Source organism: Shewanella sp. WE21, assembly GCF_002966515.1.
GTDB classification, from domain to species: Bacteria; Pseudomonadota; Gammaproteobacteria; order Enterobacterales; family Shewanellaceae; genus Shewanella; species Shewanella oncorhynchi.
In genome coordinates this window covers 749,728-807,398 of record NZ_CP023019.1, presented here as the reverse complement: position 1 = coordinate 807,398, position 57,671 = coordinate 749,728, and the positions used below count along the sequence as shown (strand labels likewise).

Below are 57,671 nucleotides of genomic sequence, written 5' to 3'. Positions count from 1 at the left end.
TCAGCAAGACCTGCTGCAACTATGTTTTTTGCCACATAACGGGCAGCATATGCCGCGCTACGATCCACTTTTGATGGATCTTTACCAGAGAATGCGCCACCACCATGACGGGCCATGCCGCCGTAGGTGTCAACGATGATCTTACGACCCGTTAAGCCGCAATCGCCTACTGGACCACCGATAACAAAACGGCCAGTTGGGTTGATAAAGAACTTAGTATCTTTGTTTAACCATTGAGCCGGTAATACTGGCTTAATGATGGTTTCCATCACGCCTTCAATTAAGTCGGCTTGTGAAACGTCATCTCTGTGTTGAGTCGATAACACAACTGCATCGATACCGACAATTTTGCCATCATCATAGGCAAAAGTGACTTGGCTTTTCGCATCTGGGCGTAACCAAGGTAGCGTGCCATTTTTACGGACTTCAGACTGACGTTTCACTAATGCGTGGGCATAGGTGATAGGTGCAGGCATCAGAATGTCGGTTTCGTTGTTGGCATAGCCAAACATTAACCCTTGATCGCCAGCACCTTGCTCTGCAGGGTCTGCGCGGTCTACACCTTGATTAATGTCGGGTGATTGCTTACCAATGGCGTTTAATACTGCGCACGAGTCTGCATCAAACCCCATATCTGAATGGGTATAACCAATTTCACGCACCGTTTTACGGGTGATTTCTTCAATATCAACCCAAGCAGAGGTAGTGACTTCACCACCCACCAATACCATGCCGGTTTTGACATAAGTTTCACACGCTACGCGTGCTTTTGGATCTTGAGCCAGAATTGCATCTAGCACAGCATCAGAAATCTGATCTGCAATCTTATCGGGATGACCTTCTGAGACCGACTCAGAAGTAAACAAGTGCTTTGCCATAGTAGGAAAATCTCGTCGTTAGCATTCAAACGTGTAGAAGCATCTACATCTAGACGGCTATTTTAGTTTAAATCCGATTGCCGATCACCCCCGATAATAAAAAATCCTCTCAGATTGTGACCTGAAAACGACTACGCTCAGTCATAAATAGGTTATTTTTCTTATATTTCATAGTATTAAGTTTGCTATGTTTTTGAGAAATTTATTTCTCCATTACAAGTGATCCTTGCTATGTCCTCTCAAGTAAACGCCAGCAAAGTGACAGGGTTGTTTCTGCGACTTATATACTCAAGCTACCTGAATCCTGCATCTTCAGGTTGTTTGGGTACATATTCGGCCATCTTTTGCTGAGTGAATGGCAATTTTAGTTTGCGTCACACTGGCATGTAGGGGAAAATATGCATCCAAATTGCCCGCTAGACCCCACAAACAAGCAGGAGAGAGCATGTCTTCCCGTAAAGTACTCGCAAACGCAATCCGTGCGTTAAGTATGGATGCAGTTCAAAAAGCAAATTCAGGCCATCCCGGCGCCCCAATGGGTATGGCAGATATTGCTGAAGTGCTGTGGAATGATTTCCTTAAGCACAACCCGAACAATCCGAAATGGGTAGATAGAGATCGTTTTATCCTCTCTAACGGTCACGGTTCAATGCTGATCTACTCTTTACTTCACCTGACTGGTTATGAATTACCAATTGAAGAGCTAAAACAGTTCCGTCAATTGCATTCTAAAACACCGGGTCACCCAGAATACGGTTACACCCCAGGTGTTGAAACCACAACGGGTCCACTCGGTGCGGGCATCAGCAACGCTGTCGGTATGGCGATTGCTGAGAAAACCTTAGCGGCACAGTTTAACCGTGATGGTCACGATATCGTTGATCACTATACTTACTGCTTCCTCGGCGATGGCTGTTTGATGGAAGGTATCTCCCACGAAGCCTGTTCATTAGCCGGTACTTTAGGTTTAGGTAAACTGGTCGCATTTTGGGATGACAACGGTATTTCTATCGATGGCCATGTTGAAGGCTGGTTTACCGATGATACACCAAAACGTTTTGAAGCTTACGGCTGGCATGTGATTGCCGGTGTTGACGGTCACGATAGCGCGGCAATCCGTGCTGCTATCGAAGCGGCTAAAGCCGTTACCGATAAACCAACAATGATTTGCTGCAAAACCATTATCGGTTTTGGTTCACCCAACAAATCTGGCAGCCACGATTGTCACGGCGCGCCACTAGGCGATGCAGAAATCGCAGCCGCCCGTGAATTCCTTGGCTGGCCACATGCACCATTTGAAATCCCTGCTGACGTTTATGCCGGTTGGGATGCCAAAGAAGCCGGTGCTGCCCGTGAAGCAGCGTGGAACGAGAAGTTTGCAGCATATCGCGCTGCTCACCCAGAACTGGCTGCTGAATATGAGCGTCGCGTTCTGAAAGGTGAATTACCGGCCGATTTCGAAGAAAAAGCGCAGGCATTCGTGCAAGCATCACAGGACAAAGCCGAAGGCATTGCGAGCCGTAAAGCCTCACAAAATGCTATCGGTGCATTTGGCGCTATGTTACCTGAACTGTTAGGCGGCTCTGCTGACTTAGCGGGTTCTAACTTGACACTGTGGTCAGGTTCTAAAGGTATTCAAGACGATCCAGCTGGTAACTACATTTACTACGGCGTGCGTGAATTCGGCATGAGCGGCATTATGAACGGTGCTTCGCTGCATGGTGGTTTCATCAACTACGGCGCAACGTTCATGATGTTCATGGAATATGCTCGTAACGCAGTCCGTATGTCGGCGCTGATGGGTATTCAAAACATCTTCGTTTATACCCATGACTCTATCGGTCAAGGTGAAGATGGCCCAACGCATCAACCAGTTGAGCAATTAGCTAACCTGCGTATGACGCCAAATATGGCCGTATGGCGTCCATGTGATGCGGCAGAAACGGCAGTTTCTTGGAAAGCTGCGATTGAGCGCCGTAATGCACCTACGTCACTGATCTTCAGCCGTCAAAACCTGAAAGCTCAAGCGCGTACCGCTGAGCAATTAGCCAACGTGGCTAAAGGTGCTTATGTACTGCAAGACTGTGCGGGTACACCAGAACTGATCCTGATCGCAACTGGTAGCGAAGTACAATTGGCAATGGATGCAGCCGCTGCACTGACTGAGCAAGGTAAACACGTTCGCGTCGTCTCTATGCCATCGACAACTGAGTTCGATAAGCAAGATGCCGCGTATAAAGAATCTGTATTACCACGTGCAGTGACTAAACGTGTGGCTATTGAAGCGGCGCATACCGATTTCTGGTACAAGTACGTCGGGTTTGAAGGCACAGTTGTGGGCATGACCACATTTGGTGAGTCTGCGCCGGGTAACGTGCTATTGAATCACTTCGGTTTCACCGTTGAAAATGTGCTGAATGCTGCAAAATCATTGGGCTAATCGCTCAAGGGATTAGATTCAATACAAAAGGTTAAACTTTTTAAGTGTTAATCTGTATAATGCGGCCTGCAATCGTTTGCAGGCCGTTTTTGTATTAAGAGGAAATTGAGACCTCAATGATCCGAGTCGCTATCAATGGTTATGGCCGTATCGGCCGCTCTATTCTCCGAGCTTTATATGAGTCTGGAAAACGGCAGCAAATGCAGATTGTCGCGATTAATGAATTAGCTAAACCTGAAGCCATTATTCATCTGACCCAGTACGACACCACCCACGGTCGGTTTGCGCATAAAGTGAAGCTTGTTGATGATCATATGCTGATTGGCGACGATGCGATAAAAATCCTCCACGAGCCCGATCCGGCAAAACTCCCTTGGCACGAGATGGACATCGACATTGTCTATGAAGCCACAGGCGTATTAGTCGATCGTCAAAGCTGCGAAGCCCATATTCACGCCGGCGCTAAACAAGTGCTGATAAGTCATCCATCCTCAGCTGATGTCGATGGCACGATTGTCTATGGTGTAAACCACGATTTACTCCGCGCCGAACACACTGTGGTGTCCAACGCTTCTTGCACCACAAACTGTATCGTGCCAGTGATCGATGTGCTCGATCGCCACTTTGGCGTTAAAAGCGGTGCCATTACCACTATCCATTCGGCGATGAACGATCAGCAAGTGATTGATGCTTACCATGATGATTTGCGTCGAACCCGCGCTGCTGGTCAATCGATTATCCCTGTCGACACTAAGCTTGCCCGCGGTATTGAGCGGATCTTGCCGCACATGAAAAATAAGTTTGAGGCGATTTCGGTGCGCGTGCCCACCATCAACGTGACCGCCATCGATTTGTCCGTGACCTTAGAGAAAACCGTCGATATTGCTACAGTCAATCAGGTGCTGGAATCAGCCGCCAATGGGCGATTTAACGGCATCTTAGGCTATACTGATGAGCCCTTAGTCTCATGTGATTTCAACCATGATCCGCGCTCCAGTATTGTCGATGGTACCCAGACCCGCGTGAGCGCCGGTCAGTTGGTGAAGTTACTCCTGTGGTGCGATAACGAGTGGGGTTTTGCCAATCGTATGTTAGATACGAGTTTGGCGATGATTGCGGCCAAGCGAGGCTGATAAAAGTAGATTATTCACTTGTGGGTCACTGAATTTATGCCAATTCGACGGGATGTCGAGCGCCGAGCGGCAGTCAATTCATACCGGCTATGTGTGAAAAAGTTTGTTTTTTGATTATAAAAGGAAGCGTTACCATGGCAATTATCAATATGTCAGATCTGGATCTACAAGGTAAGCGCGTGCTTATCCGCGAAGATCTCAATGTCCCTGTCAGCAATGGCGTCGTCACCAGTGACGCACGTCTACGCGCCTCTCTACCGACTATCGAGTTGGCCCTTGAAAAAGGTGCGGCTGTGATGGTGATGTCGCATTTAGGTCGTCCGACCGAAGGCGAATACAATGCTGAATATTCTATGCAACCTGTGGTCGATTATTTGGCAAAAGCCCTGTCTTGTCCTGTGCGTTTAGCGACCGACTATTTAGATGGCGTTGACGTTGCCGTGGGTGAAGTGGTTGTGTTCGAAAACGTGCGTTTCAACGTGGGTGAAGGTAAGAACAACGAAGCCTTATCGAAAAAAATGGCTGCGCTGTGTGATGTCTATGTGATGGACGCCTTCGGTACAGCACATCGTGCCCAAGCATCGACCCATGGCGTGGGCATGTTTGCCCCAATCGCCTGTGCCGGTCCATTACTGGCACAAGAATTAGATGCCTTAGGCAAGGCATTAGATAACCCTGCGCGTCCAATGGTGGCGATTGTCGGTGGCTCTAAAGTGTCGACTAAGCTGACCGTGCTAGAAAGTCTTTCAGGCATAGTCGATCAGTTAGTGGTTGGCGGCGGTATTGCCAATACTTTCATCGCTGCGGCGGGCTACAATGTTGGTAAATCACTGTATGAAGCGGATTTGATCGACGAAGCTAAACGTTTAGTGGCCAATGCTAAGACCCGTGGCGCCGATATTCCTGTGCCGACTGATGTGGTCGTTGCGGGCGAGTTTAGCCCAACTGCGACAGCGACGTTAAAATCGGTTAGCGAAGTCGCTGATGGCGAAATGATTTTCGATATTGGTCCAGATAGCGCTGAAGCACTGGCTAAAATCATCGAATCTGCAGGCACTATCGTATGGAACGGCCCTGTGGGCGTGTTCGAATTCGACCAATTCGGTGAAGGTACTAAGCGTATCGCCCAAGCGATTGCTGATTCAAAAGCGTTCTCTATCGCAGGCGGTGGTGACACTTTGGCTGCGGTTGATAAGTACGGTATTGCCGATAAAGTGTCTTACATTTCGACTGGCGGCGGTGCTTTCCTCGAGTTCCTCGAAGGTAAAGAATTACCAGCTGTTGCTATGTTAGAAAAACGCGGCGCTTAATCATTAAGTTTTAAAAAACGCGGCGCATAAGACGCCGCGATAAGCTCTGATAACATCAAAGCTTTGATAAAAGTAAAAAATTATAAAAAACCGCCCGTATTCATCTAAGGTACTTAATTTAAGTTGTTTATTTAAGGTACAGAGTTGAATGCGGGTATAAAAATCCATCCAAACGATAGCGACCTCGGTGATAGATATCACCCTATTATTGGAGTTAAAAAATGGCGTTAATTTCCCTACGACAACTACTTGATCACGCAGCAGAACATGGATACGGTGTGCCTGCGTTTAACGTTAACAACTTAGAGCAGATGCGTGCCATCATGCAGGCCGCTGAAGCAACAGACAGCCCAGTGATAGTGCAAGCTTCTGCTGGCGCGCGTAAATACGCTCGCCCACAGTTCTTAAAATATTTGATGGCAGCGGCTCTTGAGCAGTACCCAGATATTCCAGTGTGTATTCACCAAGACCACGGTACCGATCCTGATATTTGTCAGCGTTCTATCCAATTAGGCATGTCATCCGTCATGATGGACGGCTCTTTGATGGCTGACGGCAAAACGCCTGCATCGTACGAGTACAACGTTGATGTTACCCGTCGTACAGTGGCATTTGCCCATGCGTGTGGTGTGTCAGTTGAAGGTGAAATCGGCTGTTTAGGCAGCTTAGAAACTGGCCAAGCTGGCGAAGAAGATGGTGTTGGTGCATCAGGTATTTTAAGTCACGATCAAATGTTGACTAGCCCTGAAGAAGCGGCGCGTTTCGTTGCCGATACCCATGTTGATGCACTCGCGATTGCTATCGGTACTAGCCATGGTGCATATAAGTTCAGTCGTAAACCGACAGGCGATGTACTGCGTATCGACCGCATCAAAGAAATTCATGCGCGTATTCCTAACACTCACTTAGTGATGCACGGTTCATCTTCTGTGCCACAAGAGTGGCTAAAGATCATCAACCAATATGGTGGTCAGATCCCAGAAACCTACGGTGTACCATTAGAAGAAATCGTAGAAGGTATCAAACACGGTGTACGTAAAGTCAACATTGATACCGACTTACGTTTAGCATCAACGGGTGCCGTTCGTAAATTCTTAGCTGAACACCCAAGTGAATTTGATCCACGTAAATTCCTGAAAGCATCAATGGAAGCCATGGCCGATATCTGTACGGTTCGCTATGAAGCTTTCGGCTGTGCAGGTCAAGCATCAAAGATTAAGCCATTGTCTTTACAAGCAATGTATAAAGCGTATCAGTCTGGCGCGTTAGATCCTAAGATCAATATGTAAGCGTTATCGCTGAGATAAAAACCCGCTAAAGCGGGTTTTTTTATACTTAAAATAGCTGCAATTTTCATTTTTTAATCGTAAATGTTAATATCGCGCAGATTTTCAGGGGAAAATACTAACCCTTATTAATATGTGCTTATTCAGCATCGCTGGGACGAACAGATATTTATAGGGATTGGATTTAACGGAACAGGAACGGATAAACATGAAGAAAGTACTGACCGCAGCACTATTAATGACTGCACCTTTTATGGCGACAGCTGGGGCCGATTTTGTAAAAGGCGATGAGACATTCGCAGGTGAAGCTGAGCTTGGTGCAACCTTAACCACAGGTAACACTGAAACCTCATCATTCAAAGGGCGTTTAAATCTTAAGCATGAGCTTGGCGATTGGGAGAATCAGTACTTACTCGAAGGTTTATATAAAGAGGATACAGGTTCTGTTACCGCGAAACGCTATTTAGCGGGCGCACAAGGTAACTACAAGATGACAGATCGTAGCTACTTGTTTGCTAACGGTAATTATGAAGTTGATCCGTTCACAGGTTATGATTACACGCTATCTGGCGCAGCGGGTTATGGTTATAGATTCTATGATACTAGTAAGACCTTTTTAGATGTTGAAGTCGGTCCAGGTTATATCTATCAGCGTCTTGATACAGAGCAAGCACTTATCGAAGGCCATGACACCAATGACAGCGTCGTCGCTCACGGCGTGATCAACTTTGAAAGCGAAATCACTGACACCTCTAAATTCCAACAACGTTTCGTTGCAGATTACGGTGATAAGCTCGATGCCCGCTCTGAAACTTCGTTAACGGCGAATATTATCGGTGCATTAGCAATGAAGTTTGCCATTATTGTGCGCTATAACAGCGAGCCGTTGGATAATAAGAAAAGTACAGATACAGAAACCAATATGACCTTGTTATATTCCTTCTAATGCTGTGACACTGATTTAGAAACTAAAAAGCACCTTTGAGGTGCTTTTTTATTGGCTCTTTTTAGACTAAGTTAAATGTTTCTTTATTAGTTATCGCTGTAGTTATACAAAAATTAATGTTTTAAATGCCTTTGGTTATAGGGTAATGCATAGAAAGTTGCGTTTTATCAACATTTACTATGCCGAAGCTATGGTAATTTTCGACTAATTTCCTACGTAGAGATGAACTTTAATGAAATTACAGCGGTTGTTTAAAGGCAGTGGAATGGCGTTCTGGAGTCTATTCTGCGTTGCAATATTGAGCGGATTCTCACCTGCAGCATGGGCTATGACAGAAGGGATAGAACGGCTTAATTTAACCGCCTCGAGTGTGGGTTATGTTGCCGTCTTTGTGTTTGTACTTGCATACATAATGGTGATGGCTGAGGAGTCGTTACATTTACGCAAGTCGAAACCTGTGCTGGTCGCGGCAGGGATTATCTGGGGCATGATAGGTTTTGTGTATGTACAAAATGGTATGTCTGAAGTGTCGGAAGCGGCATTCAAACATAACTTGCTTGAATATGCTGAGCTTCTACTCTTCTTACTCGTGGCGATGACTTATATCAATGCTATGGAAGAGCGAAATTTGTTTGATGCCATTCGTGGTTGGCTTGTCGGCCGTGGTTTTAGTCTAAGAACCGTATTTTGGTTGACAGGGTTTATGGCGTTCTTTATCTCACCCGTGGCAGATAATTTAACGACTGCGCTATTGATGTGTGCCGTGGTGATGAAGGTGGGGGCAGGGCAACGCAAGTTTATCACCCTAGCCTGTATCAACATTGTTGTTGCGGCTAATGCGGGTGGTGCGTTTAGTCCGTTTGGTGATATCACGACCTTAATGGTGTGGCAAAAAGGATTAGTGCACTTTAGCGATTTCTTCCATCTGTTTATTCCTGCTTTAGTGAACTTTGCATTACCCGCTGCCATTATGAGTGTGTTTATTCCACATTTTGTGCCAGAGCCAGAAAAAGAGCATGTTTATACTAAGCCGGGTGCTAAGCGAATTGTTGCGTTGTTTTTACTCACAATCGCTACGGCAGTGTGTGCTCATTCCTTCTTAGGTATGCCGCCTGTATTGGGTATGATGACGGGATTAGGTTTCTTACAATTCTTTGGTTTTTATCTGCGTAAAACCTTCAATCGTTCCGTTGCCCGCGAACGTGCAAAGGCTGAATTGCGTCAGGACGAGCAGCGTCTTCAGCAGCTTGGTAGTGTGGTGCCCTTCGATGTGTTTAGCAGGATCTCCCGCGCTGAATGGGATACCCTGTTGTTCTTTTATGGTGTAGTGCTATGTGTGGGTGGCCTTGGCTTTATGGGGTACTTGAGCTTAGTATCTGAGGCTTTGTATTCCAATTGGGATACGACCTATGCCAACGTGGCTATCGGTCTGTTGTCTTCGGTTGTTGATAATATTCCGGTGATGTTTGCTGTGTTGACGATGAACCCTGAGATGGCCTTAGGCCAATGGTTACTGGTAACGTTAACCGCAGGAGTTGGGGGCAGTTTATTGTCAATTGGCAGTGCTGCAGGGGTCGCGTTAATGGGACAAGCTAGGGGGATTTACACCTTTGGTGCCCATTTGCGTTGGACACCTGTCATTGCGCTGGGTTATATCGCGAGCATTTTAGTACATATGTGGCTCAATGCCGCGATGTTCTAAATAAAAGTACTGAGCATTCATCATTTGGGCTGTATTGACGTTTGCGAGTCGTTTTGTAGCGGATAATATCGCGAATTATTTAGCGAACAACATCGAGCTAACAAAATTCAATCGCATAACGTCTAGATATCAATGAATAAAATAGAGGCATCCGATGGATGCCTCTATTTGTTTGGATATGTCATTGGAAGGATTATTGCGGTAGCACTTGGATTAAATCCAGCTCGTTATTGGCTTTTGCACCGTAGATCTGAATCGCGACTTTAATTTGTGCCACTGAACCACTTGGATCCTGCTGAGCCCAATCTAAGCCAGCTATCTCAAATTGATATTGACCGCTTGTGACTTCGGTTAATTTACCGCTGCATTCTCCAAGACTTTGGCAACGATAATTTTGGGTAACATGCCAGTGTTTCCATGCCTTCGGATTCGAGGATTCCTTGGCTTTGTCGGGGAACCCAAAATAGTAAATATCATAGGTTTTCGCCGCAGTGATCGCTTCTTGTTGCGCATCCGTCAGTGAAAATTGAATTGTCCCTGTACTCGAGTCAAATTGCTCAAGCTTGAGATTTATTTGCGTTGCTTCATCAATGTTTACTGCATTTTCGACGGGAGGTGGCTGCGGCGTTTCAGGCTCAGTGTTATTGCTGTCACTGCCACATCCTACGAGCATTAATGTCGCGAGGGTCAATGTGAGTAATGGGTATTTCATCACAGTCTCCTTAATTGAAATGCCCTGTATGGCAAGTGGTGCATTCCATGTCTGTTTTTACACTTGCCGCTGAGCCTAGTGTGCTAGTGCTACCGTGACAAGTTTGGCAATCTTGCGCATCTGGTGTTGGCTTACTACCAACAAGGGCGCCGATATTCTCCCCTTGATAGGCACGATTCAATACATCTACTAGGTAATAAGCCATAGACGCGGATAAGCGGTAGCAGCGTTCACCTTTTTTCGCGAATGGTAAGCCAGAAGCCTTTGACCAGTTACTGATAGATGAGTGACATAACACGCTCTTGGCTTTTGATGAACTGCCCACAAGAGCCGTTTTTTCTGCTGTCGAGCCAATACCAGTAACAAATTCAGGTGAAGATAAAGGGAGCGTTGTATTTTCGTAGTAGCGGAAGGTATTAGCTATCACGGCGTTATTGTGACCATTAATGTCATCTAAAATATTCACTAACATGCCTATCGCATTAAGATTACCGCAGAGCGTGCCTTGACCCGTTACCCCTGCAAAACCATAGGCGGCTAATGCCGTTGGAATTGTTTTGAACTTGTCTGCATCGGCACTATTAGATTGGGCTAGCATAGTCACAACGGCATGAAAAACTTGGTGCATACAACCACCACCCGTTTCATAGGCCAGTTTTGCTGTTGCCATTGCATCAAGTGGAACGTATTTAAGTTTCTCTCCTATCGCTAATTGATATTGACCATCGGCATTCGTTGCCGCGAGAACCGATGTTCCCATGAGTGTTGCACCTGCCGCAGCGGTGCTAATACCAATAATACGAGTTAATGCTTGACGTCTATTTATGCTCATTATGTATTTCCTCTATGTAGGATTACTTCTATTTATCAAATGCTAAAGATAAATTGATGGCGTAAATTCTAAGCATGCTTGAGATAAATATTGTGATTTACGCCGGAGGATATTTGCCTTTTACATGAGCGGTAAATAGCGTCACCACAATAGAATTAACCGACTTAAATTCTGCATTTTAATTAGCTAAATAGATTGCAAGGTGCTCATTGTCCCGACATTTGTTGTATTTATGTAAATTTATGCCGAATTTCCCATGTGCTAAATGGCATTTATTCCTGTGAGTTAACGCATGTTTTTGCCTAATAGCGCTGAACTTGGGGTTAATTTCACGAAAATTAACTATTTGCTGACTTGGGTTAGCAAGATCACATTAATCATTAGTTAGTTTGCATAGACTTAACTTTATGTTTTTATGGAGTTGAGTGGATGTTGATGCAATTGGGAGACTGCAGGTTTGATCGGGAACGAGGCATACTGATTGAGTTGTCTCGCGATGAATCTTGGCATCTTCCTCGAGCCGAGTTACAAGTACTTAATTTGCTTGTTGAGCATCAAGGTAAGTTGGTTTCTAAGCACATGCTGAAGACGGGGGATGGAAAACATCCGCCGCTAACTGATACCTCTGTGGCCCGTGCTGTCTTTATGCTTCGCAGCTTTCTTGGACCTCAATATGAGGGCTTGATTGAAACCGTGAAAGGCCAAGGTTATTTACTACAGCCATCTAATGGGACTGAGTTTAGAGGTGTTAATTACCTCAGATTGCACACAGTGCCTTTGTGGAGTGCCTTAGTGTTATTTGGGTTTATGTTAGCGTTTTCGGTGTTTTATTTGAATCATACGGATCACAGTAAGCCAACCCAAGCACTTATGACCTCAATATTACCTTTGGCTTCTGGCCAGCAAGTACGATTACACTTATTTGCTGATTCCAATACTAATAACACTTTACTCTTCGAATTAGGTGAGCGCTTAAGTGCAGGATTAATCGCCTGCGGTCAAAGTGATTGGGCTGATGTCTATGCTTCTTTGTCCCATGATAAACAAGTGCTTAATATTACTTTTCGAGGCGAAAAACTCGGTCAGTCAGTGATCCGTAATATTAAAATCAGTGATTTCACTCGACCGAAAACCTTCATCGATGCTGCTTGGCTGCAGGAGGTTAACATCTGTGGCTAAATGGCTAAAGTGGACGATTAATATTGTTATCTTGTCGGCATTGATTATGGCCTGCGGTGTGATATACAAACAGTCGGCTACCAATCAGACGATGATTTTAAATTGCAGCTCTGAATTATTCGACCGCCATTCTAGTGCCAATCCTAGCGGCAGCGCGAGTGTTAGCAGTGACGGTAAATTTTACCTACTCGTGGATGTTTTGATTGCCGCTGACAATACGCAGATCAATTATCGTTACTTTAATATTGACGGTACGAGTGCGGGCAATATTTTAATGCAAGGCAAAGTCGACAGTATTGAGGCCAATAGCATGACCTATAAAGTTACCGTTAAAACGAAAACGGAATCTGAAATTGAAAAGCAAAAAAATTGGCCAGAACATATGAAATATCTATCCTATATCAGCAGCTTACATTTTAATGACTCAGAAATGCACAATCTCAGTATCGAGGTGTTAGATATGGATGACACCAAAGATTATGCCGTGGTCCTTTTTCAGCCTAGCAATACCATTTGTGGATGCAGAATCGTAAATAGTCGAATTTAATCAGTGAATTTGAGTTTATTTCAGTTAAGATTAGTGCTCATTGATTTGTGATTACTGTGGTGAGTCTCCAGTGAGGGATTCATGAAAAGGGTGTTGTGTCTAAGATACGTGTAAAGCAAGAAGAATCCCTGTCGATTAAGTTCAGCCATCAGATGGAAAAGGGCGATAATCGTCAGCTTGATCTCTATTTCTTTTTACCTAAGGAAATGGGCATAGGCTCGCGCACGCTCAATGAAGAAGAGTACTACTACAGCTCAATAGTTGGACGTCGCTCATACTATTCAGAAGGCTTGCACTTACCTCTGGTGCAGGGGCGTTTTGCCAGTTTAAATCGCCGTACTGTTGAAGAATTCAGGTTGTACCTAAATCTCTTCGCCTATCAGTTTGCGGTTGCGGTTGAAAACGATGTTAAAGAACTCAATCAAATCACAGATGTAACCCATTTTTATTTTGCCCTCGACGAATTACGCGAACAAATTGCCCAGTTGCTGAAAAAGTTTCGTCGTAACGAACCAGGTGATCCCAAATGGAAATCTTACTTTGAAAATGCTGATAACTACTTGTCTTGGTTTTGTGAGCAGCAGTTACTCAAAGTGCTCGCTTATGCAACTCGTACCAGTGATTTCAACGATATTTTAGAGCGGGTACTCACGCTCTGCCGTAATGAATGTGCCTATCGTGATGAGCATAAGTACAACTCAGCGCAAACTAAGCAAGATCCTAACCGTATCTCTAATAAGATGTTGTTATTGCGCCGTTTAATTCAACAAGGGGTGGTACTCAAAGAAGAGTTAAAGCCTTTAGGGATTGGCCTTAAAAAGTTTACGACAGGACTGGCGACCGCGTTAGTGATGTTGGTGGTGTCTGCGTTGATAATTCAAGCGCAGGGCGCCTTTAGTGGTTTTACTATTGCACTAGTGCTGACTTTGGCTGTGATCTATGGTTTCAGGGAAATCTTTAAGGACGATGTGCGCAATGCCATGTGGCGATTTATTCAGCGGGGTCGACCACGTTGGAGCCGCATTTTACGGGATACTACGAGTCAGGCGGTTATCGCTAAGCAGTTGGTATGGCTTGAGTTTATGCGTCAGCAAGATCTACCCGAAAAAGTCAGTGACATTCTAAAGCACAGACATAGCCAAAATAAGGTCGATGCGGAAATTCTGCACTATAAAATCGCTACTAAGGTGAATCAGAGTGAATTCCAAGCGGGATATTCGACTATTCAAGAGCAAGTGAGCTTTAGCTTAGTGCCTTTTGCCCGTTATTTAGAACGGGGTAAAGCGAAGATTTATAAGGAAGTTGAAGGCAAAATTAGTTATGAATCGGTTGAGCGGCGCTATCAAGTCAACCTGATTTTAGTGTTGCGAGATGGGCGCGAAGCCCCGCAGTATATTCGCTATAAAATCACCATGAACCGCTCGGCAATCATAGAAATTACCCAGAGTCAGTTGCCTGACTCCGTTAATGCACCCGAATCTACGATTGATGACGAGTAAAGGCCTGACCGATATTCTGATCGTTATTTTGCTTCGCCCGTTTTAGGGCGATTTCGGCATTATTCAAATATTGCTCTAATGTCTGGCCTTCTTGATAACCCGCAATACCAATACTAATACCTTCCCCTAAGCCATTACCATTGAGTTTTTCCATCATATTGAGGGCAAAGTTGTGCGCATGGGTGGCGTCTGTGTCAGGTAACATCACAATGAGCTTCCCTAGCTGCCAATGCAGAATTTGATAATTAGCTGGAATTTCAAGCAATAATTGCACTTCTATTTCTTGCTGACGATTTGCCAGTTGGTCGATATCACTCATGTGGCTTAGCATGCCCTCTGGATTGATATCCATTAACAGTAAGCTTGAGCTGAGACGGCTTGGTGGCGGCAGAGAGTTAAAGTAACGTTCTAAATCTGCCAAATTCAGCAGAATAGTACTGCGATGGGGCACAAGGTTACGCTTCTCTGTGCCTCGACCACGCTCGGCGGCTTGCTCTAAAGTGCAGACGATATAATCAATCTCACCATCGGCGGCCACATGACCCTTCAAGGTGGCTTGCAAACAATTGGAATGCGCTTGCTTAGGTGAGCATAGAATTTGCCCTTGCCACTGACCTTGCATGGCTATCTGAGCACTGATCCTCTGCCATTGATTGCCTAAATCATTCGCGAGTAATGACGCTAAATCTTGATTTAAATCGCCATTGAGTTGCATTAGCGCATCGAATACAGGATTGATTTTAATCAGTTTACCGTTAGCATCAGTGAGGGCTGTCGCGACTGTGTTATCGCATAAAAGCTCACTGAGAAAAGCATTTTGTTTGCTGCTGATTAACTCACTGATGTCCTCAAGGGTGATTAATAGATGTGGTGAGCCTCGGCTCGCCCTTGGTGCTTGGCGGATATGAACGCGTAACGTAGGGCCATCAATACTGTCTAAACTGATTTCACCAGACCATTGACCTGTTTTATGTACCTGCTCCATTAACTCCGTGTAGGTTTTATCATCGAGGCATAAGGTACGCTGTAGGCTTCGGTCTGTCAGCTCATCTAATGGTACTAAGGTCGCTTGTGCCGCTTTAGTATTGGCGCTGATGACTCTGGCATTTTCGTTGACCATCATAAAGCCGATGTCACTATTAAATAAGCCATTAGCAACATCAATACTGTATTGGCGTGAACGCTGTTGTAAGCGATACATGTGGCTGAGTAGTACAACCCAAGCGGCTAAAACCGTTAATATTAACGATGCCACAATGACAATGTTTTGCCATTGTGAGAAACGAGCAGCTATGTCTGAGTTGCGCACATAGGAGAGTAAAAAATATTCTCTGTGAGTCTCAGGTTGGGCTGTAAGTTCGATTTTAAGGTAAACAAAAGTGGCTTCTTCACCGTGGAATTGTCCAAAGTTGCTCATGGACATATCGCGCCACAGGGCCGGATAGCTCTGTCTTAAACTTGCTCCTAAGGTCTCTGGCATATTGCTTAGAGGGCGAGATCGCTAGCGCCAGCATAGAGTAATCCCTGAGTATCCAGCACTAACATAGGGGATTTATTGCTCGAAAAGGCTGGTTTTATGGCCTCCAGCATTTTTACCATAGAGTTGTATGTCACCAGATAACCGATAGAACTCTGATCGGGCTTCTCGAGCCACGCCATTTGATACATATAAGGTTCAAGCATGCCGTCTATCGGAACAAATTCCAGCGGTGAGGTATAAACTTCTTTGCCACCCATGCTCCGACTCGCTCCAAGTAAGGTCGGTGGTAAGGCATCTTTATTGAAATTAGGGGGAGTTGAGAATTTATAGTTACCTTGGGGATCGTACAGTGCAATGCCGAGTAACTCAGGAATATGTTTTACTAGATCTTGCCAGTTTTCCTGCAATTTAAGTTGTTGCTTGGCGGTAGGATTGCTTAAGTATTGTTTTAGCAGTTCCCCATTGGCGAAAATTTGGGTTCGAAATTGCTGAAAAGACACTTTATCTGCGATCAATGAGCCTATGGTTTGCAGTTCACTGTATCTTTGCGTTGCCCACTCTTCTTGCAGGCGTCGTTCACCTAAAGTAATGATTAAGTGAGTTAAAATAATCATGCCAATCACCAGCATAGAAAGCTGGCTTGCAATAGCGAGTAAGCGTTGATGCGACCAATAGATCCCTTGAGTTAAAGAGAGCAGTGGCGCAGCGGGATACGTGCTTGGGTTATTCTTCAGCATGAACCGATTATGAGTGGGTGAACTGTTAATTTCGCTATGTTAACACGAAAGAATTGTTACGACAGTGCCAAGTTACTCAGCAAGATTCCTTGAGTAAAAGTTAAGACGATTCACACATGTACCACTCACGTAATCGACAGTGTTATCTGCTTGGGTATTTCAGTCGATTTTGGCTGTATTAGAATGCCGTTTAGCCTAAGGCGCCTAATATGCGATGCTTGAATTCACAGCCGTAGGACTCAACTTGTTCACGACAGATGTCGATATCAACACCCGCTAATCCTTCGATGGCCGAAACTTGTACCGTTTCAATATAGTGTGGCGCTAATGCGATGAAAGCATGTACGGCGGCATAAGAACCGGCGAGTTTGGGGCGACAATGTTCCATATAGGCGGCTTCATTATCCGCATTGAGGGAAATGGATAAACTATCAACGCAGTTGGCCAGTTCCGGCAAAATATTGCGCCTATGGACTAAATTACCTAAACCATCGGTATTAATGCGTACTCGCCCACCTCTTTGTTTAATTTCTTTCGCCACCGCCAGCAAGGTTGGAAGATTTAAGGTCGGTTCGCCATAGCCACAAAATACATATTCTTCGAAGTCTTTAACATCGCCAAGCAGTGGAATAATTTCTTCGGGCTTAGGTTGGTGACACAGTGCCAGTTGATATTCGTGGATCTGTTTACTGCCATTATGTTTTGGACAAAACGCGCAGCGCAGGGTGCAGCGACCCGTAATATTAAGGTAGCGACTGCGACGAATATCATAGACAAGCGTTTCAGTCGCACAGGTTTCATTTGTGCAAACTTCATCTGTTATGTGACCGTTCGCTAGGGTTTCTGTGGTGACAACTTGTGGTTTATCAATATTTTGCTTGTGCAGATGCTCAGACATAATGATGGGTTTCATTCTAACGATAGCTGACGACTTAAACACAGTGTAGCGAAAGCCTGATGCGATAACTGTCAACTAGATCGCAACTTGAAAGCTCAAGCCACTCGCAGCAGACTCAAAATGACATAGATGATTGAGAGGTTATTGACTCGCACAGAGGATTAAAAAGAGAGCCTAAGCTCTCTTTTTAAGTTTCAAGACATTGATTAACTGCTTCTAGTTAACTTCTTATAGATAGTCTTTTTTATAGTCAGTGGGAACTGGCGGCTCTAAATGTTCAGGTGTAAAGTACACTTCATGGTCTTTTTTAGGCTGCCACCACCAATGGAAGAAGCGGCTACTAGTGCGCTTAACGTCGTCGAGTATGATGTACAGCAGGGGTACTAAAATTAGCGTCACAACGGTCGAGAACAGGATACCGAAGGCGAGGGATGTCGCCATAGGGATCACTATTTGCGCCTGCAAACTACGCTCGAGAATAATAGGTACTAAGCCGACGAAGGTGGTGAGTGACGTTAGGATGATCGCCCTAAAACGATAACAGCCTGAATCGACCGCCGCCTGCCTGACCGATTGCCCTTGCTCCCGCGCACGGTTCACAAAGTCCACCAAAATCAAGGAGTCGTTCACTACCACTCCCGCTAATGCCACTATGCCGCAGAGACTTAACACGCTCATCGCGAGTCCCTGAATTAAGTGACCAAACAGGGCGCCGATAATCCCAAAGGGGATCACAGACATGATGATTAACGGCTGACTGTAGGATTTAAGTGGCACGGCCATCAGGGCATAAATGGTGAACAGCGCAAAGAAGAAGCCTTGCATCAAACCGACCATGGCATTCTGTTCATCCAAACTGCCACCGTCCAGTGCAGTTTGGATTTTAGGGTACTTGGCCTGCAATTGTGGCAGGTAATCTTTTTGGATTTCTTGCACTACTTTTGAAGGTTCAACGATGTTTTTGTTGGCATTTGCCGTGATGGTAATCGCTCGCTTGCCGTCAACACGGGTAATTGAGGCGTAGGATTCACCTTTTTCAATTTGTGCAACGGTCGAGAAGGGAACCGAAGTGCCCGTTGGCGTGCGGATCAGCATATTTTCAAGATAACCCACAGTACGACGTTGTTCTAATGGGTAGCGCACCATCACCTTGATTTCTTCTTTATTACGCAAAATCCGTTGGGCTTCATAACCATAGAAACCGTAACGTACTTGGCGGGCTAAATCGGAAAGCGTGAGGCCAAGGGCTTCTGCTTCTGGGCGTATCTTGAGGCGAATTTCATGGCTGCCCGATGAAAAGTTGTCGGCAATATCGTACACGCCTTCATAGCTGGCGAGTTTTTGCTTCAACTCCTTAGAGGCTGCGGACAGCTCATCGAGGTCACTCGAGGTCAATCTGAAGGAAATATCGCCACCAGCATCGTTGGTGCTCGCGTTAAAGCTGAGTTTTTTAACCGACAAAAGCTCAGGCAATTGTTCACGCCACGCGGCAGCAATCGTCACGCCATCGACTTCCCGGTCTTCACCTTTCGTCAGTTCGGCAAAAATGAAGGCAGAGGTACGGGAGCTCATATTGATAAAGCTGTGCTTCACCACTTGATAACCGTTATCTTTCTCCATTTTTTCGTTCATCTTGTACAGGGCTTCTTCTATGCTCTGTACCACTTTTAAGGTGTTACCTTCGGAGCTGCCTTCATCCATCTCAAGTTCAACTTGAATAAAGTCTGAGGGAATGTCTGGGAAAAATACCCAGCGCACTTTGCCACTGGCGACTAAGGCAATAGACAGAATTAATACACCGATAAAGGCCGCGACCACGTTGTATCTGTGTTTGATACAGCGCTCGAGGAAGTTGCGATAGCTGTGGTGAATAAAGTATTGCACTCTGTCGTTAAAATTGGCTTTTAGGTGGCCAAAGAATCCCTTTGGTGCGCCAGGTTTTTTAAACTTCATGTGCGCTAAATGCGCTGGCAGAATGAATTTAGACTCTACCAGTGAGAAGGCTAAACAGAGGATGACCACCATACCGATGGATTTCCAGATAATCCCCATAGGGCCAGAAACCATTAACATGGGAATAAAGGCTGCAATTGTGGTTAAGACCCCGAAGGTTGCGGGCATCGCCACTTTTTGCGCACCGCGGATCACGTTCTCAACCGAGTGACCGTGGCGTTCGACCTCTGTGTAGGCACTCTCGCCGATGACAATGGCATCATCCACCACTATTCCGAGCACTAAGATAAAGGCGAATAGGGTCAACATGTTGATTGTCATGGAGAAAGGTTCGAGCGGCATGACCAACATAGTGCCGAGGAAACACACGGGTATCCCCATCATGACCCAAAATGCTAACTTCAGATCGAGGAACATGGCTAAGATGATAAATACCAACAAGGCACCGTAAAACATGTTTGACATCATCATGTCTAAGCGGCCCTGGAGATAATGAGTCATATCACCCCAAGTATCGAGTTGAGCGTTCGCTGGCAGTGTGGCGCGGCGCTGCTCTACGTACTGTTTGACTTGGTCTGCAATGTCTAAGGCGTTTTGATCATCAATGCTGGTAACTTCAATAATCGCAGCGGGTTTGCCGTTAAAGCGGGTATATTCCAAACGTTCTTCGAAATCATCTTTGATGGTCGCCACTTGTGGCAGCATCACGCGGCTACCGTCGGCGCGAGTTGTGACGACTATATTGGCAAAGTCATCGCCCGTGTAGGCTTGGCCTTTGGTGCGCAATAGGATATCGCCATCTTGAGCACGAATAGAGCCACCTGGTAAGTCTAAGGAGGAGTTTTGCACTGCTAATGCGACCTGCGAGAAGGTCAAACCGTACTCTCGTAACTTATTCTCAGAAACTTCAATACCGATTTCATAATCGCGCACCCCAGTGACTTTCGCGCGGGTTACCGCGGGGAGTTGGGTTAAATCGTCACGAACCGATTTAGCCAATTCTTTCATGTCGTGGAGTGTCATATCGCCATAAACAGACACCCAAATGACGTTATTCTCAGGTTTGATTTGAGAGATATTCGGTTTTTCGATGTTCACTGGGAAGGTTGAAATTGCATCTAACCGCAGTTTGGCTTCATCGAGAATGGTCTGCACTTCGTAACCGTCTTCAACTTCAACGGTAATCGAGCCAACGCCTTCGCTAGCCACAGAAGTCACTTTCTTGATGCCGTTGATATCTTGGATGGCTTCTTCAATCTTGATGTTGATGCCTTCTTCGATTTCCTGTGGCGCCGCACCTGGATAGGCGACTGAAATATTTAATAAATTGAGTTCGAAAGAAGGAAAAACCTCTTTATTAATCAAAATACTGCTGAACAGGCCGCCGATGAGCAGAACACACATTAATAAGTTCGCGGCCACACTGTTGCGGGCGAACCAAGCTAAGATCCCTTTTTGAGTGTCCATTATTTGACTCCAGCGGCCGCAAGACTCGATTCAGGAGTATTTTCTTTTGGTGTCTCAGTGGGCAATGCCGCTTCACCTAAGATTTTGACCATTTGCCCATTTGCCATACTGTTGAAGTGGGTCGTAGCGACGCGTTCGCCCGTTTTTAGACTGTCTTTGATGAACACATTTTCTAAATCACTACGAACTACATTTACTTGGCGCATTTCAATGATATTTTTGTCGTTGACTAGGGCGACTTGGTCGTTACGAACCACATGGCGGGGCAATTTGACTATGCCATCGACAGTGCGGCCCTTGATAACTGCATTGACGAAGCTGCCGTATTTAAGCGGTAAGCTACCTGGCACTTTATTCGCGCGCAGATAGGGATCTTTGATTTCTGCGACTAAATACACCATGCGATTTTCGGCATCGATAACACCTTCACTGCGGATAATATTGCCTTCCCAAGTATTTTCTTTGCCCGCCAAAGAGGCGCTAAGCGTGACTTGGGTATCGGGATTATCGACAGACTCTAAATAGGCTAAATCATCATTAGAAATGGGTAAGCGGATTTCGGCAACGCGAGTATCGTAGAGCTCACCTAGATTAGTGCCTAAGCTAACGTATTGACCTAAATCGACATTTCTAACTTTGATTATGCCATCAAAGGGCGCGCGAATAACCGTGCGCTCAAGGTTACGTTGGGCGCGCGCCAGTGCTGCTTGTGCATATTTTACGTTAGCTTGTTCTTTTTTGAGTTGCGGGATACGTAGACCTAATTCAGGGGGCAAGCCCTTGTCGTAGCCTTTGAATTCGATTTTAGCGACTTCACCACGGGCTATTTCTTCGTTCAGTGCGGCGGTGGCTTGGGCCAGCGTCGCTTCGGCTTGCATTAAGTCAGCCTCGTAATCTGAGGGCTCGATTTGCGCTAATTGGTCGCCTTTCATAACTATGCCACCTGCAACAAAATGAGGGGAGATAGTGAGCATTCTGCCTTGAACTTCGGTCACGAGTTGGGTTTTATACTTTGGGGTAACCACGCCGTAGGAAGGTAAGTTTAGCGATACTGTTTGTTGAGTCACTTGCGTGACATCAACGATAGGAATGGGCATCTCTTCAGGTTTTTGTTCTGGCGCCTCCTTCGTTTGCATTAATAAGGCTGCGCCAAAGACAAACAGCAGCAGAATAAGAAAAGGAGACAGTCTCCTTAGTAGGGTCTTCATCATATAATGGTTAAATCCATGCTAATCGCGTAATGGGGTTAAAGTAGCAGAGTCGGCCACGCCAATAAATTTATTTTTGTAAATTAAATGTTTCTAAAAGTGATGCCGCGACAGATATGCGCATCATGCATCGATATTTGGGCGAAAATTAGAGCAGAAAAGTGATGAAAGGTTCAGTTAGGTGATTGGAATATATTGAAATAAGAATGAATACGCATTGGGGTTAACCGCTCTAAAACCGCCGCATTTCATTCTATATAATTAAACATAGCAGGATATTTTTAGTAAAATCACCCACGTAAGTTATATTTTGGTAATAAAAAAGCCGCATATAGCGGCTTTAGTTTGGTGAATTTAAGCGGGTGTTACTTTTTCTTACGGGCGATTTTACTCGCTTTCTTTGCCGCTTCTTTCTTGCTCGTTTTCTTCGCAGCTTCTTTCGCTTTCACTTTGGCTTTTTTCTTACCCGGTGTGCGCGCTTCTTTATTCTTTGGACGCAGCTCTTCGATCACGCGGCGTTTCAACGGCTGCTCGATATAACGCTCGATTTTACCGACGATACGCATGTCGTGGGCTTCGGCAAGTGAAATCGCGGTACCTTTTGCGCCAGCGCGGCCAGTACGGCCAATGCGGTGGATATAAGTGTCGGCAGAACGTGGCATATCGAAGTTGATCACATGAGTGATATCGTCGATATCGATACCGCGTGCAGCCACATCGGTCGCCAACAAGACATTGACTTCACCTTTAGTAAAGCGACTCAAGGCTTGGAAGCGTTTCTTCTGTTCCATATCGCCACGCATAAAGGCGCAGGGAATACCGACTTTCAGTAACTGGCCTTCTAGGCTAGAAACGATGTCGCGGGTTTTCACAAATACGATAGTCCGTTTGACATCCTCTTGGCGTAGCAGATGACACAACAGCGCAAATTTATGCTCTTTATCATCGGCTAAGTGGATCCATTGGTGGATCTTGGCTTTTTCACTGCGAGGGGCTTCAACATCGATTTCAATCGGGTCGTTTAACACTTCACGGGCAAAACGTTGTACACCGCCGCCTTCTAAGGTGGCAGAGAACAGCATGTTCTGTTTGCGGCCTTGGGCCTCAATAGCAATGGCTTGCACCACAGAAGAGAAGCCCATGTCTAACATGCGATCGGCTTCGTCGATAATTAAGATATCGACTTCTTGGGCATTGAAATTGCCTTTGTCTAAATATTCCATCAGGCGGCCTGGGGTCGCGACCAGAATATCGACGTTGCCTGCTAAGGCTTCTTCCTGTGGTCCATAAGGAACGCCACCAGTAACGATAGCAATATCTAAACCTTGGCCCGTGGCTAGGTGGCTCGCATAACGGTGGATTTGGCTGGCTAACTCACGGGTTGGCGTGAGGATTAGCACCCTTGCTTGTCCAGCAAAACGACGGGGAAAGTCGATCAAATGTTGTAGCGATGGCAGTAAAAAGCTCGCTGTTTTACCTGTTCCTGTCGGGGCGCGCGCAAGAATATCTCTTTGCTCTAGGGCGTAAGGAATCGTTTCTTGCTGAATCGTAGTGGGTGAATGATGCCCCATGGCATTAAGCGACTCTAATAAGCTAGGGTCAAGCTGGAAATCTTCAAATTGCATGCGCAGCGTCTCGACGGATAATAGCGAAGCATTATAAAGGTTATGGCGGTTAACTTAAATAACTTATCTAGATCTCCTGTGTTTATCTTCTGAGTCAGTAAAGTTTTATGGTAATTGGCATAAGTTAATTACTTTTAGGTCAATGTATTAGCATTTAATTTGTGGGAAATTGGACCTTTCGTTAAATTTGCCAAACTTCGATAGCTTTACTTAATGTGTCAGGATTGGACTCGATATCAGTATTTAAGGTAAAAATCTCGAACCAATTGCACCATGGTTTGTGTGTATTGGCCTGAACGTTCACGAATAGTGATATCACTGAGCTTTGGAACCATTTGTGGATGAGTCTTGTGGGCGAGTACGCAGAGTACTCGATTAGCGCTTTTTCCTACAATGCTGATAAGGTTGGTTATTTCAATCAAATTGAGCTGAGAGTGCGCTAAGATTTCGTCGAAACGGGCCATACACTGCATTGGTAATATGAGACTTGCTTTTCCTTGTGGTGCTAGGCACACATGAATGGCATCGAGTAGTGCGGTAAAGCTTAAGCTATCTGTGTGACGGGCCATAGCGCGCTGGGATTGTATCGCTTGCGTGCCTTGCTCAAAATAGGGGGGATTACAAATTATGTGTTCAAAATACCCTTGATACTCAGTTTGTTGGCAAAAGTCTTGGATGCTGCAATTAACTAAGGTCAGTCGATTAGCCCAAGGACTATTGTGGAAGTTATGTTGGCAAGCATGGGCGGCATTGGTGTCTAATTCGACACTGGTGATATGTGCTTGACTGCGCTGAGCGGCCATTAAACTGAGTAAGCCGCTGCCTGCGCCTATATCTAAGATTGATTTCGCGGTGGTCAGTTGTGCCCATGCCCCAAGGACGACGCTGTCTGTGCCTACGGCCATGCCGCAATTCATGTCATCGATATGAAATTGTTTAAAAGTGAATGCCATGGGGAGTTAATTTTGCCGTTCTAAAGTGATTTAGGCCCAATATTGGGCGCGCAATATTCTAATTCTAGCCCTCGTTTTTAGCTAATGTTTTTAAACAGTCGCATCTGTCCTCGCTGTATGAATTTGTGTCGCCAAATCATTTACTATTTTACGTGGCAATACTGATTTCACTTAATTAACGCTTTAATTTATTGCCTTAGAAACCTTTTATTAGCAGTTAATTAGCATTATTTAGCTTTTTTTGCCTGAACGGACTTGTTGTCTTGTATTGATGCTTTAAGTCTGGTATTAGTTTCGCCCCCATTTTTAATCACTTTTAAGATTAACGGATAGGTAAACGAGTTTGTTGGTGAATTAGTCGTCAGTTAGGCTACATAAACGTTCGCCATCGTTTATAAACTCGGCAGATATCGAACATATTTACCACGGAATTGTGTAAACATAGATTTGCACTCCGGATGGGCTTTGTTTTAGCTATGGCTAATCGACACATAATCACTTAAGTTTGTAAAAAAACAATAAGACAAGATGGGGCTTCCAGTGCAAGACAATCAGATGAGTATCGGAGATACATTAGGCTTAGGTTTTATGACCTTTGCGTTCTTTTTAGGTGCGGGAAACCTAATTTTTCCACCATTCGCGGGTATGTTAGCGGGCGAAAATATGCCCCTCGCCATGTTGGGTTTTTTGATTACCGCCGTAGGTTTACCTTTAGTTGGACTGATTGCTGTCGCTAAGGCTCAAGGTAAGGTTATGGCTATGCTGCCAGTATTTGCAGCAACGACATTGGCCGTCGCGATTTACATTATTATCGGCCCCGCTTTTGCTGCGCCGCGTACGGGATTAGTGGCTTACGAGATTGGCGCTAAGCCATTTATCGATGACACCACGGCAACGTTTTTGCTGGGCAGTTTAGAATTAAACCTGACGCAACTGCTATACACATTAGGTTTCTTCGCTGTCACTATGTTGCTGGCGCTTTTCCCAGGTAAGTTGCTCGATAGCGTAGGTAAAGTATTAACACCTATTTTATTGATTTTGTTGGTCGGATTAGCAGTCTCCGTGCTGTTTTTACCTGCATCCGAAGTGGGCCAAGCTGTGGGGGATTACCAACAGCATCCGCTGACCAAAGGTATTTTGGAAGGCTATAACACTATGGATACGTTAGCATCCTTGATGTTTGGTATGTTGATTATTGATATCCTGCGTAAAAAGGGTATTGACCAACCCAGCGATCAAACTAAGTATCTCATTCGTGCAGCCTTTATCGCCGCCGCTGGTTTAACTTTTGTGTATGTGTCCTTGTTCTTTTTAGGTGCAACCGCCGGCGACATCGCTATCGGCACTAAAAATGGCGGCGAAATATTAACAAATTACGTGACCCGCGAGTTTGGGGAACTAGGCTCAGTCTTGTTGTCATCAGTCGTGACTTTAGCTTGTTTGACCACTGCGGTTGGACTAGTGAGTGCGTGTTCTGAGTTCTTTAATGAGCTAATGCCTAAACTGTCTTACCGTTTCCTCGTGATCTTTTTAAGCTTGATATGCGCTGTGATTGCGAACGTGGGCCTAAGTCAGTTGATTGCTATTAGTATTCCCGTATTAATGACGATTTATCCTGTGGCTATTGCTCTTGTGGTTGTGACTTTCCTGACCGCTTATTTTGCGAATCCACAGTTTGCACATCGTGCAGTACTGAGCGTGGCACTGTTTTTCGGCATCTTCGATGGTCTTAAAGTGGCAGCGAAAAGTTTGACTGACGCTGATGGTCAAGCCATGAATGGCTTAGCACAGGTTTTTATCCATGTAGTGAATGTTATGTCTCCAGTGTTATCTAAGCTGCCACTCTATGAAGAAGGTATGGCTTGGTTATTGCCGACCATTGCGACGATTGCACTGTGTTTAGTATTCGGTCGTGGCCGTGGTCAAACGGCTGCAGCCTAGGCTTTGCATTCGAGTTCTCGTCTTTATGCTTAACTCAGTTAAGCTTATGCAGGCTTAGACATATTTAAATTAATATCAACGGCGTATCATTTGATTACGCCGTTTTTTTATGGAGTATTTGTGCCTAAAACCTATATGCCAGATCCACTTATCGATGCTTTTCTTGATGATCTTTGGTCAAGCAAGGGATTGAGTGATAACACGCTATCGGCCTATCGTACCGATCTACGCCATTTTGATCGTTATCAAGGTCAGCAAGGCGTGACGTTACTCGCGGTTTCTCAGGCCGATGTTAGGGCATATCTGGCCTTTAGAGTTGAGCAGAATTTTGCGCGTACCAGTAGCGCTCGGCTGCTCAGCAGCTTACGGCGTTTCTATACTTATCTGGTGCAGACCAAGCAGATTTCAGCCGATCCTATGGCCTTAGTCGAGTCACCTAAGTTAACGCGCCATTTGCCGGATTCTCTGAGTGAGTCGCAGGTTGACCGTTTACTGTCTGAGCCCAATGTGGATGATGCTGTCGAATGCCGTGACAAGGCAATGCTAGAGCTTTTGTATGCAACTGGCCTCAGGGTGAGTGAACTTGTCGGCTTGACCATGGAACAAATGAGTTTGCGCCAAGGCTTAGTACGTATTGTGGGCAAGGGTGGCAAAGAGCGTCTTGTGCCGCTGGGGGAATTGGCTATTACCGAAGTGGAGGGCTACATGAAATTTGCTCGCCAAGAGTTGCTCGGTAATAAACAATCTGATGTGGTATTTCCGTCGAAACGCGGGCAGATGATGACGCGGCAAACTTTTTGGCATCGGATTAAACTTTATGCTCTGCGTGCGGGGATTGAAACTGCATTATCACCGCACACTTTACGCCATGCTTTTGCCACTCATTTGCTCAATCACGGTGCCGATCTGCGGGTTGTCCAACTGTTATTAGGTCACAGCGACTTATCGACGACACAGATTTATACCCATGTAGCACGGGCAAGATTGCAGGAATTGCATCAACAGCATCATCCTAGAGGCTAAAAAAAGGATTTAGTTACAGCATAAATTTGCTTTCCGCGCGGCTTGTCTGTAACTTTTTGCCCCTATACAGGGTCTATTGAATATCTCGAGTTAGAACGGCCCCAATATCTCGTTGTAGCGACACAATTTATAGGATGTCCCATGAAGTTGACCCCAGCATTATCCTTAGTTTTTGCCCTCCTAGTTGCACCACTTGCCAGCGCTGCCACTGCGACGTCTCCCGATACCGCTGCGATTAAGCAAAAACTCGGTGAGATGTTAGATGTTGAAGTCATTTCTATGCAGGACTCACCAATTGAGGGCTTGTATCAAGCCATGACCAACCGCGGCGTGCTCTATATTAGCCGTGATGGTTCAAAACTATTCCACGGTAGTGTGTATGATATCGATAAGGGCATGAAAAACTTAACCGAAGCCGCATTAGCGGGTCCGCGTTTAGAAATGATGAAGCCGCTTGAAGAGAATATGCTTGTCTATAAAGCGAAAAACGAAAAACACGTGGTCACTGTATTTACCGATGTTAGCTGTGGTTATTGCCGTAAATTGCATAGCCAAATGTCTGACTACAATAAACTTGGTATTACAGTGCGTTACTTAGCCTTCCCGCGCGCGGGTGTGCCGTCAGCTAATGCCGATGAGATGCAAGCTATCTGGTGTGCTAAAGATCCATTAAAAGCCATGACTGATGCTAAAGCGGGCAGCAAAGTTGCCGCGGCAACATGTGATGCTAAAATTGCTGAGCAATATGCTTTAGGCACAACCTTTGGTGTTAATGGTACGCCTGCAATCGTATTAGAAGATGGCAATATGATCCCTGGTTATCAACCGCCTGAAGACTTATTACGCACCTTAGAGGCACGTCAGTAACAGCCTAAAATGTAAAATTTATCCCACGAAAGGTGAGCTTAAGGCTCACCTTTTTGTTATCTTATTGCCACGATTTCATGAGAGTTTGAGTCCCTTGATCCATAAGATAGTCCGTCGCCCAACCGTTGATGATAGCCATTTACCCGCTCATCTTTCGCCGCTATTGAAACAGCTTTACGCTCGTCGTGGTGCGCTAACCCACGAATGCGAGCTTGTCCTTAAGGGTCTATTAAGACCTGAAACCATGAAAGGGTTGCCCGAAGCCGCGGTGCTTATCGCCGATGCAATGCAGGTGAATAAGTCGATTCTGATCGTGGGTGACTTTGACGCAGATGGCGCCACATCAACCAGTGTGTGTATGTTGGCGCTGCGGATGATGGGCGCGGTGAAAGTGGATTATTTGATCCCCAATCGCTTCGATTATGGTTACGGCTTAAGCCCTGAAATTGTTGCAGTTGCGGCCTCCAAACAGGCAGAGCTACTCATCACAGTTGATAATGGTATTTCATCAATTGACGGTGTTGCGGCGGCCAAAGCCTTTGGTATGCAAGTGGTGATTACCGACCATCATTTACCCGGCCATGAGTTACCCGCTGCCGATGCGATAGTGAACCCTAACCAACCGGGCTGTCCATTTGCCAGTAAATCGATAGCGGGTGTCGGCGTGGCCTTTTATTTGATGACGGCATTAAGGGCTGAATTACGGACGCGAAACTGGTATCAAACCCATGGTATTTCTGAGCCTAATTTAGGCACATTACTCGATATCGTTGCCCTTGGCACCGTTGCCGATGTGGTGTCACTCGATGCCAATAATCGTATTTTGGTTGAAGCAGGTTTGCAGCGCGTGCGAGCCGGGCGTTGCCGTGTGGGGATTACTGCGTTGCTTGAAGTGGCGAAGCGAAATCCGGCGCGTATTGTCGCATCTGACTTTGGTTTTGCCGTGGGCCCTAGACTGAATGCCGCAGGGCGACTAGATGAAATGGCACTTGGGGTTGAAACCTTACTCTGCGAAGACATGATGTATGCACGGCGCATGGCGGCAGAGCTTGACGGATTGAATCAAGAACGTCGTGAGCTGGAAGTCGGCATGCAGCAGGAAGCCTTAAAAAGCCTAGAGCACTTAAAGCTTAACGAAGCCGAGTTACCTTGGGGGATTGCTTTATTTCAAGAGGATTGGCATCAAGGCGTGATCGGGATTTTGGCCTCGCGCATTAAAGACAAATACCATAGACCCGTGATTGCCTTTGCCGATGCTGGCAATGGTGAAATTAAAGGCTCGGCGCGTTCGATCAAAGGCTTGCATATGCGCGACTTATTGGAGTTAGTGAACACTCGCCATCCGGGACTGATTATCAAATTTGGTGGTCATGCAATGGCGGCGGGTTTATCGCTCAAAGCGGGCAGTTTTGCGACATTTGCCAAAGCCTATGATGATGCGGTGCGTGAGCAGCTTAAACCTGAGTTGTTAACGGGTGAGCTTTGGTCCGATGGCGAGCTCACTCCCGCAGAGTTGAATCTTGAAATGGCTCAGTTACTGCGCAATGCGGGGCCTTGGGGACAAGCTTTCGAAGAGCCGTTATTCGATGGTTACTTTACGATAGTGCAACAACGTCTTGTCGGTGAGCGCCACCTTAAGCTCGTACTCGAAACCCAATGCGGCACTGTGATGCTCGATGCCATTGCCTTTAATGTGGATTTGCACACTTGGCCAGATGCGACGATTAATCATGCCCGTATTGTGTATAAACTCGATGTGAATGAGTATCGCGGCAATTTTTCGCTGCAACTTATGATTGAGCAAATCGAAGCTATGTAAGCTTCTGATGACAAGGAGTTAAGTTGAAATCATTATCCGATAAAAAAATTCGCCAGCTACTTAAGCGTTTTGCTTGGATATATGTTATCTGCTTAAGTGTACCGTTTATCTCAACCTTACTCACTACTAAGGCTCAGGGGCAAATGCTGCTTATGGGGATTTGGCCCGCAGCCTCCTTGTTTTACTTTCTCGCTTACCGTTATTTAGCTAAATCCTTTAAGTATGAAATCAATCGCCACTTAGCCTTTAGTTATCATGGCGGTGGCACTTTAGCGGGGGCTTTGTATTCGTTAGCTAAAGTGGTGTTATTAGCGATGGCATTTATGATATTTATGAGTGCCAATAACACCTGAACTGACGTTAACGGAAAATTTCGGAGAAAGGAAAATGCTGCAGGAAACAGGATACAGAGTCAGTACAGATCAAGCTGAAATGAATCTTGAGGTTATCCATGGCTTTATTAGTAATAGCTATTGGGCGCAGGGCATGCCAAAGGCGCTGCTACAAAAAGCGTTAGCCAATAGCCTGTGTTTTGGGGTATTTGATAAGGACAATCAACAAGTGGCTTTTGGCCGCTTAATCACAGATAAAGCCACTTTTGCCTATCTTGCCGATGTGTTTGTACTTGAGTCGCACCGTGGCTTAGGCTTAAGTAAGTTGATGATGACATCAATTATGGAACATCCTGAATTACAAGGTTTAAGACGGATAATGTTAGCCACCCGCGATGCCCATGGACTCTACGCCCAGTTTGGTTTCAACGCGGTCGATACCCCTGAAATGCTCATGCAAATTAGGCCTGCTAAGCCTTATCAATACCTTAGTTAACATCAAAAAAAATAGCCAGCATTTGCTGGCTATTTTTGCGTTAGCTTTGATGTCTGTTGACGAAGCCTTAAGCGGCTTTGGTCGCGGCGGTTTCTTCATCGCTGTGGCGAATTAAGTAATCAAATGCGCCCAGTGATGCGGTCGCGCCGCTGCCCATGGCAATGATAATTTGCTTGAAAGGTGAGTTAGTGACATCACCTGCGGCAAAAATACCTGGGACTGAGGTTTGGCCGCGCTCATCGACTATGATTTCGCCCCTTGGGGTTAAATCGATAGTGCCCTTTAACCATTCCGCATTCGGTACTAGCCCAATCTGCACGAAGATACCTGCAAGTGCGACATGGTGACTCTCGCCAGTGGCTCTGTCAGTGTAGTTCAGGCCATTAACCCGAGTACCATCGCCAGTCACTTCAGTGGTCATGGCTTGGGTAATGATTTTAATGTTACCCATAGAAGCCGCTTTACGTTGCAGTACATCGTCGGCGCGCAGGGTTTTATCAAATTCCAGCACAGTCACATGTTCTACTATGTTCGCAAGATCGATAGCCGCTTCGATACCTGAGTTACCGCCGCCGATCACCGCCACACGCTTGCCCTTAAATAACGGGCCATCACAATGTGGGCAGTATGCGACGCCTTTGCCGCGGTATTCTTTCTCGCCGGGGACGTTCATTTCACGCCAGCGGGCACCTGTGGCTAACAATACGGTACGGCTACGTAATTTAGCGCCGCTTGCCAGTTCAAGTTCGAACAAACCGTCAGTCGTCAATGACACCGCTTTTTGGTTGTCCATGATGTCAACTTCGTAGTCTCGTACATGGGCTTCAAGGTTTGCCACTAGTTTTGGACCTTCGGTCGCTTTGACCGAAATAAAGTTCTCGATACCGACGGTTTCAGCCACTTGTCCGCCAAACTTGTCGGCAACAATACCGGTGCGAAGTCCTTTACGTGCTGCATAAATAGCTGCCGCTGCGCCGGCTGGGCCGCCGCCAACGACTAAGACTTCGAATGGCGCTTTTTCATTAATTTTATCGGCCTTACGGCTTGCGGCATTGGTATCCAGTTTATTGAGGATCTCGCCAATGCTGATACGGCCGGCTGCAAACACTTCGCCATTTAAGTAGACAGAAGGCACAGCCATAATGTTTTTGCTGGTTACTTCTTCTTGGAACAGGGCACCGTCGATCATCACGTTGGTGATATTCGGGTTAATGGCCGCCATCATGTTCAGTGCCTGTACTACGTCTGGGCAGTTTTGGCAGGTCAGTGAGACGTAAGTTTCAAAGGCATATTTGCCTGGCAGATTGCGGATCTGCTCAATAATATCATCGCTGAGTTTGATTGGGTGTCCACCCGTGTGCAGTAATGCCAGCACGAGTGACGTAAATTCGTGACCCATAGGCAGACCAGCAAAGCTGATTTGCGTATTAAGCTCTGGGTTAATCACTGTCATTGCCGGGGTGCGTTCGCCCTGAACTTCTTTCAGGCTCACCAGAGAAGATAGGCTGACAATGTCTTGCGCTAAACTTTTTAATTCTTGAGACTTTCTACTCTCATCTGCAGACACGACAAGTTCAACTGGTCTCTTGAGGTTTTGCAGGTAGGTTTGCAGTTGATTTTTTAAATTCGCATCTAACATTTGATGACTCCAAAATAGCTTAAAAGGGAGAAAAGGGGGCCAGTCTAGGCCCTTGCAGGGGCGGGCTTAATCCTTTGCTGTGTGGCGCTACAACTGTGTTGGCTGTAACGCCAATCAGCTTGGGATGCTAGACTGGCGGGGTTGACGCTTTGCAGGCTAAATTAGATTTTGCCAACGAGGTCTAAAGACGGTGCTAATGTTTCGTCACCTGGTTGCCATTTAGCTGGGCAAACTTCGCCATCGTGAGTAGCAACATATTGAGCTGCTTGAATTTTACGAACTAGCTCTTGAGCGCTACGGCCGATGCCTAAATCGTGAACTTCGCTGACCTTGATTTGGCCTTCTGGGTTAATCACGAAAGTACCACGCAGTGCTAAACCGTCTTCTTCAATCATCACGCCGAAGTTACGGCTGATAGTGCCTGTTGGGTCAGCCAGCATTGGGAAGTTGATCTTCTTGATGGTGTCTGACGTGTCATGCCATGCTTTGTGAGTGAAGTGTGTGTCAGTTGATACTGAGTAAACTTCAACGCCCATACCTTGCAGTTTTTCGTAGTGATCCGCCATGTCGCCTAATTCAGTTGGGCAAACAAAGGTGAAGTCAGCTGGGTAGAAGAATACGACTGACCACTTACCTAACAGGTCTTGTTCAGTTACTGGAACGAACTCACCATTGTGGAATGCAGTGGCTTTGAATGGTTTGATTGTGCTGTTGATAATTGATTGAGTCATTTTATGCTTCCATTTAGTTGATGATGGCTTAAGTTCATAACGAGGACATTTGCTTGCGTCCTGTCGATGTGAAGCATATTACCGACTCGATTAAAATTAAGATAACGGATAAAAACTATTATCTTAATCGGTTTAGTAGAATGATGATGCGATTAGGTCGGACTCAATCGGTTTTTCTGCGACGGCTGCGGGTTTGGCGTGATTGGGTGTAGTTTGGATTTAGCCGGCTGGTTTTTGTTGATTGAGATAAGATAAATTTCGAGCATAAAAAAGGGATATCAATGATATCCCTTAAAGTGTAAATACAATTAAAACAAGATACTGAGGTTCTAGGTTCTAGGTTCTAGGTTCTAGGTTCTAGTTCTGTGCTTTGGGTTGAGTTAACCAAGTGCTGAGTAAGCGCACGCCGTAACCTGTTGCACCCGCAGGCACAACGGCGGTATCGGTGGCGGTTAAGGCATTGCCCGCGATATCGATATGTGCCCAAGGCTGTTCGCCCGCAAAGCGTTTTAAGAACATTGCCGCAGAGGAAGCGCCTGCGCTGCCTTCTTTACCTGTGTTTGTGAGATCCGCGATAGTGGATTTAAGCTCATCCGCATAGGCTTGATCTAACGGTAAGCGCCAGACCTTTTCGCCAACCTGTTGACCTGCATAAGTTAGCTGCTGCACTAAAGGCTCAGAATCGGTAAACAAGCCTGCGTAAACATTGCCTAACGCACTCACTTTTGAGCCAGTCAGTGTCGCAACATCGATAATCACTGATGGCTTATAATTTTCTCTGGCATACCAGAGGCCATCGGCCAGCACTAGGCGACCTTCGGCGTCGGTATTGAGCACTTCAACGGTGAGACCTTGGGCGGTTTTAATCACATCACCTGGGATCATTGCATGACCCGATACCATGTTCTCCGCCATTGGCATAATCGCCACTACGTTGACAGGCGCTTTTTGAATCGCCATGGCTTTTATAGTGCCAAGCACTGTGGCTGCACCTGCCATATCTGACTTCATCCGCGCGATTGAAGTACCTGTCGCCTTAATATTGTAACCACCCGAGTCGAAGGTGATGCCTTTACCGACCAGTGCGATTGGCGCGTCTTTGCTACCAGGCCAATGGGCGACCACTAACTTAGGTGGGCGCTCGCTGCCTTTACCTACAGCAGCTAAGGCGCCCAGTTGTAGACGTTCGATATCTTTGGCTTCTAATACCGTGACTTTAACGCCGAGGGATTTGAGCTTTCTGGCTTCGTTAGCAAAGCTGTCGGGATACATAATGTCTGCAGGTGCGTTTGTCAGATCGCGCGCTAAAAACACACCCGCTTCAACCGCTTGCAGATTTTTATGGTGTTTTTGGTTGCGACTTAAATCATCGACAGCGATTTGGTAGTTCTTCTCGGCACGGGGGCTCGCTTTGAACTGAGTATAACGATAACTGCGTAGTTCAATTCCGTGGGCAAGCTCAGAGGCAAATAGCGGCGCGGCAGTTAAGCCTTGGGTGAGTACACGCACTGTGGCTTGGGGAACCGTATCGAGTTTAGCCGCAACATTGCCACCGATGGTATTAATGTCGCCGGGCGTTAAGTTTTTTGCATCGCCAATGCCGACCAGTAAGACCCGTTTAGCATCAATTTCGCTGGGTACCAAAATCTCGAGGATTTCCCCCCGTTTGCCGGAAAAAATATTATCCGCCGTTGCTAGGTTTAATTGGTCTTGGGTCGACTGAGGTAAAAAGTCGATCCCATAGGTAGTGGAGTCAGCACTTTGGAATAGCACTAATGTATCTGAATTCAGTGAGCTACGAGTGTCAAAACTAAAACTTTCGGCGTTAGCATTGAGAGAGTTAAGGCACGCCAGAGCCATAACGCTTAACATCAATTTATAATTATTTTTCATGGTGACAGCTCATATCATGGAAGTGTGAGAAGAATATCAAAGCTCAGCCTTAGGGTTAACTAATTTACGTTATTTTGCTGATATTAGTATTAAATCCAAGGCCCAAAGCGTGTCAATGATCGATCAAGGGCAAAACCCAATTGTTGCGATAAAGATTGAGCACTACTTTTAAGGGCCGAGGTGCCTAAAAGCTGTGGCGATTGGCTCGCAAAAATCACCCAATTACCGCCGCCTGTGAGACAAGCGTTCACATGGGCAAAGTGTTGTTGTAAGTCGGCTAACAACTCGCGATTTTGGCTATGTTCTTTCCAGCAGTTCAGCACTAAATACCCATTGGGTTTGATGAGGTTAGTGCATTGCTCAAGGAATATTGGCGAAAGCTGCCCTGTTTCAACGCCTTTGGCTGTGTAAATATCGGCAAAAATTACATCCACTTTTTTATGATCGCCAGCAGCTAAAAAAGCAATAGCATCATCATTGATAAGATTGAGCTTTTTACCTATCGGCAGCTGAAAATAGCGCTTAGCTAACTCAATCACCGCGGGGCGTAATTCCACTGCTGTTAACTTTATTGCCGCATCGAAATTGCGCAGTGAGTGAATAATCGAGCCGCCGCCTAAACCTAAAACAATAGCGCTCTTGGGCTTACAAAATAGTAAAACCAACAACATGGCTTGCAGATAAGTGTGCTGGGGAATATGGGGCGCCGCCTTGAGGATCTTACTCTGCTCATCGTTATCCCCAAAGGACAGGATCCGTGAGTCGTCGTAATCGATTACACGAATCGGGCCTAGTGCGTCTTGGGTTTCATGTAAGAGGGTCGAATCGGCCATATTGGATTAATTACTCGGTTTAGCTGTTTGGCTTGTTTGCACGGGCTATAACTGCTCGCGCAAAAAAGTTAGAATTCAGACAGTTTTAGTTAATTGAGCCGCTATTATGACAAATCAAATCCTGCTTGCCTGTATTTATCTTGCAGTGTTTCTCTTTTTACAGCGCGCCTTAACCCATTGGGTTAGAAAACTCGCGCAAATGAAGCAAGTGAGTGTTGCACGGACCAGTTTAGTGACCCGTTTTATTTCCTATGTGATGTTTTTTATTACCTTGTCACTGATGGCGGTCTCGCTCGGACTGGGCTATCAGGATGTGTCGCTATTTGTGTCATCCGCCTTTGCAGTAATGGGCGTAGCATTGGTTGCTCAATGGTCGATATTGAGTAATTTAACCGCTGGCGTGCTGATCTTTTTCGTGTTTCCCTACCGTATCGGTGAACGTATTAGAGTGGTCGATAAGGATGAAGATATTAGCGGCGTGATCATCGAAATCGCTTTATTCCATGTGCTGATCCATCGCGATAATGGCGATACCATCACTTATCCTAATAACCTCATGCTGCAAAAGGCAGTGTTAAAGCTGGCCGATCAAACCCCCTTAGCCGAACGTCAGGCCTTACTCGAAGGCAAGAAGAAGTTTGATCCTGAGTAGTGAATATAACGACGTAGCTGTGTATTGATTATCGAACTGCGCTGAGTGCTCGCGGGCGCTTAGTCCAATTATCGTGTCATTAGGTGTGCTTGCTTACATACTCTTGATGAACAAATAGCGGCTGACTAACCAATAGCGGTGCACGATGAGATGAAATCGCTTTTGCCGTTCTAGCCACTTAACTAACGCTTAAATAGCACTTAACTAACACCTGACTAAGACTCAACTCAGGCTTAATCGATAGCGCTTGAGTACAAGATTCTCAACAACCCAATACAGGCCTGATAGGGATAACAACAAGGTCAGTATGCCAAACAGCCAGCTAAAGGGGTTGTTGAAGCTGCCTTGATTGAGGTAATCCATAAAGTGCAATTTAAACATCAAGTCGGCGATGTCTGTGTGGTCATTTTTATGGCCAACTAATTCGCCATTAACCGCATTGATGTAAATCCGCGTCGACAGGTTATCATCCATACCTATTTGCCACAGTGAATTGCACTGGGTTGGCCATTCGCTAATGGGGGCTGAGATTTGCTTAACTTGGGTAATCTTGCCTGGGCCGGTGTAACTTTCAAGCGCCAGTTGTTGCGCGCTTTGTTTATCAATAAGTAAGGCATTGCCTGTGTAGGCATCAATCAAGGTTTGCTGCTGGCACTGGTGTGCATAACGCTGCACCTTTGCATCGAGTACATAAACGGGCTTACCCGCGAGCGCCATTAATGTCAGGCTTTCTACCTGAGTATGCTTAGCCAGTAAGGGAGCGATATCCACGAGCTTTTGTGGATCAAACTCTTGCCTTTGCGGTGTAGGACTATGGCTAAGCTGGTACTCCATTCCCTTGAGTTCATCATGGGGCGTTAAATTGAAATAGACCCCAGTAACAAGCCAAAGTAGCAGTTGAATGCTTACTATGGCACCGAGCCAATAGTGGGCGATTTTGACCCAGCGTTTGAAGTGTTTACTTTGGAGCTTAGGTTTAAGTTTCGGCATCATTTCAGATACTTCCTTCTGCGCTGCCAAAGTAAGACGAAGCCAGCTAATACAGCCACAATAGAGATTAGAGCCGTGCTCAGCAGCAGAAGATTGTCGATGGCTTCACCCTCGTCGTAATCCATAATGTGCCATTTCCAAAAGAGATCGAATAAACGCCAATAGTCATGTCTGCGCGTGACTAACTCACCTGTTGTCGCTGACAGATAAAGGCTTGTGGCTGCACTATCGTTAAAATCCATTCTCCAAACTGGTAGGTATTGCGGCGCTAGTTCAGCTGGGGCGATATCGGTGAGCAGAGTTGCACTAACAAGCTTAGCCTCTACGGGTAAAGACCCGTTATGCTGATAGTTTGAAGCTATCATTCGGGCTTGTTTCTCCGTTATCGAAGGCAATAACTCACCCGAATCTGCGTCCACGAGAATGGACTTATCGCTCAGTTTAATCTGGTAATAGAGGGTATCAGTGATTGAGGTTAACGCGATTGCTTGAGCCTTGGGGAAACGCGCATAAACCGCTGCGATTGGGTACTGGATCTGGCTGGGATCGATATGCTGGGTGTCTTGCACTTTAATATGATCGCCACGGATAAACCCAAGATCCATTAATACAAAATAGCTGCCGGTGACTGACCAGATCCCAATCGGCAGTACCAGCAATAGCATCAACCATCGGTGCAGAAAGTGCGCTGATGAGACTCGTTTTAGTGTGTTAACCCGCTTCAAGTTGATGACTCACCTTTTATTTTATGAACTAATTTAGCCTGCTTGCTTGAGGGGATTGCCCCCTTAAGCCCAAAGCATTACAGAGCCCATTTCATTCCGACATAGTAACGACGTCCCATTAGGTCGTACGTCATAGTGTTGGTATTACCGTCGGTATAGCTTTGATGATATGGCGCTTGTTTATCGAACAGGTTATCGATACCTGCCGTTAAGGCTATATTGCTGTCCATTTGATAATGAACCTGTGCGTTATGGTAAGTGACCGCATCAACGGCGTCACCTATATCTCCGGCATTGGCATATTGATCATCCGCCGCGCCGATATATTGAATGTTGTAGCTAAAGCGCCAATTGTCATTCGTGATATCAAAATAGAGGTTTGAGCGCCATTTGGTGTAGCTACCATCATAACCAATGGTGCCAGATCGTGATTCAACGGGGGCGCCAGCGTAGGTTTGTAGATCGTATTGATCTAAATAGCTCAGCTCCCAAGTCGTATTAGTCACAACGCTGCCCATCTCTTTTGGGTAAAACATCGCCATATCAACACCTGAAACCACTTCGTTGGCGGCGTTGCCCAGTTGTGTCTGTAAGTAGGTGATGTTGCCTGTCATCGCGTCTCGCACAAAGTGCTCGTCGCTACAGAAAGGATGCGTCATCCCTTTACTGTCGTAACAGGCGGCTAATTTGCTCGAACCATTGACTGAGTTAATGGCGTTATTAATCTCTATTTTGTAGTAATCGAGCGTGATGTTGAGCCCTTCAATAAATCCCAGATCCCAAACAATACCGGCAGTAAAGGTATTGGCCTCTTCTGGTTCTAGCTCGGCATTGCCGCCACGGTCGGTTAAAATAGTGCCTTCTTGCTTATAATTCGTTGGCACGTTTGATGCCATACAATTAGCGTATCGATACGAGCTAGGATCGAGCTTAGCCCACTCGCTACAAGGATCTGTGGTATTCATGGAACCTTGATCGATACCGCCAAACAACTCAGGAATATTCGGTACTCTGAATGCCGTGGATTGTGTGGCTCGCAGCGTCACTGCGTCATTGATGACCCACAGTAGCCCCATTTTATAATTGGTATCGCCACCGAAGGTATCAAAATAGGAATATCGCAACGCCGCAGTTAATTCGACCGACTTGGCAAAGGGCAGGCCGCTTAAAATAGGTAATAAGGTTTCAAGATAGATTTCGTCAGCAGTGTAACTACCATCAATCGGTTCTTGCTGGGCAGTGTTTGCTTCACCACTGATTTTAAGTGGGTCAGGATCATTCCATCCTTTCTCGTTTCTGTGCTCTAGTCCTACGGCAAAACTCATCATGCCCGCGGGTAACTGCCATAGATCGCCTGTGACATTCATCGTGAGACTAAACTGCTCATTACCGCCGTTATCTCGCATGTTAAACAGAAAATAGTCCAGCATTTCAGGTGTGAGTGAGCCAGCTCCCCAAAAGTCTGCGCAAGGGACATTAGGATCAAGATTACAGTTGCTATAGTCTGTCGCGTCGGCAAGACGAACCTTATTAATGACATTGGTCACTTCATAGGAACCACGATTACTGCCGAAGTTAACGGCAGCATCCCATTGCCAACCGTTATCTAAATCCCCTTTAAAACCTGTCACTAAGCGCCATGTATCCGCTTGAATATTAAATTGTCGGGGCGCTTCTGCCAGTCTGCGACTCTGTAGAAGGAAGTCTTCATCGGTCGGATTTGATTCATGCCAAGCAGGGATCACGATACCTGACACCGATTGCGGAGTAGCGGGTAATTGTGAGCGACGGTGAGTGTACATAGCCTCTGCAAACATTTGGCTGCTCGCCGTTAAGTCATATTCACCGTAGGCAAACAGATTGACTCGCTCGTTAGGTTGAACCGCATTAAAATACTGATAAGTATTATCTTTATGGCTACTGGTGTAAGGGGCACTTCCTGTTGGCAATAGCATTAATTCATTGCCGATTTGATTGCCATTGGCATCAATGAAATGGCCTTTTCCCCCCGACAGCGCCGAACTACCGCCACACACTAGCTCACCATTAACTTCCTCAAGCGGACAAGGCGCGCGACTCAGCATATCGACGGCTTGGGTTTTATCGTAACTCATCGCCACATATGCACTTCCACGCTCACCGATATGACCGAGGGCAAGGTCGAACTTGTACTGTTCACCATCATTTTGCTCGGTTATGCCAGTTCGCGCTTGAAACTCAACCCCTTCGATTTGTTGCCGAGTGATAATATTGACCACGCCAGCAACCGCATCGGCACCATAAATGGCGGATGCACCATCTTTTAATACCTCGATTCGTTCAACCACGCTAACGGGAATAGTATTAAGATCTACAGAGGAGTTCGCCCCTGTGCCACTGTTCACCATACGTCGACCATTGAGCAGTACGAGTGTGCGATTTACCCCTAATCCGCGTAGGTTAACTTGGGTTGAACCATAGCCGCCCTCTGTCCAATAGGCATTCGTTTGATTACCCGCAAACCCCGCAGAGGCCGTCATTCTTTGCAGCAATACCTCAACCGAGGTGGCACCTATTTTCTCGATATCTTGCGCGGTAAAAACGGTCATCGGCGCGGTGGAGGCCATCTCTTCCCTTTGAATTCGGCTCCCTGTAATGGCAATCCTTTCGATAGCAGTGGGAGTCGATAATTGAGGTTTAATTGCAGATGCTGGAAACATTACTTCAGTTTCGGCTTCGGCTGCTATCCCTGAAAAAGTGGCCAGACTTGTTAGGGATATTGCAATTGAAGTCATTACTGCAGAGCGGGACATAATAAGCCTATGAAAGGTTTGTTTAAATAATGATATGTTTTATAAAGGATTAAGCTGATATCTCAATAAAAACTCAACTACCTGCGACACTGTGTCACACTCCTAATACGCGGTTTATAATAAAGTGCTGATATAATCGACACTTTTGATATGGAAAAATAAAATTACGCTTGTTTCTGCTTATTTCCACTATCTCTATATTTCCACTAAGTGATAAATCACCGATGACTAAGGGTTTGGAAGTTCAACCATGTGGGCCCGCTGCATAGTTTTTTGTTTTACAGATATGATGATTCGGCATTGCATAAATTGGAGGATGAGAGCATGCAAGCGGAAGTACAGAACAAGTTTGAAGGCTACCCTGAGCATATAACTCCCTTGCTATTACGGATCCGAATTTTGATTTTTTCGATTGCCGAAGCGCAAAATTTAGGCGCGGTGGAAGAGAGCTTAAAATGGGGCGAGCCGAGTTATTCCGTTAAAAATGGGAGCACAGTAAGGTTTGACTGGAAGCCTAAATATCCCGAACAATATTACCTATTCTTTAATTGTAAAACTAAGCTGATTGATACATTTCGAGAGCTGCATTCCGACGTGCTGCAGTTTGAAGGGAATCGAGCCATAGTGTTGAATATCCATGATCCCCTACCAGAATCTGCGATTTCCCAATGTATTGAATTATCGTTGAAATACAAAAGTATCAAACATCTACCTTTACTAGGCGCTTAGTTTCATTGAATAAAAAGATGATGAATCACTAAAACCTTAACGCGAGTTAAGGTTTTAGTCTGTTTCATTAAGCGTGAATTTTGCTAGTTAAGTGTGTTTTGGATAACCTGCTGCATTATTTGAATTATGCAATAAAGGCTTCTAACTTGTGGCGGTAGGATTCTTCAAAGGCAATTATCGAAGCACTCTTTGAAAAAAAGCTACCGCTTGCAGGTACATTTGCAGTGCGAGTGCGGGATCATAGCGTTCGCCTTCATCACGCATAAAGGCGTGTTGGGCGTTGACTTCAAGCCAAGTGAAGTTACGGTTCAGCGCCATTAATTGCTGGTGGATTAGAACACGGCCTTCCGCGGATACGTGGGGATCTTGCTTGCCGAACACTAACACTAATTCCCCTTGAATATCACCGCTGCGGCTCAATGAGTCATTGCCGTAAGCGCAGGGTAGGGTGTTGGAATGAATGTCGGTAGGATAAAGACAAAATGCACCTAAAATAGCGGGGTTGAGTGCGGCGCGGTAGGCTAAGTGGCCGCCGATACACACGCCCATAGAGCCAACTTTGCCATTGCAGTAAGTTTGTTGAGTGGCAAAATCGATCAGTGCTTGGGTATCGCTATCGTGGTGTTCTAGGGGTTTGGCAAATTTATCGGCGTTACCTTTATCTTTACCTGATTCATCATAGGCCAGCACTGTGCCTAAAGGATTCAGTTCATGGAACACTTCGGGTACTAACACCACAAAACCGTGGCCAGCAAGAATAGTCGCGGTGCGGGCGATGGGCGCAGTTTGCTGAAATATCTCGGAATAAAAGATGATACTTGGGAATATTCCCTGTGCTTCTGGGCGATAGATATAGGTGCGCATTAGCCCTGAAGGCGTGGAGATATCCTGAATTTCCTGAGTCACTAACATATTTATATTCCTCTATGAGGCTTCAAACGTTGAAGCCTCACTTTAGCAGTCAGGATTTTATCTGTCAGTTAAAACAATTCGTTACCTGAGAGTTCACCTGCACATAGTGCTTTTATATTGCTCAAGGTCGTTTTGGCAATGGCGCCTAGGGCTTCTTCGGTGAGGAAGGCTTGGTGACCCGTGAAAATCACGTTATGGCAGGCTGATAAACGACGGAATACATCGTCTTGAATAATTTCATTCGATTTGTCTTCGAAGAACAGGCCCTTTTCGTTTTCGTATACATCGAGCCCAAGCGAGCCGATTTGCCCCAGTTTTAATGCTTCCATTGCGTCGAAAGCATTGAGTAAACCACCGCGGCTGGTGTTGATCACCATGACACCGGGTTTCATCTTGGCGAAGCTGGCTTGGTTTAGTAAGTGACGGTTATCCGCGGTTAACGGGCAATGCAAGCTGATGATATCGCTGTTGGCATAAATAGAGTCGAGATCTTGATATTCAACATTCAGCGCGATGACAGCCGGATTGATAAAGGGATCGAAGGCAATGACTTTACAGCCAAAACCGAGTAATACCTTGATGGTTGCTACGCCGATTTTACCTGTACCAATCACGCCGACGGTTTTGCCGAACATGTTAAAGCCGACTAAGCCTTCGAGGGAGAAGTTGGCATCGCGGGTGCGTTGGTAAGCTTTGTGGATTTTTCGATTCAGTGTCAACATCAGTGCGACTGTATGTTCGGCCACGGATTCAGGAGAATAAGCTGGTACGTTAACGACTTGCATGCCTAAGCGTTTAGCGGCAACTAAATCGACGTTGTTAAAGCCAGCGCAGCGCATGGCGATAATTTTTGTGCCACCCTTAGCGAGTTCGACCAGAACTTCTTCACAGAGTGAATCGTTGACGAAGGCGCAGACAATTTCAAAACCTTCGGCAAGCTTCACTGTTTGCATGCAGAGGCGATAATCGAAGTACTCAATTTGTGCACCAAACGCAGCATTTGTGCGGTTAAAGTGCTGCATGTCGTAATGTTTTGCGCTAAAAAATCCAATTCTCATTTCAGTCACCTAACGGGTTTGCTGATGTAATTATCTGGCAAAGAGTGTAAGTGAGTTAGGGCTTTTTGTCCTTAGCCTTAGAAAATTCCCCGTTAAAAGAGTGAGCTTTATCATCAATTGGGAATAAAAAAAGCGAGCCCCTGACGGCTCGCTTATTGATTGACTGCTTTTACTTGAAGTGTTCAAGCTAGGGCTCTCATATTGAAAGTCGTACTATATGAGCTGAGGGTTAGTCCTTTAACCCTCCGTTATTGCATTTTACTTTTTGTCTTTAGCGTATTTAGCTGCAGATGCACCCGCGATACGGCCATAAGTAACGATATCGGAAATAGCATTACCACCTAAGCGGTTAGCACCGTGAACGCCACCTGTGACTTCACCTGCTGCATATAAACCATCAATAGGCTTGCCCGTTTTTTCACTCTTCACTTCGGCTTTAGTATCGATCACAACACCACCCATAGTGTGGTGAACTGCTGGCGCGATTTCGAGAGCGTAGAAAGGTGCAACAACTAATTCACGTGGTAAATCAGGACGTTCAAATTGAGCATCTTTACCTGATTTAACAAAGCCATTATAAGCTTTCACTGTTTTAGCGAGTTCGGCTGCAGGAATATCTAACTGTTTAGCCAGATCTTCAATTGTTTTGCCTTCTTTAACAATGTTCAGGTGCACATAGCCTTCGATGGCTTTTAAGCTCTTACGGATAGAGTCATCGAATACCAAATAAGCACTTTCGCCTTTTTGTTGCAGAATCGCGGCAGACGCTTTGTCACGGGTGGTGATTTCGTTCATAAAGCGGTTACCTTCACGGTTAACCACGATCGCACCGTTACCACGTACCGCTTCGGTGATCATCACGCCACCAGCAGGTGAATAAGTTGGGTGAGCTTGAATAAACTCTAAGTCACGAGTTGCCGCGCCAGCTTGTTGTGCCACATCTAAGCCATCACCTGTAGCACCTGGGTGGTTAGTTGCTTTAAAGCCTTTCAGTTTTGGATCGTACTTAGCGACACGGTCATTATTTTTAGCAAAACCACCCGCCGCGATGACGACAGCATCGGCTTTAACTACGTAGTAACCTGTGTATTCACCCTTCACTAATACGCCGGTAATTTTACCGCTTGCATCTTCAAGAATACGCACGACACGGCTGTTTAAGCGAATGTCAGCACCACGTTTTACCGCGTTGTCCCATAGAACTTGTGCTACGTGTGCACCCACACCAGCGCCGCCTGTTGGACGGTGACTACGGTTAACACTTGCGCCACCCATACGACCTACGTCAGTCATATCGGCACCCATAGAGGTTAACCAATCGATAGAGTCAGATGAGTTGTTGGCTAACGTTTTTACGAGTTCAGGATCGTTAATATTGCGACCACCTTTCATGGTGTCGTCGATCATGATTTGTTTCTTATCTTCAATACCTAGTTTAGCCTGTGGCTTAGTTTCAGCAGCGTTCATTCCGCCAGCAGCAAGTTTAGTGTTTCCGCCTGGGATAGGTTCTTTTTCAAACAGGATAACTTTAGCGCCTGCATCACGGGCTGAAACGGCTGCTGCAAGACCTGCACCACCTGAACCAATGATCACGACATCAGTGGTTTCTTTTACGCCAGCGGCAATGGCTTTATCTTGAGCAGCTTTGTCTGCATCAACAGGCACAAACTTACGTTCCCACTTGCCACCGTAAGGCATATCGAAGCCGAAGCTGTGACAAGCATCGCAATAGGTGACTGATTTTTCATGACCTTTATGGCAGCTAGTACAAGCAATTTCGCCAATCAAGTGAGATTTATGGGGTGATACTTTATCTTTAGGTGCAGCGGCGGCCAGTTCTTTTAAATCACCGTGGCAGCTAACACACTGAGCATTTTCATGGGTAAGGTTGTCGTTGGTGACGCCACCTTTGTCTGATACGTGGCAGCTATCGCAGCTACCCATTTCACCGTGAAAATCGGCTAGCACTTCTGGTGCTGCATAGGCAGTACCTGCCATAGCGCCAGAGATCAGCATGGCTAGTGCTGTTTTTTGAATCTTTCTTGTGAACATGATAGTTCCTCCGCCGTACATTCATCTACTTAATAAGGGTTATTCATCGTGGCGTGATATTTATTTTTTACGTAGCTCACGCACTGTTAGAGCATTCTCCATTTGCAAATTTATCACTATCTAAAGAGGTATATGTGTGTTCAGATCACATAACCTTTGTTACAGCGAAAATAACATATTTAAAATGTGCAATCGGATGGGAAATATTAATGAAGTTGAGGCTAATCACTGCTTCAATACGGTATAACATGCGTGAGTTAACATATTGAATGGATTGATTTTAACTTTATAAAATAAAAATGGTATGAATTATGGTTTTGGTGGCGTGTTTTATCTATTTGTATTTTATAGATATTATAATTTAATCTTGTATATTGAGGAGATGGCTTATTTATTTTTATATATTCTATTAATAATGTTATTTCAAAAGCCTTTATTGTATAAAATTATATTATCATTTTAATCAAATGTTACGCAATTGATTCTTAAGGGGTTGTAATGCACAAACAAGGCATATCTGAAAAACGTTTTTGGTTTCAACGTTTGAGTAAAACCAGTTTAAGGGCATTACATATTTTAGGGATCGTTGGTGTCGGTGGTGGCATTTTATTAGATGTAAATAAAGTGCAATGGTTGAGTTATTGGTATCTCGCGATGACGACGGGCAGCATATTAATGTTGTGGGAAATCGCACGGGATTGGCGCTGGCTGATCCAGCTTAAGGGAGTGTTAACTTTAGTAAAAATAGGCTTGCTTGGCCTGTTTGTGCCGCTGGCTCATTACAAACCTGAGCTGTTAATCGTGATACTTTTTTTGTCAGTTATCGTGTCCCATGGTCCTGCAGGGCTCAGGCATTATTCTATTGTGCATCGTCGGCAAATTGACTCGAAAAAAGAAATTAAGGGCTAATTGATATGTCTGTAACCCATACGTCAACTTTAACGCCTGCTGCGTTAATCACAGAGTTCGCTTGGCATAATCCATCTGTGTCTAACTTAGACTTGAGTTGCTTTAAGGTACTCGATCTCGCTTGCGGTTCTGGGCGTAATGGTTTGTGGTTTTTAGCGCGAGGGGCTGAAGTGACTTTTATCGATCGAGATTTGTCAGCCATGTCACACATTGATCAGGCTAATGCTTACAAATTACAAAGGGATTTAGAAGCAGAGGCAGGACCATTATTGCCGGTTGAAGAGTACGATATTGTCTTAGTATTTAATTATCTGCATCGCCCATTACTGCCACAAATTGCTAAGGCGGTTAAGAGCACAGGCCTTATCGTCTATGAAACCTTTACAACGCAACAGGCGCAGATAGGTAGGCCACGCAACCCAGATTTCTTACTTACTGAAAATGAACTCAAATCAGTGTTTGCTAACTGGCAATCTTTACATTACTTTGAAGGTCGATTATGTGATCCGCAGTCCACTCAAAGCAGTTATAAAGCCCAGTTGATTGCGCGAAAACCTACAACGTAAATTTATTGATTGAGACTCAGAGGTCGTAGGATGTTTCCCTATCCAGAGCAATATCGCATTGCAACGCCGCCGTTGACGACCGCCTTTATGGTGGCGTGGGCTTTATTCAGTCACAGCTTATTTTCCGATGCAAATCCTGTCGCACTCTATCCGTTGTTAGCGCTATTTCCCTTGGTGATTGGATTACACTTATATTTGATTTTGTTAGCAAAAGGAATGGGGCGACTCGATCAGTGTTTCTATGCCTTAGTGCATATCCCACTGGCATTTGTGGTGTGGACATTTACTATTATGCACGTGAATGGTAACGCTTTTTCTTAAATTCGCCTGACGTTTTAGAGAAAATAACAAAAAAAAGCGCCCTGATAATCAGAGCGCTTTTTTTGATTTTGTATTGCTAACAATTAGGCCGTGGTGTTGATGTTGTGGCCTGCATTGCCTACGGGTTTTGGCGCCGCAGCTGCAATTAAATCTACCGCGATTTTACCTTCGGCTTTTTGCTGCTCTTTTGCTAACTGAGCAACCTTAACGCCAATTGCACCATTTTCTAGATTCGGTGCGATAGCTTGGGTATTCAGTGAAATTGACATAACTAACCTCGATTGTAAGCTGGATCCCTTTATCGGCAAACCCACGGTTAACTTTAGTCGTTACACATGAATTTGCCAATCTGCAATTATTTTGCCTTGGCCGTGAACAGTTTGCGGCCGATGACAATTATTGCTGTAACGCCTAGTGAGCCTAAGATCAATCCGAGTGCTAGGCTCACATTTTGCAGTGCTGTTGGGTCAATAACCAGTGCGATACCCATACCCAACATCATCACGCCTGACATAAGTTTCAGGGTTTGGCCTTCTTTTTCGGTCAACTTACGTTTGCCTAAGGTCGCACTGAAAACGATAACAATAATAGCCAGCGGGATCACATATACAATATTGTATAAAACCAGATACATATAGCGTTCAATGTCTGGCAGATTGTGCATAGATAGCACACTGGTGTAGATCATTGGGAAGCCTGCGGTGCAAAGTAATTCATAGGCGTTGGCAAGGATAGCTAATACGGTAGAACCTATGAGTAACGCGCCTAAGTTACTGGAATTGGATAGTTTCCCCATGCGTTTTATTAGACTCGTACGATTTTCTGCCGACATCGATAGTGTCACTTCTCCCTTAGTAAAGAAGTAATCTTTGATATTGATGGCTCCTGCGATCAAAGCTAAACAACCCGCCGCTAAAATGATCATACCGCCATCACTGCCTGCCCCCAGCAGTTGGAAGATGTTTAGCCATGCCGTCATAAACAAGAAATAGATAAAGCCGGAGAAGAATACGAAAATCCCGCCGACGAGTAACATGCGGCTGCGACTCTTGGCATTAACCATTATCGACAGTAAAAATAGCAACACAAAGAAGGCACAAGGGTTAAAAGCATCGACACCTGCGAGCACTAAGGTGAGTAACGGCAGAGACATAGTCTCAGGTGTCACTACTCCCACTAAAGGTAATTCAACGGGTTGAACTTCTGGCTCTGCAACGGGCTCGCTTAAGCTGGTGGCATCACAGGTGCCTTCGCCAGTATCCGTGCCACAAGTGCCAAAGAGCGGTGCATCTGTTTGAGCGCTTGTGGTTGTGCTGGTGGCTCCTTTGGTGGGGAGGTCAGCGTCGCTCAGTTTACCGCCAAGGGATAAATAACAATTCTTCAGTCGATTGACTAAAAACTCACCCGTTACCGCTTCACTTGAATATCCCACAATGGCCTTTTCACAACTTGCCATATAGGGTACTGAGCGTGCTTCAGTACTGGTTTTGGAGGCAATATTTTGCCAAATATCCTGTACGCCGGGATCTGACACTCTATGGGATTCGAGTTCTATCCAAGGGTATTTTTGCGGTAATGAATCAATGAACGGATGGGCCTCTGCACAGTGCGGACAGGTTTTTGACCAAAAGAAATACAGCTTAATTTTGAGTTCACCCTGAGCATTCACATAATGCCACGTTCGATCCGCTGAGCTTGAGGGTGTTGTCTCGGCCCAGCTCGGGATAGAAAAGGCAAAGAGGAATAATAGCGAGCAAAAGAGAGATAATTTCGATAGATATTTTGTCATAGCGCCTCCCACAGAGAGTGGGTTTAAGTATCGTCAAACGGTTCGATTATCTCTTACTCTACTTAAATCAATCATTTTGATTAAATTAGATATTAAGAAGTGTTAGTTAACTCGCGAATAATAATTTTTTGGGAACTGAAACCAGTTTATCTCCCTGTGAAATGGTGTGATGCACACTCACTCTCAGCTTGAGCTGTTATTGGCTAATAAAGAATAAAGCACCCGAGGGTGCTCTATTTCTGACGTTATCAACAGGTGTCGATGATGGGTTATGGTCGGCCTAACGTTACGCCATTTACGCTAAGTTTCACGTCGATATTATTGCGCGTGGCGTTCGAGTACGGACAAACTTGATGTGCATGACGCACTAGGGCTTCTGCGGCTTCTTGCGGTAAATCTAAGCTGACTTCTAAGGCAACCGCTAATGCAAAACCACCGGCGTCATTGGCACCAATCCCAACAACTGCACTGACTGGCGCTTCGGTAATATCCACTTTGCCGATTTTTGCGACGTGCAGAATGGCGTTTGAGAAACAGGCGGCATAACCTGCGGCAAACAGTTGTTCAGGATTCGTGGCGAGACCGCTACCGCCCATGGCTTTTGGATAGGCTAAAGCGACATCCAGTAAACCATCATCAGTGCTGACTTGACCTTGACGACCCGCTTTTGCTGTGGCACGTGTTTCATAAAGTGTTTTCATAGTATTAGACCTTTTAAGATTAAGGATTAAGTAAATTTATTTAAATTGTGCGCAATTCAGTTGTGATAAACTATAATTCGATCTTTGGTGTGAATGCAAGTATATTGTGCGCAATATATTTAATTTGTCGGATCTTCCTATGGCAACAACTGAACCCAACACCCGTGTTAATACTGTCGATATGGCAGAAAATACCAGCACAGAGAATACCAGCACAGAGAATGCCTTATGTCTTGAGAATCAAGTGTGCTTTTCACTTTATAGTGCTGCAAATGCTATGGTGCGTGCCTATCGCCCTTTGTTGGACAAATTAGATCTAACCTATCCGCAGTACTTAGTCATGCTAGTGCTATGGGAAGAGCAGGGGATTAGTGTCAAAACCTTAGGCGATAAACTTTTCCTCGATTCAGGCACGTTAACGCCATTGCTGAAGCGGCTAGAATCTAAAGGATTAGTGACTCGCGGGCGTAGCGAGCAGGATGAACGCGTGAGAGTGCTGGCCTTAACGCCAGCGGGGCTTGCCCTCAAAACACAGGCAAGTGAAATTCCCCATTTGATGCGTTGCAAAGTCGGCGGCGAGGCGAGCGAACTAAAAGCCTTAAAGACTATGTGCGATCAAGCACTTAAGCAATTACATGCCAGTATTGATTAAACTCTTATCGTCGAGATTTGATCTAAGATTAACTTATTGACATATTAACGCTTATTAGCGGTTCGACTGAGTGCAATGGGTTGTATGCTTGAAGCTCAGCGGGTCAGTCGTCTATTGAAGGTTAGCGAGAGTAAGTTATGGCCTGTTTCGATGTAGCCATTATTGGCGGTGGGATCAGCGGTGTCGGCATTGCCCAATATGCGGCAGCAGCGGGCTATTCCACCTTGCTGATTGAAAAGGGCGAAATTGGCGGCCAAACCTCAGCGAATTCCAGCAAGCTTATCCACGGTGGTTTACGCTATTTAGAAACCGGACAAATTAATTTAGTCCGTAAGTCATTGCTTGAAAGGCGACATTTACTCAATCTTGCGCCATCACTTGTTAAAGCTGTGTCCTTTTATATTCCCGTGTACGACAACAGTCAGCGCAGTCCTTGGACCATTCGCGCAGGACTGAGTATGTATGCACTGCTGAGTGAATTTGATCCTTTAGGCCAATTTGTGTCAGTACCTGCTGTGCATTGGCATCGTTTCAAGGGATTAAAACTCTCTGGATTAAAAGCCGTATTTCAGTACTGGGATGCGCAGACCGACGATAAATTGCTCACTCAAGCGGTGGCGCGCAGCGCGCAGGCACTGGGCGCGGAAGTCTATGCCGAGGCTGAATTTCTTGAGCTGGAACATAAGCGCGAGGCTTGTGAGTTGAGTTTTAGCCACAGGGGCGAAATCCATAAAGCCGAGGCGAAGCTTGTGATTAATGCTGCAGGTCCTTGGGTTAATGCTGTTTTAAGCAAAGTCTTGCCCCCACTTGCGGGTGTTGAACTCGATTGGGTGCAAGGCGCCCATGTGCTACTGGATATTCCTGCGCCAGATGGCATCTTGTATTTAGAGTCTTGCTTCGATAAGCGGGTCATATTTGTGATGCCTTGGTATGGGCAAACCTTGGTTGGCACCACAGAAACTGAATTAACCTCTTTAGATAAGCCGCCTGAGGCGACCGAATCTGAAATTAATTATCTGCTGGGGATCTACAAACATTATTTCCCACTAACGCCTGATATTGATGAGCTTAAGGCTTTAATTACCCAAACCTTCTGCGGTATTCGGGTTTTACCTAAGCAAAATAGCCAAGCCTTTGAGCGACCGCGGGATACCTTGATGAAAACATCGATTTCCCATCCGCGAATACTCAGTTTATATGGCGGTAAGTTAACGACGTTTCGCAGTACCTCAGCCGAAGTGCTTGAATGGATTGAAAAGGCCATAGGTAAGCGGCAGTCTATTGCTGATGTTGATAAACTCACCCTATCTTGAGTGCGCCGTGAATTATGCACTTGATGCTGATTTGAATATGCTTCAAGGTGATTTTTACCTGTAAAACCGCTACAGTGTGGCGCTTTTTTACTGATATCTAGGATCTGCCGTGAATGCTGCTATTGTAAATACCGCCAAGCAATGTGGTTATTTTAACCAAGGTCAGTGCCTTTCTTGCCGGCATATACAACAGCCTATGGTGCAGCAAGTGGCGGTTAAGACTCAAACTTTACAGCAACTACTCGCGCCTTTTATCCCAGCTAATTTGCCCGATATATTTCAGCCGCCGGTAATTGGCGAGGACAGCGGCTTTCGTAATAAAGCTAAAATGGTAGCCTTAGGCGCCGCCCATGCGCCTGTGTTGGGGATTGTGGGCCCAAGTGGCGAGGCGGTAGATCTTTGCGACTGCCTTTTATATCCATCTGATATGCAAGATTTATTACATCGCTTAACACGCTTTGTGCAGCAGGCTGGACTTCCTCCTTATCGGGTAGATAGAGCCAAGGGTGAACTTAAATTTATTCTGCTGACCCGCAGTCAAGTGCGTGGTGAATATCTACTGCGGTTTGTACTGCGGTCCACCAATAGTATCGAACGTATCGAACGTGAATTACCTGCATTATTAGCTGAATATCCGCAAATAAAAGTGGTGTCAGTCAATATCCAACCGGTTCATATGGCAATACTTGAGGGTGATGAAGAGATTTTCTTAACTGAGAATACTAGGCTTGAAGAACGTTTTAATCATGTGCCTTTGTTCATTCGGCCTAAAAGTTTTTTCCAAACTAATCCACACGTTGCGGCTCAGTTATATCAAACTGCCCGTGAATGGGTTGCCGAGTTTTCACCTCATTCGTTATGGGATCTCTTCTGTGGTGTAGGCGGTTTCGGACTGCACTGTGCATCCAATGACATTACCCTCACAGGGATTGAAATTGAAGCTGAAGCGATTGCCTGCGCGCAAATGTCAGCGCAGATGATGGGGCTCGAAAACGTGCAATTTATGGCGCTCGATTCCACCGACTTTGCTAAGGGTAAAAGCGCTGCCGATAAGCCGGATTTGATCATAGTTAATCCGCCGAGGCGCGGTATTGGCGAGGCGCTATGTCAGTCTTTAAGCGAGTTTGCCCCTAAGGCGATTCTCTATTCAAGCTGTAATCCCAAAACCTTAGCGAAAGATCTCGAACATATTCAAGGCTATCACTTAACCAAAGTGCAGCTATTTGATTTATTCCCCCACACGGATCACTTCGAAGTACTAGTCATGTTGGTGAAGGATTAATTTTTTAGCTCATCAATTTATCACTAAGCATTTGTGTTCACTCGCTTTACGACTCTTGAAGTCCGCTCAAACAATCATAAGGACTCTACCATGTAGAGTCTTTGCAATACTTTTATCTGCGCTGCTCGCGTGAAACTTCATCAAAGTGTCTTTTTAGTGGCATAATCTTCAGCACTTTATGCATTGATGGGCGGCGATTTATGCTACAGATTTTCCTACGCTTTTTTACCTTGGGCTTGATGAGTTTTGGCGGACCTGCGGCGCACATTGGTTATTTTCGCCAGACCTTCGTAAATGAACTCGGTTGGCTCGATGATAAGTGTTACGCCAGTCTGGTTGCCTTAAGCCAATTTATGCCGGGGCCAGGGTCGAGCCAAGTGGGCTTCGCCATTGGTTATCAAAGAGGCGGGCTTGTTGGCGCGCTTGCTGCTTTTGCCGGTTTTACACTACCTTCCTTTATTTTGATGTACTTACTGGCGGTAACAACGTCGGCCTGGCTCGCCAATCATTATGTTCAAGGGATGATTTATGGGCTTAAGTTAATGGCCGTCGTTGTGGTTGCCGATGCCGTTCTCGCCATGTTTAAACAGTTCTGCCAACGCAAATCCGCACGCCTATTAATGTTAGTCAGTGCTGCGGCAATTTTGATTGCGCCATCTATGTTGACGCAAATCCTCTTGTTACTCGGCGCCGCCACTATCGGCATCTATAAATTGAGTGCGAGCCAAGATGACACAGTAGCGCTGGCACCGATTCGATTGAATTACTTCTATTTGTTGCTCTTTTTCGTGTTGCTCATCGGCAGTTTTTTTATCGTGGATTTAGGATCTGAAGCTTGGATCTTCGGTGAGTTTTATCGCGTAGGGAGCTTAGTATTTGGTGGTGGTCATGTTGTGCTACCTCTGCTAGAAACTGCGGTGGGTGATACCATAGGTGGCGATCGTTTTCTGACAGGTTATGCCTTTGCCCAAGCAGTGCCAGGACCTATGTTTACCTTTGCGACCTTTTTAGGCGCTGAAGTGATGTTAGATAAGCCCTTCATGGGAGCTTGCATCGCAACCGCAGCCATTTTCTTACCCGGTTTTTTACTCATGCTGGTGGGGTTGAAAAGTTGGCATGCGATTGCCGCAAGACCAAAAATTGCTGGCGCGATAGCGGGAGTGAATGCCTGTGTTGTTGGCTTACTTGCCGCAGCACTTTATCAACCCGTGTTTTCTCAGGCGGTATTCTCAGGTAAAGATATGGCCTTGGTATTGCTCGGTTTTGGTGCATTAAAGTTATTTAAACCACCTATGCTACAACTGGTATTAGGCTTTAGTGTATGTGGTGTGCTGCTTAATATGCTTTGAACTGAGTCGTTATTAATCGAATGTTTATTGAGCAAGATTAAGATTTTGTTACTTTAAGCGCATAGAAATACAACAATCTTAGCTATACTCCGAAGATACAAGTTGTAATCCTTTGGAGCATTCAAGTATGTCTAAGTTGAGTTTGCGCAATAAATTATTATTGCTGTCGCTGTTTCCTTTGATCCTCGCATTATTGGTGTTGATGTCGGTTTCTTATTATGTTGAGCAAGATGCGCTTGCCGATGAGGTGGTTACCTTTAGATCTAAGCTCGTCGGTGAACGTAAACAACAAATCAAAGAAGCTACCGAAATTGCCGCTGGTATAGTGAATTACCAATTATCGTTAAAAGAACAAGGGAATGTGAATCAAGCGCTAAGAGACATACGTTTTGGCAGTGCGGGTTATTTCTTCATGTATGACTCTCAAGGGAAAAATATTTTTCATGCCCTCATACCGAGTTTAGAAGGGCAAAATAAAATGGATATGACAGATCCTCGCGGCACTAAAATTATCGTCGGTCTGCTCGATGCCGCTAAACGTGGCGATGGTAGTTTTTCCTATTACTATCAAAAACCTAATACTAATGAACAGATTGAAAAAATCAGTTACGCCATGATGATCCCTGGTACTGACTGGATGTTAGGTACTGGGGCATATATCGATGATATTGAAGCTGTTGTTGAAGATTATCGCGAGACAGTGACTGAGCAAATGGCAGAAAAATCCTTCGCGATTTTGCTGATAGCGCTTTTCCTTACGGGTATTACTGGCTTTATCATTATGATTGCCGCCCACCGTATGGTCGTGCCAATCAAGAATATGGCCGATAACTTAAATGATATTGCTAAGGGCGAAGGGGATTTAACCAAACGACTTACCGTAAAAGGTGAAGACGAAATTGCCCAACTTGGGCGCTCCTTTAACCTCTTTGTCGATAAACTTCAGCATATTATCGGCGATGTTGCGACTGCGACGGCAAAAGTAAAAACGGCAGCCAATGCGATTCATGATCAAACTAAAGTCATGTCGAGCCAGTTGGTGAGTCATAACAATGAAACCGATCAGGTGGTGACTGCAATCACTGAGATGTCCTCCACTGCGAACGAAGTGGCTAAGAATACTACTCAAGTAGCCGAAGCGACTCACGCTGCTACTGGTGATGTGGCAAATGCTCAGCGCTGTGTTGATGCTTCGCTTGAGGAGATTGCGTCTTTAATGTCGCAAATCAACAATGCGGCAGGCAGTATAAAATCACTCAGCGAGCAATCGCAGAAGATCAACAGCGTGCTTTCTGTCATTGGCGGTATTGCCGAGCAAACTAACCTATTGGCATTGAACGCCGCCATCGAAGCGGCCCGTGCTGGTGAACAGGGTCGTGGATTTGCTGTGGTCGCCGACGAGGTGCGTAATTTAGCCAGTCGAACTCAAGCCAGCACGTTAGAAATCAACGAGATGTTATCGGCACTGCATAAGCTAGTGACCCAAGCCGTGAAAGCCATGGAAGAGAGTCAGCAAAGCTGTGTACGTTCGGTGGATTCTTCTCGTACGATTTCCGATAGTTTAGGCTCAGTCACTTCAGCGGTAACGGCGATTAATGATATGAGTACCCAAATTGCGGCCGCGGCGACAGAGCAAAGCTCAGTAACCGAAGAAATTAACCGTAACGTGTATGCCATCCAAGAGATTGTAAACGAGTTACTTCATTCCAGCGAAGATGCCGCTAGGATCAGTATGACAGTCTCGGAAGAAGGCATTAACTTGGGCAAGTTAGTGGGCCAGTTTAAGATTTAGTGGGACAGTTTAAGATTTAATTGCAGCAATCTTGATTAAAAACGGGAGACTTAAAGTCTCCCGTTTTTATTTGGCTTATTTACCTTTTTGAAGAGCACTTAATCCATCTACTTTAGCCAATCCAGCCTAGTTAGTTCATTCTAATCAATTTTCTCGGCAACCCGCTCAACCCTTACTGAGCAGACCTTATATTCTGGGATAAAAGCGACAGGATCGAGCGCATTGATGGTGAGTTTATTCGCCGCCGCTTCAACAAAATGGAAGGGCAGGAATAGTACGCCAGCTTGGGCTCTTTTCGTCACAAAGGCGTCGATTTCAATTTCACCGCGACGGGTTGTGAGTTTGATTTTATCGCCATTGCCTATGCCGAGTTGCTCGGCGTCATAGACTGAAATCATTACCTTAGGCGAGCCGAGTAAGTCGAGTCCGGCCGTTTTACGGGTTAAGGTGCCTGTGTGGAACTGTTCCAGTAAACGTCCGGTCGAGAGGGTGAGCGGGTACTCACTGCAGGGCATTTCTGCGGGTAAGCGATAACTCACTGGCGTGAACTTACCTAAGCCGCGGGTGAATTGCCCTTGGTGCATAATGGGAGTGCCAGGATGAGCTTCATCTGGGCAAGGCCATTGAATACCTTGGGGAATTTTACCGTCAACTCCAGTGCTTAATCGCTGCCAAGTAATGCCGCGATATTGTGGTGTCAACTGATTGATTTCCTGCCAAATCGCTTC

At 45.6% G+C, this 57,671-nt stretch carries 47 protein-coding genes and 1 pseudogene (2 of these 48 only partly in view); 25 read left to right on the top strand and 23 right to left on the bottom strand.

Annotated features, from left to right (window positions below; genetic code table 11):
• On the bottom strand, positions 1-878 hold the 5' portion of the coding sequence (metK, locus tag CKQ84_RS03360; RefSeq protein ID WP_028761631.1) for a methionine adenosyltransferase. It extends 274 nt beyond the left edge of the window; only the first 878 of its 1,152 coding nucleotides appear in the window; the start codon lies at positions 876-878; its stop codon lies off the left edge, out of view.
• Between the two features lie 445 nt (positions 879-1,323).
• Between metK and tkt the strand changes: the two genes are divergently transcribed.
• From tkt to nhaD, 6 genes are all read left to right on the top strand, one after another.
• Positions 1,324-3,318, top strand: coding sequence for a transketolase (gene tkt, locus CKQ84_RS03355; RefSeq protein ID WP_028761630.1), 1,995 nt, complete (start codon positions 1,324-1,326; stop codon positions 3,316-3,318).
• Positions 3,319-3,434: 116 nt separating this feature from the next.
• Positions 3,435-4,451 (top strand): erythrose-4-phosphate dehydrogenase, encoded by a 1,017-nt coding sequence (epd, locus tag CKQ84_RS03350; RefSeq protein WP_105250098.1) that lies wholly within the window; start codon positions 3,435-3,437, stop codon positions 4,449-4,451.
• Positions 4,452-4,585: 134 nt separating this feature from the next.
• The gene (locus CKQ84_RS03345) at positions 4,586-5,761 is read left to right on the top strand and encodes a phosphoglycerate kinase (RefSeq protein ID WP_105250097.1); all 1,176 of its coding nucleotides are present in this window, start codon (positions 4,586-4,588) and stop codon (positions 5,759-5,761) included.
• Positions 5,762-5,982: 221 nt separating this feature from the next.
• On the top strand, positions 5,983-7,050 hold the full coding sequence (fba, locus tag CKQ84_RS03340; protein ID WP_028761627.1) for a class II fructose-bisphosphate aldolase: 1,068 nt from the start codon (positions 5,983-5,985) through the stop codon (positions 7,048-7,050).
• Positions 7,051-7,255: 205 nt separating this feature from the next.
• Entirely contained in the window at positions 7,256-7,993 is a 738-nt protein-coding gene (locus tag CKQ84_RS03335) for a YdiY family protein (protein ID WP_105250096.1), read from the top strand.
• A gap of 232 nt (positions 7,994-8,225) precedes the next feature.
• Positions 8,226-9,695: a sodium:proton antiporter NhaD gene (gene nhaD / locus CKQ84_RS03330; protein WP_105250095.1), complete on the top strand. Its 1,470-nt coding sequence runs from the start codon at positions 8,226-8,228 to the stop codon at positions 9,693-9,695.
• A gap of 193 nt (positions 9,696-9,888) precedes the next feature.
• Here the strand turns inward: nhaD and CKQ84_RS03325 are convergent, their stop codons facing one another.
• Positions 9,889-10,407: a hypothetical protein gene (locus CKQ84_RS03325; protein ID WP_105250094.1), complete on the bottom strand. Its 519-nt coding sequence runs from the start codon at positions 10,405-10,407 to the stop codon at positions 9,889-9,891.
• Positions 10,408-10,417: 10 nt separating this feature from the next.
• Positions 10,418-11,239, bottom strand: a complete 822-nt coding sequence (locus CKQ84_RS03320) for a cytochrome C (protein WP_168824862.1) — start codon at positions 11,237-11,239, stop codon at positions 10,418-10,420.
• 429 nt (positions 11,240-11,668) lie between these two features.
• Between CKQ84_RS03320 and CKQ84_RS03315 the strand changes: the two genes are divergently transcribed.
• The 3 genes from CKQ84_RS03315 (at position 11,669) to CKQ84_RS03305 (ending at position 14,464) form a co-directional block, all read left to right on the top strand.
• Positions 11,669-12,418: a helix-turn-helix domain-containing protein gene (locus CKQ84_RS03315; protein WP_105250092.1), complete on the top strand. Its 750-nt coding sequence runs from the start codon at positions 11,669-11,671 to the stop codon at positions 12,416-12,418.
• Entirely contained in the window at positions 12,411-12,965 is a 555-nt protein-coding gene (locus tag CKQ84_RS03310) for a hypothetical protein (protein WP_105250091.1), read from the top strand. Before CKQ84_RS03315 ends, CKQ84_RS03310 begins: the two co-directional genes overlap by 8 nt.
• Before the next feature lie 95 nt (positions 12,966-13,060).
• Entirely contained in the window at positions 13,061-14,464 is a 1,404-nt protein-coding gene (locus CKQ84_RS03305; RefSeq protein WP_028761621.1) for a hypothetical protein, read from the top strand.
• Here the strand turns inward: CKQ84_RS03305 and CKQ84_RS03300 are convergent.
• From CKQ84_RS03300 to CKQ84_RS03275, 6 genes and pseudogenes are all read right to left on the bottom strand, one after another.
• Positions 14,445-16,681 (bottom strand): annotated as a pseudogene (locus CKQ84_RS03300) (PAS domain-containing protein). The gene CKQ84_RS03305 and the pseudogene CKQ84_RS03300 sit on opposite strands and share 20 nt — an antisense overlap.
• A gap of 190 nt (positions 16,682-16,871) precedes the next feature.
• Positions 16,872-17,579 (bottom strand): TatD family nuclease-associated radical SAM protein, encoded by a 708-nt coding sequence (locus tag CKQ84_RS03295; RefSeq protein ID WP_105250090.1) that lies wholly within the window; start codon positions 17,577-17,579, stop codon positions 16,872-16,874.
• 228 nt (positions 17,580-17,807) lie between these two features.
• Positions 17,808-20,999, bottom strand: coding sequence for an efflux RND transporter permease subunit (locus CKQ84_RS03290; RefSeq protein WP_173913144.1), 3,192 nt, complete (start codon positions 20,997-20,999; stop codon positions 17,808-17,810).
• Complete coding sequence (locus tag CKQ84_RS03285) at positions 20,999-22,210, bottom strand: efflux RND transporter periplasmic adaptor subunit (protein WP_028761617.1); 1,212 nt, start codon at positions 22,208-22,210, stop codon at positions 20,999-21,001. Before CKQ84_RS03285 ends, CKQ84_RS03290 begins: the two co-directional genes overlap by 1 nt.
• A 362-nt stretch (positions 22,211-22,572) precedes the next feature.
• The gene (gene srmB, locus CKQ84_RS03280) at positions 22,573-23,832 is read right to left on the bottom strand and encodes an ATP-dependent RNA helicase SrmB (RefSeq protein ID WP_105250089.1); all 1,260 of its coding nucleotides are present in this window, start codon (positions 23,830-23,832) and stop codon (positions 22,573-22,575) included.
• Positions 23,833-24,068: 236 nt separating this feature from the next.
• Complete coding sequence (locus tag CKQ84_RS03275; protein ID WP_105250088.1) at positions 24,069-24,785, bottom strand: tRNA1(Val) (adenine(37)-N6)-methyltransferase; 717 nt, start codon at positions 24,783-24,785, stop codon at positions 24,069-24,071.
• 528 nt (positions 24,786-25,313) lie between these two features.
• On the opposite strand from CKQ84_RS03275, the gene brnQ reads away from it, so the two are divergent.
• From brnQ to CKQ84_RS03245, 6 genes are all read left to right on the top strand, one after another.
• A complete protein-coding gene (gene brnQ, locus CKQ84_RS03270; RefSeq protein WP_173913143.1) occupies positions 25,314-26,726 on the top strand; it encodes a branched-chain amino acid transport system II carrier protein in 1,413 nt (470 codons plus the stop codon).
• Positions 26,727-26,846: 120 nt separating this feature from the next.
• Positions 26,847-27,749: a site-specific tyrosine recombinase XerD gene (gene xerD, locus CKQ84_RS03265; RefSeq protein WP_105250086.1), complete on the top strand. Its 903-nt coding sequence runs from the start codon at positions 26,847-26,849 to the stop codon at positions 27,747-27,749.
• A 141-nt stretch (positions 27,750-27,890) separates the two neighbouring features.
• The gene (gene dsbC, locus CKQ84_RS03260; protein WP_105250085.1) at positions 27,891-28,616 is read left to right on the top strand and encodes a bifunctional protein-disulfide isomerase/oxidoreductase DsbC; all 726 of its coding nucleotides are present in this window, start codon (positions 27,891-27,893) and stop codon (positions 28,614-28,616) included.
• A gap of 94 nt (positions 28,617-28,710) precedes the next feature.
• Positions 28,711-30,435, top strand: a complete 1,725-nt coding sequence (gene recJ, locus CKQ84_RS03255; RefSeq protein WP_105250084.1) for a single-stranded-DNA-specific exonuclease RecJ — start codon at positions 28,711-28,713, stop codon at positions 30,433-30,435.
• Between the two features lie 23 nt (positions 30,436-30,458).
• Complete coding sequence (locus tag CKQ84_RS03250; protein ID WP_105250083.1) at positions 30,459-30,788, top strand: hypothetical protein; 330 nt, start codon at positions 30,459-30,461, stop codon at positions 30,786-30,788.
• A gap of 34 nt (positions 30,789-30,822) precedes the next feature.
• Positions 30,823-31,263 carry a GNAT family N-acetyltransferase gene (locus tag CKQ84_RS03245; RefSeq protein ID WP_105250082.1) on the top strand — a complete coding sequence of 147 codons (441 nt, stop codon included), beginning with the start codon at positions 30,823-30,825 and terminating at the stop codon, positions 31,261-31,263.
• A 67-nt stretch (positions 31,264-31,330) separates the two neighbouring features.
• Here CKQ84_RS03245 and ahpF read toward each other — a convergent pair whose 3' ends face one another.
• The 4 genes from ahpF to CKQ84_RS03225 form a co-directional block, all read right to left on the bottom strand.
• Positions 31,331-32,902: an alkyl hydroperoxide reductase subunit F gene (gene ahpF / locus CKQ84_RS03240; protein ID WP_105250081.1), complete on the bottom strand. Its 1,572-nt coding sequence runs from the start codon at positions 32,900-32,902 to the stop codon at positions 31,331-31,333.
• A gap of 161 nt (positions 32,903-33,063) precedes the next feature.
• Positions 33,064-33,633 carry an alkyl hydroperoxide reductase subunit C gene (ahpC, locus tag CKQ84_RS03235; protein ID WP_105250080.1) on the bottom strand — a complete coding sequence of 190 codons (570 nt, stop codon included), beginning with the start codon at positions 33,631-33,633 and terminating at the stop codon, positions 33,064-33,066.
• A 357-nt stretch (positions 33,634-33,990) separates the two neighbouring features.
• Entirely contained in the window at positions 33,991-35,526 is a 1,536-nt protein-coding gene (locus tag CKQ84_RS03230) for a leucyl aminopeptidase (RefSeq protein ID WP_105250079.1), read from the bottom strand.
• An 89-nt stretch (positions 35,527-35,615) separates the two neighbouring features.
• A complete protein-coding gene (locus CKQ84_RS03225; RefSeq protein ID WP_105250078.1) occupies positions 35,616-36,359 on the bottom strand; it encodes a spermidine synthase in 744 nt (247 codons plus the stop codon).
• Positions 36,360-36,465: 106 nt separating this feature from the next.
• Between CKQ84_RS03225 and CKQ84_RS03220 the strand changes: the two genes are divergently transcribed.
• Entirely contained in the window at positions 36,466-37,011 is a 546-nt protein-coding gene (locus tag CKQ84_RS03220) for a mechanosensitive ion channel family protein (RefSeq protein WP_006080363.1), read from the top strand.
• 222 nt (positions 37,012-37,233) lie between these two features.
• Here CKQ84_RS03220 and CKQ84_RS03215 read toward each other — a convergent pair whose 3' ends face one another.
• The 3 genes from CKQ84_RS03215 to CKQ84_RS03205 all read right to left on the bottom strand — a co-directional run bounded on the left by CKQ84_RS03215 (position 37,234) and on the right by CKQ84_RS03205 (position 41,518).
• Positions 37,234-38,004, bottom strand: a complete 771-nt coding sequence (locus tag CKQ84_RS03215) for a PepSY domain-containing protein (RefSeq protein ID WP_105250077.1) — start codon at positions 38,002-38,004, stop codon at positions 37,234-37,236.
• Positions 38,001-38,666, bottom strand: coding sequence for a peptidase (locus tag CKQ84_RS03210; RefSeq protein WP_105250076.1), 666 nt, complete (start codon positions 38,664-38,666; stop codon positions 38,001-38,003). The genes CKQ84_RS03215 and CKQ84_RS03210 overlap by 4 nt, the downstream gene beginning before the upstream one ends.
• Positions 38,667-38,803: 137 nt before the next feature.
• The gene (locus tag CKQ84_RS03205; protein WP_105250075.1) at positions 38,804-41,518 is read right to left on the bottom strand and encodes a TonB-dependent receptor; all 2,715 of its coding nucleotides are present in this window, start codon (positions 41,516-41,518) and stop codon (positions 38,804-38,806) included.
• A gap of 324 nt (positions 41,519-41,842) precedes the next feature.
• Here CKQ84_RS03205 and CKQ84_RS03200 point away from each other — a divergent pair, with 324 nt between their 5' ends.
• On the top strand, positions 41,843-42,247 hold the full coding sequence (locus CKQ84_RS03200) for a DUF1801 domain-containing protein (RefSeq protein WP_105252988.1): 405 nt from the start codon (positions 41,843-41,845) through the stop codon (positions 42,245-42,247).
• 174 nt (positions 42,248-42,421) lie between these two features.
• On the opposite strand, the gene CKQ84_RS03195 is transcribed toward CKQ84_RS03200, so the two are convergent.
• The 3 genes from CKQ84_RS03195 to fccA form a co-directional block, all read right to left on the bottom strand.
• Positions 42,422-43,159: a dienelactone hydrolase family protein gene (locus CKQ84_RS03195; RefSeq protein WP_105250074.1), complete on the bottom strand. Its 738-nt coding sequence runs from the start codon at positions 43,157-43,159 to the stop codon at positions 42,422-42,424.
• Between the two features lie 68 nt (positions 43,160-43,227).
• Entirely contained in the window at positions 43,228-44,217 is a 990-nt protein-coding gene (locus CKQ84_RS03190; protein ID WP_105250073.1) for a 2-hydroxyacid dehydrogenase, read from the bottom strand.
• Positions 44,218-44,475: 258 nt separating this feature from the next.
• On the bottom strand, positions 44,476-46,269 hold the full coding sequence (fccA, locus tag CKQ84_RS03185; protein ID WP_105250072.1) for a fumarate reductase flavoprotein subunit FccA: 1,794 nt from the start codon (positions 46,267-46,269) through the stop codon (positions 44,476-44,478).
• Between the two features lie 498 nt (positions 46,270-46,767).
• Here fccA and CKQ84_RS03180 point away from each other — a divergent pair, with 498 nt between their 5' ends.
• Genes CKQ84_RS03180 through CKQ84_RS03170 form a run of 3 tightly spaced genes read left to right on the top strand, consistent with a single transcriptional unit; the run spans position 46,768 to position 48,065 of the window.
• Complete coding sequence (locus tag CKQ84_RS03180) at positions 46,768-47,178, top strand: hypothetical protein (protein WP_105250071.1); 411 nt, start codon at positions 46,768-46,770, stop codon at positions 47,176-47,178.
• Between the two features lie 5 nt (positions 47,179-47,183).
• Entirely contained in the window at positions 47,184-47,744 is a 561-nt protein-coding gene (locus CKQ84_RS03175; protein WP_105250070.1) for a bifunctional 2-polyprenyl-6-hydroxyphenol methylase/3-demethylubiquinol 3-O-methyltransferase UbiG, read from the top strand.
• A 30-nt stretch (positions 47,745-47,774) separates the two neighbouring features.
• Positions 47,775-48,065 (top strand): hypothetical protein, encoded by a 291-nt coding sequence (locus CKQ84_RS03170; protein ID WP_105250069.1) that lies wholly within the window; start codon positions 47,775-47,777, stop codon positions 48,063-48,065.
• Positions 48,066-48,148: 83 nt separating this feature from the next.
• On the opposite strand, the gene CKQ84_RS03165 is transcribed toward CKQ84_RS03170, so the two are convergent.
• The 3 genes from CKQ84_RS03165 to CKQ84_RS03155 form a co-directional block, all read right to left on the bottom strand.
• Complete coding sequence (locus tag CKQ84_RS03165; protein WP_028759392.1) at positions 48,149-48,334, bottom strand: hypothetical protein; 186 nt, start codon at positions 48,332-48,334, stop codon at positions 48,149-48,151.
• 86 nt (positions 48,335-48,420) lie between these two features.
• Entirely contained in the window at positions 48,421-49,854 is a 1,434-nt protein-coding gene (locus CKQ84_RS03160) for a cytochrome C biosynthesis protein (RefSeq protein ID WP_105250068.1), read from the bottom strand.
• Positions 49,855-50,123: 269 nt separating this feature from the next.
• Positions 50,124-50,555 carry an organic hydroperoxide resistance protein gene (locus tag CKQ84_RS03155; protein ID WP_105250067.1) on the bottom strand — a complete coding sequence of 144 codons (432 nt, stop codon included), beginning with the start codon at positions 50,553-50,555 and terminating at the stop codon, positions 50,124-50,126.
• A 139-nt stretch (positions 50,556-50,694) separates the two neighbouring features.
• On the opposite strand from CKQ84_RS03155, the gene CKQ84_RS03150 reads away from it, so the two are divergent.
• The 5 genes from CKQ84_RS03150 (at position 50,695) to CKQ84_RS03130 (ending at position 56,943) form a co-directional block, all read left to right on the top strand.
• The gene (locus CKQ84_RS03150; protein ID WP_105250066.1) at positions 50,695-51,207 is read left to right on the top strand and encodes a MarR family winged helix-turn-helix transcriptional regulator; all 513 of its coding nucleotides are present in this window, start codon (positions 50,695-50,697) and stop codon (positions 51,205-51,207) included.
• A gap of 137 nt (positions 51,208-51,344) precedes the next feature.
• Positions 51,345-52,520: a glycerol-3-phosphate dehydrogenase/oxidase gene (locus tag CKQ84_RS03145; protein WP_105250065.1), complete on the top strand. Its 1,176-nt coding sequence runs from the start codon at positions 51,345-51,347 to the stop codon at positions 52,518-52,520.
• Positions 52,521-52,629: 109 nt separating this feature from the next.
• On the top strand, positions 52,630-53,802 hold the full coding sequence (gene rlmC, locus CKQ84_RS03140) for a 23S rRNA (uracil(747)-C(5))-methyltransferase RlmC (RefSeq protein ID WP_105250064.1): 1,173 nt from the start codon (positions 52,630-52,632) through the stop codon (positions 53,800-53,802).
• A gap of 200 nt (positions 53,803-54,002) precedes the next feature.
• Complete coding sequence (gene chrA, locus CKQ84_RS03135) at positions 54,003-55,151, top strand: chromate efflux transporter (RefSeq protein ID WP_105250063.1); 1,149 nt, start codon at positions 54,003-54,005, stop codon at positions 55,149-55,151.
• Between the two features lie 127 nt (positions 55,152-55,278).
• Entirely contained in the window at positions 55,279-56,943 is a 1,665-nt protein-coding gene (locus CKQ84_RS03130; RefSeq protein WP_105250062.1) for a methyl-accepting chemotaxis protein, read from the top strand.
• 140 nt (positions 56,944-57,083) lie between these two features.
• Here the strand turns inward: CKQ84_RS03130 and fdhF are convergent, their stop codons facing one another.
• On the bottom strand, positions 57,084-57,671 hold the 3' portion of the coding sequence (gene fdhF, locus CKQ84_RS03125; RefSeq protein ID WP_105250061.1) for a formate dehydrogenase subunit alpha. The gene runs 3,678 nt beyond the window's last position; 588 of the gene's 4,266 nt are visible here — the last part of the coding sequence; its start codon lies off the right edge, out of view; its stop codon occupies positions 57,084-57,086.

What these genes read in the sequence shown, in the direction of transcription:
- tkt (WP_028761630.1), top strand. Translation starts at nt 1,324, where the DNA reads ATGTCTTCCCGTAAAGTACTCGCAAACGCAATCCGTGCGTTAAGTATG.
- epd (WP_105250098.1), top strand. Translation starts at nt 3,435, where the DNA reads ATGATCCGAGTCGCTATCAATGGTTATGGCCGTATCGGCCGCTCTATT.
- CKQ84_RS03345 (WP_105250097.1), top strand. Translation starts at nt 4,586, where the DNA reads ATGGCAATTATCAATATGTCAGATCTGGATCTACAAGGTAAGCGCGTG.
- fba (WP_028761627.1), top strand. Translation starts at nt 5,983, where the DNA reads ATGGCGTTAATTTCCCTACGACAACTACTTGATCACGCAGCAGAACAT.
- CKQ84_RS03335 (WP_105250096.1), top strand. Translation starts at nt 7,256, where the DNA reads ATGAAGAAAGTACTGACCGCAGCACTATTAATGACTGCACCTTTTATG.
- nhaD (WP_105250095.1), top strand. Translation starts at nt 8,226, where the DNA reads ATGAAATTACAGCGGTTGTTTAAAGGCAGTGGAATGGCGTTCTGGAGT.
- CKQ84_RS03325 (WP_105250094.1), bottom strand. Translation starts at nt 10,407, where the DNA reads ATGAAATACCCATTACTCACATTGACCCTCGCGACATTAATGCTCGTA.
- CKQ84_RS03320 (WP_168824862.1), bottom strand. Translation starts at nt 11,239, where the DNA reads ATGAGCATAAATAGACGTCAAGCATTAACTCGTATTATTGGTATTAGC.
- CKQ84_RS03315 (WP_105250092.1), top strand. Translation starts at nt 11,669, where the DNA reads ATGTTGATGCAATTGGGAGACTGCAGGTTTGATCGGGAACGAGGCATA.
- CKQ84_RS03295 (WP_105250090.1), bottom strand. Translation starts at nt 17,579, where the DNA reads ATGTCTGAGCATCTGCACAAGCAAAATATTGATAAACCACAAGTTGTC.
- CKQ84_RS03290 (WP_173913144.1), bottom strand. Translation starts at nt 20,999, where the DNA reads ATGGACACTCAAAAAGGGATCTTAGCTTGGTTCGCCCGCAACAGTGTG.
- CKQ84_RS03285 (WP_028761617.1), bottom strand. Translation starts at nt 22,210, where the DNA reads ATGATGAAGACCCTACTAAGGAGACTGTCTCCTTTTCTTATTCTGCTG.
- srmB (WP_105250089.1), bottom strand. Translation starts at nt 23,832, where the DNA reads ATGCAATTTGAAGATTTCCAGCTTGACCCTAGCTTATTAGAGTCGCTT.
- CKQ84_RS03275 (WP_105250088.1), bottom strand. Translation starts at nt 24,785, where the DNA reads ATGGCATTCACTTTTAAACAATTTCATATCGATGACATGAATTGCGGC.
- brnQ (WP_173913143.1), top strand. Translation starts at nt 25,314, where the DNA reads ATGGGGCTTCCAGTGCAAGACAATCAGATGAGTATCGGAGATACATTA.
- dsbC (WP_105250085.1), top strand. Translation starts at nt 27,891, where the DNA reads ATGAAGTTGACCCCAGCATTATCCTTAGTTTTTGCCCTCCTAGTTGCA.
- CKQ84_RS03245 (WP_105250082.1), top strand. Translation starts at nt 30,823, where the DNA reads ATGCTGCAGGAAACAGGATACAGAGTCAGTACAGATCAAGCTGAAATG.
- ahpF (WP_105250081.1), bottom strand. Translation starts at nt 32,902, where the DNA reads ATGTTAGATGCGAATTTAAAAAATCAACTGCAAACCTACCTGCAAAAC.
- ahpC (WP_105250080.1), bottom strand. Translation starts at nt 33,633, where the DNA reads ATGACTCAATCAATTATCAACAGCACAATCAAACCATTCAAAGCCACT.
- CKQ84_RS03230 (WP_105250079.1), bottom strand. Translation starts at nt 35,526, where the DNA reads ATGAAAAATAATTATAAATTGATGTTAAGCGTTATGGCTCTGGCGTGC.
- CKQ84_RS03225 (WP_105250078.1), bottom strand. Translation starts at nt 36,359, where the DNA reads ATGGCCGATTCGACCCTCTTACATGAAACCCAAGACGCACTAGGCCCG.
- CKQ84_RS03220 (WP_006080363.1), top strand. Translation starts at nt 36,466, where the DNA reads ATGACAAATCAAATCCTGCTTGCCTGTATTTATCTTGCAGTGTTTCTC.
- CKQ84_RS03215 (WP_105250077.1), bottom strand. Translation starts at nt 38,004, where the DNA reads ATGATGCCGAAACTTAAACCTAAGCTCCAAAGTAAACACTTCAAACGC.
- CKQ84_RS03210 (WP_105250076.1), bottom strand. Translation starts at nt 38,666, where the DNA reads ATGCTATTGCTGGTACTGCCGATTGGGATCTGGTCAGTCACCGGCAGC.
- CKQ84_RS03205 (WP_105250075.1), bottom strand. Translation starts at nt 41,518, where the DNA reads ATGTCCCGCTCTGCAGTAATGACTTCAATTGCAATATCCCTAACAAGT.
- CKQ84_RS03200 (WP_105252988.1), top strand. Translation starts at nt 41,843, where the DNA reads ATGCAAGCGGAAGTACAGAACAAGTTTGAAGGCTACCCTGAGCATATA.
- CKQ84_RS03195 (WP_105250074.1), bottom strand. Translation starts at nt 43,159, where the DNA reads ATGTTAGTGACTCAGGAAATTCAGGATATCTCCACGCCTTCAGGGCTA.
- CKQ84_RS03190 (WP_105250073.1), bottom strand. Translation starts at nt 44,217, where the DNA reads ATGAGAATTGGATTTTTTAGCGCAAAACATTACGACATGCAGCACTTT.
- fccA (WP_105250072.1), bottom strand. Translation starts at nt 46,269, where the DNA reads ATGTTCACAAGAAAGATTCAAAAAACAGCACTAGCCATGCTGATCTCT.
- CKQ84_RS03180 (WP_105250071.1), top strand. Translation starts at nt 46,768, where the DNA reads ATGCACAAACAAGGCATATCTGAAAAACGTTTTTGGTTTCAACGTTTG.
- CKQ84_RS03175 (WP_105250070.1), top strand. Translation starts at nt 47,184, where the DNA reads ATGTCTGTAACCCATACGTCAACTTTAACGCCTGCTGCGTTAATCACA.
- CKQ84_RS03170 (WP_105250069.1), top strand. Translation starts at nt 47,775, where the DNA reads ATGTTTCCCTATCCAGAGCAATATCGCATTGCAACGCCGCCGTTGACG.
- CKQ84_RS03165 (WP_028759392.1), bottom strand. Translation starts at nt 48,334, where the DNA reads ATGTCAATTTCACTGAATACCCAAGCTATCGCACCGAATCTAGAAAAT.
- CKQ84_RS03160 (WP_105250068.1), bottom strand. Translation starts at nt 49,854, where the DNA reads ATGACAAAATATCTATCGAAATTATCTCTCTTTTGCTCGCTATTATTC.
- CKQ84_RS03155 (WP_105250067.1), bottom strand. Translation starts at nt 50,555, where the DNA reads ATGAAAACACTTTATGAAACACGTGCCACAGCAAAAGCGGGTCGTCAA.
- CKQ84_RS03150 (WP_105250066.1), top strand. Translation starts at nt 50,695, where the DNA reads ATGGCAACAACTGAACCCAACACCCGTGTTAATACTGTCGATATGGCA.
- CKQ84_RS03145 (WP_105250065.1), top strand. Translation starts at nt 51,345, where the DNA reads ATGGCCTGTTTCGATGTAGCCATTATTGGCGGTGGGATCAGCGGTGTC.
- chrA (WP_105250063.1), top strand. Translation starts at nt 54,003, where the DNA reads ATGCTACAGATTTTCCTACGCTTTTTTACCTTGGGCTTGATGAGTTTT.
- CKQ84_RS03130 (WP_105250062.1), top strand. Translation starts at nt 55,279, where the DNA reads ATGTCTAAGTTGAGTTTGCGCAATAAATTATTATTGCTGTCGCTGTTT.